This is a genomic window from Streptomyces sp. NPDC001858, from assembly GCF_053594615.1.
This window is the reverse complement of record NZ_JBSFEV010000016.1, coordinates 57188-114517: the sequence shown is the minus strand read 5'-3', so window position 1 is coordinate 114517 and position 57330 is coordinate 57188. Positions and strand designations below refer to the sequence as shown.

Here is a 57330-nt window from a genome sequence, read left to right as displayed (position 1 = left end):
TCCCTGGGACTTCTCCTCGACACCGTGGAGGGAAAGGCCCTGCTGGGTGCGGATCGCTCGGAGCTTGGCCCCGAGCTGTTTGGCGTATTCGCTGGACATATAGCTCCCCGGCACTGGGTCGACGCGGCAGGAGCCGCGTGCTGGTAACTCACTGTGAGGTTACGCAGCGTGATTCTTCTGCGTCAAGCCGAATGGTCCACACCGACGCTTCCGTGGTATCGGTGGCCGATTACGCCAAGGGGGTGATCAGGGGTGTCGTCCCGGCCTGCTACCGTGGATGGCGCAAATCCGACGTCCTTTAAGGTCCGTCCCGTGAGGCGGAGAAGGAGGTCCGTTTCATATGGACAAGCAGGACACCCCGCAGGAAACCCGGCCGGACACCCGGCAAGATCCCCGACAGACCGATGCGCGGCCGGTTCTCGAAGCCCCCGACATCGCGCGCGTGCTGACGCGCATCGCCCACGAGATCGTCGAACGCGCCAAGGGCGCCGACGACGTGGTGCTCCTCGGCATCCCGACCCGCGGCGTCTTCCTCGCCCGGCGGCTCGCCGAGAAACTCGAGCAGATCACCGACCGCAAGATCCCCGTCGGCTCCCTCGACATCACCATGTACCGCGACGACCTGCGCATGCACCCGCCGCGTGCGCTGGCCCGCACCGAGATCCCCGGTGACGGCCTCGACGGCAAGCTGGTCGTTCTCGTCGACGACGTGCTCTTCTCCGGTCGCACCATCCGCGCCGCCCTCGACGCCCTGAACGACCTCGGGCGCCCGCGCGCGGTGCAGCTCGCGGTCCTCGTCGACCGCGGCCACCGGGAACTGCCCATCCGCGCCGACTACGTCGGCAAGAACCTCCCCACGTCGTTGCGGGAGACGGTCAAGGTGCTGCTCGCCGAGGAGGACGGTCGCGACACCGTGCTGCTCGGTGTGAAGCAGACCCAGTAGCGGACGTCGCGCGCCCGCCGTCCCGGCGCGCCCTCGCCTGCCCGGCTGTGCTTTCTGGGGGACACCCCCAGGCCCCCGGATCCCTAATGTCCTGAACTGCCTTACGGAGCCTGACAGATGCAGCGTCATCTCATCTCGGCCGCCGACCTCACCCGCGACGACGCCGTCCTGATCCTCGACACCGCCGAGGAGATGGCCCGGGTCGCCGACCGGCCCATCAAGAAACTGCCGACCCTGCGCGGCCGCACGATCGTCAACCTCTTCTTCGAGGACTCCACGCGCACGCGTATCTCGTTCGAGGCCGCCGAGAAGCGCCTGTCCGCGGACGTCATCAACTTCACCGCCAAGGGATCGTCGGTGTCCAAGGGCGAGTCCCTGAAGGACACCGCGCAGACGCTGGAGGCGATGGGCGTCGACGCCGTCGTCATCCGGCACGGCGCCTCCGGCGCGCCCTACCGCCTGGCCACCTCCGGCTGGATCGACGCGGCCGTGGTCAACGCCGGCGACGGCACCCACCAGCACCCCACCCAGGCGCTGCTGGACGCCTTCACCATGCGCCGCCGCCTGGTCGGCCGGGACGCCGGGCTCGGCCAGGACCTCGCGGGCAAGCGCATCACGCTCGTCGGGGACGTCCTGCACAGCCGGGTCGCCCGCTCCAACGTCGACCTGCTGCACACCCTCGGCGCCGAGGTCACCCTGGTCGCCCCGCCCACCCTGATCCCGGTCGGCGTCGAGTCCTGGCCCTGCGAGGTGTCCTACGACCTCGACAGCACGCTGCCCAAGTCCGACGCCGTGATGATGCTGCGCGTCCAGCGCGAGCGCATGAACGCCGCGTTCTTCCCGACCGAGCGCGAGTACTCGCGGCGCTACGGCCTCGACGGCGACCGCATGGCGCGGATGCCCGAGCACGCCATCGTGATGCACCCCGGCCCGATGGTCCGCGGCATGGAGATCACCGCCGAGGTCGCCGACTCCCCGCGCTGCACCGTCGTCGAACAGGTCGCCAACGGCGTGTCCATCCGGATGGCCGTCCTGTACCTGCTCCTGGGCGGCAACGAGCCCGCCGTCAGCCACGCCCGTACCACCGAGGAGAAGTAAGAACCCATGCGCAAGATCCTTATCCGTGGTGCGAAGGTGCTCGGCGGCGAGCCGCAGGACGTCCTTGTCGACGGCGGCGTCATCGAGGCCGTGGGCGCGGGGCTGTCCGCCGAGGGCGCCGAGGTCGTCGAGGCCGGCGGCAAGGTGCTGCTGCCGGGCCTGGTCGACCTGCACACCCATCTGCGCGAGCCCGGCCGCGAAGACTCCGAGACCGTGCTGACGGGCACCCGCGCGGCCGCCTCCGGCGGCTACACGAACGTCTTCGCCATGGCCAACACCTTCCCCGTCGCCGACACCGCCGGCGTGGTCGAGCAGGTCTGGCGCCTCGGCCGCGAGCACGGCTACTGCGATGTGCAGCCCATCGGCGCGGTCACCGTCGGCCTGGAGGGCCGCAAGCTCGCCGAGCTCGGCGCCATGCACGAGTCGGCCGCCGGCGTCACCGTCTTCTCCGACGACGGCAAGTGCGTCGACGACGCCGTGATCATGCGGCGCGCGCTGGAGTACGTGAAGGCCTTCGGCGGGGTCGTCGCCCAGCACGCCCAGGAGCCGCGGCTGACCGAGGGCGCCCAGATGAACGAGGGCGTCGTCTCCGCCGAGCTGGGGCTCGGGGGCTGGCCCGCGGTGGCCGAAGAATCGATCATCGCCCGGGATGTCCTGCTCGCCGAGCACGTCGGCTCCCGCGTCCACATCTGCCACCTCTCCACCGCCGGGTCGGTCGAGATCGTCCGCTGGGCCAAGTCCCGCGGCATCGACGTCACCGCCGAGGTCACCCCGCACCACCTGCTCCTCACCGACGAGCTGGTGCGCAGCTACGACCCGGTCTACAAGGTGAACCCGCCGCTGCGCACCGAGCGCGACGTGCTGGCGCTGCGCGAGGCGCTCGCCGACGGCACGATCGACATCGTCGCCACCGACCATGCCCCGCACCCGCACGAGGACAAGGACTGCGAGTGGGCCGCGGCCGCCATGGGCATGGTCGGCCTGGAGACCGCGTTGTCGGTGGTCCAGGAGACGATGGTGGACACGGGCCTGCTGGACTGGGCCGGGGTCGCCGACCGCATGTCCTTCGCGCCCGCCCGGATCGGGCGGGCGGCGGGCCATGGACGCCCCGTCTCGGCAGGTGAGCCCGCCAACCTCACGCTCGTCGACACGGAATACCGTGGGCCGGTGGACCCCGCGGGCTTCGCCTCGCGCAGCCGGAACACCCCGTACGCGGGGCGTGAGCTGCCGGGCCGTGTCACGCACACCTGGCTCCGGGGCAAGGCCACGCTCGTCGACGGGAAGCTCACGTGACATCTGCAGCACTACTGTTCGCGGCCGAGAAGGAATCGGCCGAAGTGACCGACTGGGCCGCCCGGATCGGCTGGGTGGTCGGTCTCGGTCTCTTCGTCGCGCTCGTGTACTGGCTGATGCGCGAGGGCTGGAAATGGCGCGGCACGCTCCAGAGCGACCTGCCCGCCCTCCTCACCGCGCCGGACGACCTCGGCCCGGTGAGACTGGGCATGAGCGGCCGCTACCACGGCTCCACCACCGCCGGGCAGTGGCTCGACCGCATCGTGGCGCACGGCCTCGGCACCCGCAGCCGGGTCGAGCTCACCCTGACGGACGCGGGACTGGACGTCGTACGGCCCGGCGCGACCGACTTCTTCGTCCCGGCCGAGGCACTGCGCGAGGCCCGGCTCGACAAGGGCATCGCCGGCAAGGTCCTCAGCGAGGGCGGACTGCTGGTGGTGACCTGGGCGCACGGCGACAAACTGCTCGACTCGGGCTTCCGCTCCGACCGCGCGGCCGAGCACAACGAGTGGGTCGCCACCCTCAACTCCATGATCGCCAAGACGGAAACACAGACGGAAACGGAAGGCGCACGATGACGACCTCCACCAGGGGGACCACCAAGGTTCCCGCCGTACTCGTCCTGGAGGACGGCCGGATCTTCCGCGGCCGTGCCTACGGGGCCGTGGGGGAGACCTTCGGCGAAGCGGTGTTCTCCACCGGCATGACCGGCTACCAGGAGACCCTGACCGACCCGTCGTACGACCGCCAGATCGTCGTCGCGACCGCCCCCCAGATCGGCAACACCGGCTGGAACGACGAGGACGACGAGTCCGGCCGCATCTGGGTCTCCGGCTACGTCGTGCGCGACCCCGCGCGCGTGCCGTCCAACTGGCGCGCCAAGCGATCGCTGGACGACGAGCTGGTCGCGCAGAGCGTCGTCGGCATCTCCGCCATCGACACCCGCGCCCTCACCCGCCATCTGCGCGAGCGCGGCTCGATGCGCGCCGGCATCTTCTCCGGCGAGGCGATCGGCGCCGACGCCGAGCTCGTCGCGCGCGTGCAGACCCAGCCGCGGATGAAGGGGCTGAGCCTGTACGAGGAGGTCTCCACCCAGGAGGCCTACGTCGTCCCGGCGGTCGGCGAGAAGCGGTTCACCGTCGCCGCCGTCGACCTCGGCATCAAGGGCATGACCCCGCACCGCATGGCCGAGCGCGGCATCGAGGTGCACGTGCTCCCGGCCACCGCGACCGCGCAGGACGTGTACGCCGTCGCCCCCGACGGGGTCTTCTTCTCCAACGGCCCCGGCGACCCGGCCACGGCCGACGGCCCGGTCGCCCTCATGACCGCCGTCCTGGAACGCAAGACTCCGCTCTTCGGCATCTGCTTCGGCAACCAGATCCTCGGCCGCGCCCTCGGCTTCGGCACCTACAAGCTGAAGTACGGCCACCGGGGCATCAACCAGCCGGTCCAGGACCGGACGACCGGCAAGGTCGAGGTCACCGCGCACAACCACGGCTTCGCCGTGGACGCGCCGCTCGACAAGGTCAGCGAGACGCCCTTCGGCCGCGCCGAGGTCTCGCACGTCTGCCTCAACGACGACGTCGTGGAGGGGCTGCAGCTGCTCGACCAGCCGGCCTTCTCCGTCCAGTACCACCCCGAAGCGGCAGCGGGCCCGCACGACGCCGCCTACCTGTTCGACCGCTTCGTATCCCTGATGGAGGGCCAGCGTGCCTAAGCGCACCGATATCCAGTCCGTCCTGGTCATCGGCTCCGGCCCGATCGTCATCGGCCAGGCAGCCGAGTTCGACTACTCCGGCACGCAGGCGTGCCGCATCCTGCGCGCCGAGGGCCTGCGGGTGATCCTGGTCAACTCCAACCCGGCGACGATCATGACCGACCCGGAGATCGCCGACGCCACCTACGTCGAGCCGATCACCCCCGAGTTCGTCGAGAAGATCATCGCCAAGGAGCGCCCCGACGCCCTGCTGCCCACCCTGGGCGGCCAGACGGCCCTCAACACGGCCATCTCGCTGGCCGAGAACGGCGTCCTGGAGAAGTACGGCGTCGAGCTGATCGGCGCCAACGTGGAGGCCATCAACAAGGGCGAGGACCGCGACCTGTTCAAGGGCGTCGTCGAGGCCGTCAAGGCGAAGATCGGGTACGGCGAGTCCGCCCGGTCCGTGATCTGCCACACCATGGACGAGGTCGTCGCCGGCGTCGACACGCTCGGCGGCTACCCGGTCGTCGTCCGCCCCTCCTTCACCATGGGCGGCGCCGGCTCCGGCTTCGCCCACGACGAGGAGGAGCTGCGCCGCATCGCCGGGCAGGGCCTCACCCTCTCGCCGACCACCGAGGTGCTCCTGGAGGAGTCCATCCTCGGCTGGAAGGAGTACGAGCTGGAGCTGATGCGCGACAAGCACGACAACGTCGTGGTCGTCTGCTCCATCGAGAACTTCGACCCCATGGGCGTGCACACCGGCGACTCGATCACCGTCGCGCCCGCCATGACGCTCACCGACCGCGAGTACCAGATCCTGCGCGACATCGGCATCGCCGTGATCCGCGAGGTCGGCGTGGACACCGGCGGCTGCAACATCCAGTTCGCGGTGAACCCCGAGGACGGCCGGGTCATCGTCATCGAGATGAACCCGCGCGTGTCGCGTTCCTCGGCCCTCGCCTCCAAGGCGACCGGCTTCCCGATCGCCAAGATCGCGGCCAAGCTCGCCGTCGGCTACACCCTCGACGAGATCCCGAACGACATCACCCAGGAGACCCCGGCCTCCTTCGAGCCGACGCTCGACTACGTGGTCGTCAAGGCCCCGCGGTTCGCGTTCGAGAAGTTCCCGAGCGCTGACTCCACGCTGACGACCACCATGAAGTCGGTCGGCGAGGCCATGGCCATCGGCCGCAACTTCACCGAGGCCTTCCAGAAGGCGCTGCGCTCGCTGGAGAAGAAGGGCAGCCAGTTCACCTTCGTCGGCGACCCCGGCGACAAGGCCGAGCTGCTGCGCGAGTCGGTCCGCCCGACCGACGGCCGGATCAACACCGTCATGCAGGCCATCCGCGCGGGCGCCACGCCCGAGGAGGTCTTCGAGTACACGAAGATCGACCCCTGGTTCGTCGACCAGCTCTTCCTGATCAAGGAGACCGCCGACGACCTGGCCGCCGCCGACCGGCTGGACGCCGAGCTGCTCGCCGAGGCCAAGCGGCACGGCTTCTCCGACCAGCAGATCGCCGAGATCCGCGGCCTGCGCGAGGACGTCGTGCGCGAGGTCCGGCACGCGCTGGGCGTCCGCCCGGTCTACAAGACCGTCGACACCTGCGCCGCCGAGTTCGCCGCGAAGACGCCGTACTTCTACTCCTCCTACGACGAGGAGAGCGAGGTCGCGCCCCGCGAGAAGCCCGCGGTGATCATCCTGGGCTCCGGCCCCAACCGCATCGGCCAGGGCATCGAGTTCGACTACTCCTGCGTCCACGCCTCCTTCGCGCTGTCCGACGCCGGGTACGAGACCGTGATGGTCAACTGCAACCCGGAGACCGTCTCCACCGACTACGACACCTCCGACCGCCTGTACTTCGAGCCGCTGACGCTCGAGGACGTGCTGGAGATCGTGCACGCGGAGGCGCAGGCCGGCCCGATCGCGGGCGTGATCGTCCAGCTCGGCGGCCAGACCCCGCTGGGCCTGGCACAGGCGCTCAAGGACAACGGCGTGCCGATCGTCGGCACCCCGCCCGAGGCCATCCACGCGGCCGAGGACCGGGGCGCGTTCGGGCGGGTGCTCGACGAGGCCGGCCTGCCGGCCCCCAAGCACGGCACGGCCACCACGTTCGCCCAGGCCAAGGCCATCGCCGACGAGATCGGCTACCCGGTCCTGGTACGGCCCTCGTACGTGCTCGGCGGCCGCGGCATGGAGATCGTCTACGACGAGACCCGGCTGTCGTCCTACATCGCCGAGTCGACCGAGATCAGCCCCACCCGGCCGGTGCTCGTCGACCGCTTCCTCGACGACGCGATCGAGATCGACGTCGACGCGCTCTACGACGGCGAGGAGCTCTACCTCGGCGGGGTCATGGAGCACATCGAGGAGGCCGGCATCCACTCCGGCGACTCGGCCTGCGCGCTGCCCCCGATCACCCTGGGCGGCTTCGACATCAAGCGGCTGCGGACCTCCACCGAGGCGATCGCCAAGGGCGTCGGCGTGCGCGGCCTGATCAACATCCAGTTCGCGATGGCCGGCGACATCCTCTACGTCCTGGAGGCCAACCCGCGCGCGTCCCGCACGGTCCCCTTCACCTCCAAGGCGACCGCCGTGCCGCTGGCCAAGGCCGCCGCGCGGATCTCGCTGGGCGCCACCGTCGCCGAACTGCGCGCCGAAGGCCTGCTCCCGGCCACCGGCGACGGCGGCGAACTGCCGCTGGACGCGCCGATCTCCGTCAAGGAGGCCGTGATGCCGTGGACCCGCTTCCGGGACACCTCCGGGCGCGGCGTCGACACGGTCCTCGGCCCGGAGATGCGCTCCACCGGCGAGGTCATGGGCATCGACTCCGTCTTCGGCACGGCGTACGCCAAGTCGCAGGCGGGCGCGTACGGCCCGCTGCCCACCAAGGGCCGCGCGTTCATCTCGGTCGCCAACCGCGACAAGCGCTCGATGATCTTCCCGGCGCGCGAGCTGGTCGCGCACGGCTTCGAGCTGCTCGCCACCTCCGGCACCGCCGAGGTCCTCAAGCGCAACGGCATCAACGCGACGATCGTGCGCAAGCAGTCCGAGGGCGTCGGCCCGAACGGCGAGAAGACCATCGTCCAGTGCATCCACGACGGCGAGGTCGACCTCATCGTCAACACCCCGTACGGCACCGGCGGCCGCCTGGACGGCTACGAGATCCGTACGGCGGCCGTGGCGCGGTCCGTGCCCTGCCTGACGACGGTCCAGGCGCTCGCCGCCGCCGTCCAGGGCATCGACGCCCTCAACCACGGTGACGTGGGCGTCCGCTCGCTCCAGGAACACGCGCAACACCTGACCGCGGCCCGCGACTAGCAGCCGAAGAGGGGGACACCGGCAGCCGGTGTCCCCCTCTTCGTGAGGGAACCATGTACAAGATCTTCTTCAACCTCGTGTTCAAGCGGATGGACCCGGAGCAGGCCCACCACCTGGCCTTCCGCTGGATCCGGCTCGCCGCCCGCATCCCGGTGCTGCGCACCTTCGTCGCGGCCGCCCTCGCCCCCCGCTACGAGGAACTGCGCACGGAGGCCTTCGGGCTGCGCATGCACGGCCCGTTCGGGCTCGCCGCCGGCTTCGACAAGAACGCGGTCGCGATCGACGGGATGTCGATGCTCGGCTTCGACCATGTCGAGATCGGCACGGTCACCGGGGAGCCGCAGCCCGGCAACCCCAGGAAGCGGCTGTTCCGGCTCGTGAAGGACCGGGCGCTCATCAACCGCATGGGCTTCAACAACGAGGGCTCGCTGGCCGTGGCCGCGCGGCTCGCCTCCCGCACGGCCGTCTTCAAGCCCGTGGTCGGCGTGAACATCGGTAAGACCAAGGTCGTCCCCGAGGAGGAGGCCGTCGGCGACTACGTGAAGTCCGCCGAGCGGCTCGCGCCCTACGCCGACTACCTGGTCGTGAACGTGTCCTCGCCGAACACGCCGGGGCTGCGCAACCTCCAGGCCACCGAGGCGCTGCGACCGCTGCTGAGCGCCGTCCGCGAGGCCGCCGACCGCGCGGTGACCGCGCGCCGGGTCCCGCTGCTGGTGAAGATCGCCCCGGACCTGGCGGACGACGACGTCGACGCGGTCGCCGACCTCGCCGTGGAGCTGGGCCTGGACGGGATCATCGCCACGAACACCACCATCGCGCGCGACGGCCTCGGCCTGACCTCCGAACCCTCCCTGGTGAAGGAGACCGGCGGACTGTCCGGAGCGCCCCTCAAGGATCGCTCCCTGGAGGTACTGCGACGCCTCTACGCGCGCGTGGGCGACCGCATCACCTTGGTGGGCGTCGGCGGCGTCGAGGACGCCGAGGACGCCTGGCAGCGCATCCTGGCCGGCGCCACGCTGGTCCAGGGGTACAGCGCCTTCATTTACGAGGGCCCCTTCTGGAGCCGCGCGATCCACAAGGGCCTGGCCGCCCGCCTGCGGACGAGCCCCTACGCCACCCTCGCCGACGCCGTCGGCGCCGATGTGAGGAAGACGGCATGACCCTGGAGCCCTTCGGCGCGCGGCTGCGTCGCGCCATGGACGAGCGGGGGCCCCTGTGCGTCGGCATCGACCCGCACGCCTCGCTGCTCGCCGAGTGGGGCCTGGACGACGACATCGCCGGCCTGGAGCGGTTCAGCCGCACGGTCGTCGAGGCGACGGCGGACCGGGTCGCCCTGCTGAAGCCGCAGAGCGCCTTCTTCGAGCGGTTCGGCTCGCGCGGGGTCGCCGTCCTGGAGAAGTCGGTGCGGGAGGCGCGGGCGGCCGGCGCCCTGGTCGTGATGGACGCCAAGCGCGGCGACATCGGCTCGACCATGGCCGCGTACGCCGAGTCGTTCCTGCACCCGGACGCCCCGCTGTTCTCCGACGCCCTCACGGTCTCGCCGTATCTCGGCTACGGGTCCCTGTCGCCGGCGGTGGCGCTGGCCCGCGAGAGCGGCGCCGGACTGTTCGTGCTGGCGCTGACCTCCAACCCGGAGGGCGGCGAGGTCCAGCACGCGGTGCGGGCCGACGGGCGTGACGTGGGCGCGACGATGCTGGCGCACCTGGCCGCCGAGAACGTGGGGGAGGAGCCCCTGGGCTCCTTCGGGGCGGTCGTCGGGGCCACGCTGGGCGACCTCTCGACGTACGACCTCGACATCAACGGCCCGCTCCTCGCGCCGGGCGTCGGCGCGCAGGGGGCGACCCCGGCGGACCTTCCCCGGGTCTTCGGGTCCGCGGTGCGCAATGTCGTGCCGAACGTCAGTCGGGGTGTGTTGCGTCACGGTCCCGACATCGTCGCTCTGCGTGACGCCGTCGATCGGTTCGCGCAAGCGGTCAGGGTCGCGGTGGCCGCCGCCTGACGGGCGCCGAACGCCCGACCGGGGGCTCGGTCGGGCGGCCTTCGGCCGACTTGAGTCTGGATACATCCTCAAATACGGGGCAGTATGTCTTAAATGTCCGGCCCTACGGAGGCTGACCAGGACTTTTCCTCTGTTCTCGCTGACTCTGGCGGTGTTGGCCGCTAGTCTCCGACGGAGAGTGAACGGGCAGCGCGTGTTGCTCGTAACTCACCAGGTGTGGGGCGACTAGGTTCCTCACCGGTCCGTATCCGACAGTTCGACATCCGAGGTGACGTAGGCGTGGCTCTTCCGCCCCTTACCCCCGAACAGCGCGCAGCCGCGCTCGAAAAGGCCGCCGCGGCTCGCCGGGAGCGGGCCGAGGTCAAGAATCGACTGAAGCACTCCGGCGCCTCGCTTCACGAGGTCATCAAGCAGGGTCAGGAAAACGACGTCATCGGCAAGATGAAGGTCTCCGCCCTCCTGGAGTCGCTTCCGGGCGTGGGCAAGGTCCGCGCCAAGCAGATCATGGAGCGACTCGGCATCTCCGAGAGCCGCCGGGTGCGCGGCCTCGGTTCCAACCAGATCGCTTCCCTGGAGCGTGAGTTCGGCAGCACCGGCTCCTGATTCCCGGGTCCTGCGGGAAGGGAGTCCCGGGCACTCCGGGATTGCTGGAATAATCGCTGCATGGCTGCAACATTCCGGGGGACGACCCCCGAGCCCCCGGACGTACGTCCGCGGCTGACCGTGCTCTCCGGCCCCTCAGGGGTCGGCAAGAGCACGGTCGTCGCTCATATGCGCAAGGAACACCCCGAGGTCTGGCTCTCGGTGTCGGCGACGACCCGTAGGCCCCGCCCCGGTGAGCGGCACGGAGTCCACTACTTCTTCGTCACCGACGAGGAGATGGACAAGCTGATCGCCAACGGCGAACTGCTGGAGTGGGCCGAGTTCGCCGGCAACCGCTACGGCACTCCGCGCGCGGCCGTGCTGGAGCGCCTGGAGTCGGGCGAGCCGGTGCTGCTGGAGATCGACCTCCAGGGCGCGCGGCAGGTCCGCGAGTCCATGCCGGAGGCCCAGCTGGTGTTCCTGGCTCCGCCCTCCTGGGAGGAGCTGGTGCGCAGACTGACCGGGCGGGGCACCGAACCGCCCGAGGTGATCGAGCGCCGGCTCGAGGCCGCGAAGATCGAACTCGCGGCCGAGCCGGAGTTCGACGTGACCCTTGTCAACACCTCCGTCGAGGACGTGGCGCGTGAGCTGCTAGCCTTGATGGATGTTGTGTGATCGTTCGTGCTGAAACCACCGGCACGGTGATCACGACCGGTCTTTTCCCATCCATCGGAAGGTAGAGCGTGTCCTCTTCCATCTCCGCGCCCGAGGGCATCATCAACCCGCCGATCGACGAGCTCCTCGAGGCCACAGACTCGAAGTACAGCCTCGTGATCTACGCGGCCAAGCGGGCCCGCCAGATCAACGCGTACTACTCGCAGCTCGGCGAGGGCCTCCTCGAGTACGTCGGTCCGCTCGTGGACACCCATGTCCACGAGAAGCCGCTCTCCATCGCGCTGCGCGAGATCAACGCCGGTCTGCTGACGTCCGAGGCTGTTGAGGGCCCCGCGCAGTAGTACTTTCAGATCGCGTGTGACTTATCCACAGGCCCGGCAGTGCTGCTGCCGGGCCTGTGGTGTGTGATGGACTCGTACGTTGCCGAGCCGCGCAGAGACGGGGGAGAGACGGTGGACAAGCCCAAGGTCGTCCTGGGGGTCAGCGGCGGAATCGCCGCCTACAAGGCCTGTGAGCTGCTGCGCAGGCTGACGGAGTCGGGGCATGACGTCCGTGTCGTCCCCACCGCCTCCGCACTGCACTTCGTCGGCGCCGCCACCTGGTCCGCCCTCTCCGGCCACCCCGTCTCCACCGAGGTCTGGGACGACGTCCACGAGGTCCCGCACGTCCGCATCGGCCAGCACGCCGATCTGGTCGTGGTCGCCCCGGCCACGGCCGACCTGCTCGCCAAGGCCGCCCACGGGCTCGCCGACGACCTCCTCACCAACACCCTCCTCACGGCCCGCTGTCCGGTCGTCTTCGCGCCCGCGATGCACACGGAGATGTGGGAGCACCCGGCCACCCAGGAGAACGTGGCCACGCTGCGCCGCCGGGGCGCCGTCGTGATCGAGCCCGCCGTCGGCCGCCTCACCGGCGTCGACACCGGCAAGGGCCGGCTGCCCGACCCGGGCGAGATCTTCGAGGTCTGCCGCCGGGTGCTGGCCCGCGGAGTGCGCGAACCCGATCTGGCCGGCCGGCATGTGGTGGTCAGCGCCGGCGGCACCCGCGAGCCCCTCGACCCGGTCCGGTTCCTCGGCAACCGCTCCTCCGGCAAGCAGGGCTACGCCCTCGCCCGCACCGCCGCAGCGCGCGGCGCCCGGGTCACCCTGCTCGCGGCGAACACCGGCCTGCCCGACCCGGCCGGGGTCGACGTCGTCCACGTCGGCACGGCCGTGCAACTGCGCGAGGCGGTCCTGAAGGCGGCCGCCGACGCCGACGCGGTCGTGATGGCCGCCGCCGTGGCCGACTTCCGTCCGCAGACATACGCGACCGGAAAGATCAAGAAGAAAGACGGACAGGAACCGGAACCGATCGTTCTTGTACGTAATCCGGACATTCTCGCGGAGATATCGGCCGATCGGGCGCGGACCGATCAGGTGGTCGTCGGCTTCGCGGCCGAGACCGACGACGTCCTCGCCAACGGCCGGGCCAAGCTGCGTCGCAAGGGATGCGATCTGCTGGTGGTGAACGAGGTGGGGGAGCGCAAGACGTTCGGCTCCGAGGAGAACGAGGCCCTCGTGCTGGGCGCCGACGGCAGCGAAACCCCCGTGGCGCACGGCCCCAAGGAAGCCCTGGCCGAAACCGTATGGGACCTGGTGGCGCAGCGGCTGAGCTGACTGTTTGATGCGCTTCGCCGTTGCCGGTCACCACGCTCGATTCGGGGTGTGGTGCCCTGGCCAAGGGTGTTCGGCATTCGGCAGAATGCCCGTGCCGCAGGTCACAGCGCTCCCGAGAGGCGAGACAGGTGGGCCGGTGGCGGGGCAGGACCGATAAACTGTTCTCGGACGACGCCGGGCGCAGCTCCCGTCGCGTCCGCCAATGATCAGCCAGCAGCCGCTGCAACCCCAGGGAGCGTTGTGTCCCGTCGCCTGTTCACCTCGGAGTCTGTGACCGAAGGTCACCCCGACAAGATCGCTGACCAGATCAGCGACACCATCCTCGATGCCCTGCTGCGCGAGGACCCGACCTCCCGGGTCGCCGTGGAGACCCTGATCACGACCGGCCTGGTGCATGTGGCCGGCGAGGTCACCACCAAGACCTACGCGCCGATCCCGCAGCTCGTGCGCGAGAAGATCCTCGAGATCGGCTACGACTCCTCCAAGAAGGGCTTCGACGGCGCCTCCTGCGGCGTCTCGGTGTCCATCGGCGCGCAGTCCCCGGACATCGCCCAGGGCGTCGACACCGCGTACGAGTCCCGCGTCGAGGGCGACGAGGACGAGCTGGACCGTCAGGGCGCCGGCGACCAGGGCCTGATGTTCGGCTACGCCTCCGACGAGACGCCGACCCTGATGCCGCTGCCGATCTTCCTCGCGCACCGGCTGTCGAAGCGCCTGTCGGACGTCCGCAAGAACGGGACCATCCCCTACCTGCGCCCCGACGGCAAGACCCAGGTCACCATCGAGTACGACGGCGACAAGGCGGTCCGCCTGGACACCGTCGTCGTCTCCTCGCAGCACGCGTCCGACATCGACCTGGACTCGCTGCTGGCCCCCGACATCCGCGAGTTCGTCGTGGAGGTGGAGCTGAAGGCCCTCCTGGAGGACGGCATCAAGCTCGACACCGAGAACTACCGTCTGCTGGTCAACCCGACCGGCCGCTTCGAGATCGGCGGCCCGATGGGCGACGCCGGCCTCACCGGTCGCAAGATCATCATCGACACCTACGGCGGCATGGCCCGGCACGGCGGCGGCGCCTTCTCGGGCAAGGACCCGTCCAAGGTCGACCGCTCGGCCGCGTACGCGATGCGCTGGGTGGCGAAGAACGTGGTGGCGGCCGGGCTCGCGGCCCGCTGCGAGGTCCAGGTCGCCTACGCGATCGGCAAGGCCGAGCCGGTCGGTCTCTTCGTCGAGACCTTCGGCACCGCCAAGGTCGACGCCGAGAAGATCGAGAAGGCCATCGACGAGGTCTTCGACCTCCGCCCGGCCGCGATCATCCGCGACCTCGACCTGCTGCGCCCGATCTACGCCCAGACCGCCGCGTACGGCCACTTCGGCCGTGAGCTCCCCGACTTCACCTGGGAGCGCACCGACCGCGTGGACGCGCTGCGCAAGGCCGCGGGCCTGTAGGACCGCACCGGCTCGGTGTACCGCCTGTTCCGCCTGCACTGACGCAGGGGCCCGGCTTCCCTCGGGGAGGCCGGGCTTCGGCGTCTGTCAGTGGTCTTTGGTAGGAATGCAGGTGTGAGCAGCGAGAACGGGCAGGGGGGCGGCGGCGCGGCCGGGGAGGGCGCGCCGCCGGAGCAACTCGCGCTGATCCGGGAGAGCGTGCGGCAGGCCAAGGTGCCCCGGGCCAAGCCCCGGACGTGGCGGGGGGCCGCGCTGGCCGGGGAGCTGCCGGTCGCGCGGGTGCTCGTCGACAAGGGCGTGCTGCATCTGGACCGGTACTTCGACTACGCGGTGCCGGCCGAGCTGGACGCCGACGCGCAGCCGGGCGTGCGGGTGCGGGTGCGCTTCGGCGCCGGGCGCGGGCGGGTGCGCGAAGGGCGGCGCGAGGGCGGCGGACTCATCGACGGGTTCCTCGTCGAGCGGCTCGCCGCGTCGGACTACGCCGGGCCGCTCGCCGCGCTCGCGCAGGTGGTGTCGCCCGAGCCGGTGCTCAGCGAGGAACTGCTGGGGCTGGCGCGGGCCGTTGCGGACCGGTACGCGGGCAGCCTGGCCGATGTGCTGCAGCTGGCCGTGCCGCCGCGCAACGCACGCGCCGAGCAGAAGCCGTCGCCCGCGCCGCTGCCGCCGCCGGACGCACCGCAGGCCGGCACCTGGGAGCGGTACGAGCGGGGAGGCGCGTTTCTGGAGTCGCTGGCGTCCGGGGGCGCGCCCCGCGCGGTGTGGAACGCGCTGCCCGGGCCCGAGTGGAGCGAGGGGCTCGCCCGGGCCGTCGCCGCGACCCTCGCCTCCGGTCGCGGGGCGCTGGTCGTCGTACCGGACGGGCGGGTCGCCGCGCGGGTCGACGCGGCGCTGACGGCGTTGCTGGGCGCGGGCCGGCATGCGCACCTCACCGCGGACGCCGGGCCGGAGAAGCGGTACCGGGAGTGGCTCGCCGTGCGACGCGGGTCGGTGCGGGCGGTCGTCGGGACACGCGCGGCGATGTTCGCACCGGTGCGCAACCTCGGGCTGGTCGCGCTCTGGGACGACGGGGACGACAGCCACAGCGAGCAGCACGCGCCGCAGCCCCATGCCCGGGAGGTCCTGCTGCTGCGGGCCGCGCAGGACAAGTGCGGTTTCCTGCTGGGGGGTTGGAGCTGCACCGTGGAGGCCGCCCAGCTCGTCGAGAGCGGGTGGGCGCGGCCGCTGGTCGCCGCGCGCGAGGAGGTCCGGCGCAGCGCTCCGCTGGTGCGGACCGTGGGCGACCAGGACCTCGCCCGCGACGAGGCCGCCCGGGCCGCCCGGCTGCCCACCCTGGCCTGGCAGGCGGTCCGGGAGGGGCTGCGGCACGGCCCGGTGCTCGTGCAGGTGCCCCGGCGGGGGTACGTGCCGCGAATGGCCTGCGCGCAGTGCCGCGCCGCCGCCCGCTGCCGGCACTGCTCCGGACCGCTGGAGGCGCGGGACGGCGGCCGCGACGGGGGCGCGCTGTGGTGCGGGTGGTGCGGGCGGGAGGAGAACGCCTGGCACTGTCCCGACTGCGGGTCGTTCCGGCTGCGCGCCCAGATCGTGGGGGCGCGGCGGACGGCCGAGGAACTGGGGCGGGCGTTTCCCGCCGTCCCGGTGCGGACGTCGGGGCGCGAACAGGTGCTGGACACCGTGCCCGGGACGCCCGCGCTCGTCGTGTCCACCCCCGGGGCGGAGCCCGTCGCCGAGGGCGGCTATGCGGCCGCGCTGCTGCTGGACGGCTGGGCCATGCTGGGGCGGCCCGACCTGCGGGCCGGGGAGGACGCGCTGCGCCGCTGGATCGCGGCCGCCGCGCTCGTGCGGCCGCAGGGGGACGGCGGCACCGTGGTCGTCGTCGCCGAGCCGACCCTGCGGCCCGTGCAGGCGCTGGTGCGATGGGACCCCGTCGGGCATGCGGTGCGCGAACTCGCCGAGCGGGCCGAGCTGGGCTTTCCGCCGGTGTCGCGGATGGCGGCGGTGTCCGGGACGGCGGAGGCGGTGGCCGGGTTCCTGAGCGCCGTCGAACTGCCTCGGGAGGCGGAGGTGCTGGGGCCGGTTCCGGTGTCGGCCGGCCCTGCGGGGCGGCCCCGGCGGCCGGGGGCGCCGCCACCCGGCGAGGAGTGGGAGCGGGCGCTGGTCCGGGTGCCGCCGGGACGGGGCGCCGCGCTGGCCGCCGCCCTGAAGACGGCACAGGCGGCCCGAATGGCCCGAGGCGGAGAGGAGACCGCACGAGTGCGGGTACGGATCGACCCGCCGGACATCGGGTGAGGCGACTGCGGCGGATGGGGGCTGGCGTGCGGCTGCCTTCGCGGGTGGACCGGTGGACCGGTCGGCTCGCGCGGGGTGGGACAGCCGCGGTGCGGGTGTGGATGGCTCCGCCGGGCGTCGGGTGAGGGCGGCCGATGGGAGGCTGGTGTGTGGCTGTCTTCTCGGGTGGGCCGAGGGGCGGGGGTGTGTGGGGCAGCTGTGGTGCGGGTGTGGATGGCTCCGCCGGGCGTCGGGTGAGGGCGGCCGATGGGAGGCTGGTGTGTGGCTGTCTTCTCGGGTGGCCGAGGGGCGGAGGTGTGTGGGGCAGCTGCGGTGCGGGTGTGGATGGATCTGCCGGGCGTCAGGTGAGGGCTGTGTGGGGTGGGGCAGCTGTGGTGCGGGTGTGGATGGATCTGCCGGGCGTCCGGTGAGGGCTGTGTGGGGTGGGGCAGCTGTCGTGGGGGTGGATCGATCCGCCCGGGCGTCGGGTGTCGGGGGTGGACGCGGGGCGGGTGTGCGGCTGCCCTCTCGGGTGGGCCGAGAGGGCAGGGGCGGGGCGGGGTGGGTCAGCCGTTGCGGGGGCCGGGAAAGGCCGTCGGCCTCACTTCCTCGCGCAGCGACGGGCTGCCGGCCGTCGGCTGGGTCGGCATCGAGCGGGCGGCGGGGACCGTGGGAACCGTCGGGAGGCCCGTGTTCACGCTGACCGTGCGGGCGCCGGACGGCTCCGTCGGCCGCTCCGCCTCGGCGGTGGTCGCCGTCGCGGTGCCGGAAGCGGTGGCGCGGCGGGCGCCGTAGCGGCGGTGGACCGCCTGCTTGGTGACCCCGAGCGCGGAGCCCACCGCGTCCCACGAGAAGCCGAGCGAACGGTCGAAGTCCACCGCGGCGGTGACCAGCGTCTCGACGCTGTCCCGCAGTTCCTGGGCGAGCCGGACCGTCGGGGCGGGGGCGCGTCCGTAGACGACGAAGCCCGTGGAGGGGCCGGAGCGGCGCGGGCGGTAGACGTTGCCCAGCTGGGCGGTGAGGGTGCGCAGTGCGTCCACCTGCCGGCGGACCCGCTCGATGTCCCGCACCAGCAAGTGCAGGCTGGCCCGGGCCTGGGCGTCGTGGGTTGCATGGTCGGCCATGAACAAGCCTCTCGAACCGGCGTTGAAGAAGGTGTGGTCAACTCTTTCTTGACCAACGCGGGTTCGCTCCGCTGGTCACGGTGTGGGGGCGTATGGGCATATGCGTACGCCCCCCGGGGCGGGGTGCACGCGGCTCCCGTGGGGGGTTCCCGCCGACGGGGCCGTTCCGTTCGTCCGTCCTAAACTTGTGCGTTGCCCGTCGTCCGTTTTCCCGAGAGGTCCCGCCCACTCATGAAGCTCGTCTTCGCCGGCACCCCCGAGGTCGCCGTTCCCGCTCTGGACGCTCTCCTCGCCTCCGGGCGGCACGAGGTGGCCGCCGTCGTCACGCGGCCCGACGCGCCGGCCGGGCGGGGGCGGCGGCTGGTCGCCTCCCCTGTGGCCCAGCGGGCCGAGGAGGCGGGGATCGAGGTGCTGAAGCCCGTCAGGCCTCGGGATCCGGAGTTTCTGGAGCGGCTGAAGGAGATTGCGCCGGATTGCTGTCCCGTGGTGGCCTACGGCGCGCTGCTGCCCCGGGTGGCGCTGGACATCCCGGCCCATGGCTGGGTCAACCTGCACTTCTCGCTGCTGCCCGCCTGGCGTGGCGCGGCCCCCGTGCAGCACTCCGTCATGGCCGGGGACGAGATCACCGGCGCCTCCACCTTCCTCATCGAGGAGGGGCTCGACTCCGGGCCGGTGTACGGGACGGTGACCGAGGAGATCCGGCCCACCGACACCAGCGGCGACCTGCTCACCAGGCTCGCTTTCGCGGGCAGCGGGCTGCTCGCCGCGACCATGGACGGGATCGAGGACGGCACCTTGAAGGCGGTCCCGCAGCCGGCCGAGGGGATCACCCTCGCGCCGAAGATCAACGTCGAGGACGCGCAGGTCGACTGGGCCGCGCCCGCGCTCCGCGTCGACCGCGTCGTGCGCGGTTGCACTCCCGCTCCCGGCGCCTGGACGGTCTTCCGCGGCGAGCGGCTCAAGCTCATCCACGTGCAGCCCGCGCCCGAGCGGACCGATCTCGCCGCGGGCGCGCTCGCCGTCGGCAAGAACAGCGTGCACGTCGGCACGGGCTCGTACGCCGTCGAGCTGTTGTGGGTGCAGGCGCAGGGCAAGAAGCCGATGCGCGCCGCGGACTGGGCGCGGGGCGCCCGCATCGGGGACGCCGAGGTCGTCGGCGCGTAACAGCGCCGGACCCGCGAACCCGCGAACCCGCGAACCCGCCAAGCCTGCGAACCCGCCGAGCCCTGCCGCGACGTCGTCGACGTACGCTGGACGCGTCTTTCATCCTGCAATCCGGAGCACCTTTTCGTGAGCGATCAGCCCCGCCGTTCCCGCCCGCCGGGCAAGCCCTACCGCCGGCCCCAGAAGGACCCCGTCCGTCTGCTCGCCTTCGAGGCGTTGCGGGCGGTGGACGAGCGGGACGCGTACGCCAACCTCGTGCTTCCGCCGCTGCTGCGCAAAGCGCGCGAGAAGGAGGGGCCCGAGAAGTTCGACGCGCGGGACGCGGCCCTCGCCACCGAGCTGGTCTACGGGACGCTGCGCCGGCAGGGGACGTACGACGCCGTCATCTCCGCCTGTGTCGACCGGCCGCTGCGCGAGGTCGATCCGCCGGTCCTCGACGTGCTGAGCCTCGGCGTGCACCAGCTGCTCGGGACGCGCATCCCGACCCATGCCGCAGTCTCCGCCTCCGTCGACCTCGCCCGGATCGTGCTCGGCGACGGGCGGGCCAAGTTCGTCAACGCGGTGCTGCGCAAGGTCGCGGCGCACGATCTCGACGAGTGGATCGAGAAGGTCGCTCCGCCCTACGACGACGACCCCGAGGACCATCTCGCCGTCGTGCACTCGCACCCGCGGTGGGTCGTCTCGGCGCTATGGGACTCCCTCGGCGGCGGGCGGGCCGGTATCGAGGACCTGCTGGAGGCCGACAACGAGCGGCCCGAGGTGACGCTCGTCGCCCGGCCCGGGCGGGCCACGACCGAGGAACTGCTCCGGGAGGAGGCCGCGGTCGCCGGGCGCTGGTCGCCCTACGCGGTGCGGCTCACCGAGGGCGGTGAGCCCGGCGCGATCGACGCCGTCCGGGACGGGCGGGCCGGTGTGCAGGACGAGGGCAGTCAGCTGGTGGCGCTAGCACTGGCCAACGTGCCGATCGACGGACCGGACGAGAAGTGGCTCGACGGATGCGCCGGGCCCGGCGGCAAGGCCGCGCTGCTCGCCGCCCTCGCCGCCCAGCGGGGGGCCGCCCTCCTCGCCTCCGAGAAGCAGCCGCACCGGGCGGGGCTCGTCGCCAAGGCGCTGGCCGGGAATCCGGGGCCGTATCAGGTCATCGCCGCCGACGGGACCCGGCCGCCGTGGCGGCCCGGGTCGTTCGACCGGGTGCTGATGGACGTGCCGTGCACCGGGCTCGGCGCCCTGCGCAGACGGCCCGAGGCGCGCTGGCGGCGTCGGCCGGAGGACCTCGACGGGTTCGGGCCGCTGCAGCGCGGGCTGCTGCGGACCGCGCTGGACTCCGTCCGGGTCGGGGGCGTCGTCGGGTACGCGACCTGCTCGCCGCATCTCGCGGAGACCCGGGCCGTCGTCTCCGACGTGCTCAAGCAGTACCCGGAGGCCGAACTGATCGACGCGCGGCCCCTGTTGCCCGGCGTGCCGGCGCTGGGGGAGGGGCCCGACATCCAGCTCTGGCCGCATCTGCACGGCACCGACGCCATGTACCTGGCGTTGATCAAGAAGACCGGCTGATCAAGAAGACCGGCTGAGCGCCGGGCGCCACCACAAGCGCCGGGCGCCACCAGAACGGCAGAGGCCGGCTCGAACGCCCTGGGCGTCGAGCCGGCCTCTGTGGTCCGTGGTCCCTTCCCGTGCGGGTCAGTCCGTGCCGAACTCCATCGCCGCGCGGTCCAGCAGCGCCTCGTCCTCGGAGACCTCGCCGCGGGAGGCGATGGCCTCGGCGCCGCCCTCCGGCAGTTCCGGCATGGTGCCGATCAGTCCGGTAGCGGCCGCCTGGGAGGCGCCGATGGTGGGGCTGCCGGTGCCGATCAGGCCGAGGCCGACGTACTGCTCCAGCTTGGCGCGCGAGTCGGCGATGTCGAGGTTGCGCATGGTGAGCTGACCGATCCGGTCCACCGGACCGAACGCGGAGTCCTCGGTGCGCTCCATCGACAGCTTGTCCGGGTGGTAGCTGAACGCCGGGCCGGTCGTGTCGAGCAGCGAGTAGTCCTCGCCGCGGCGCAGCCGCAGGGTGACCTCGCCGGTGACGGCCGCGCCGACCCAGCGCTGCAGCGACTCGCGGATCATCAGTGCCTGCGGGTCCAGCCAGCGGCCCTCGTACATGAGGCGGCCCAGGCGCCGGCCCTCGTTGTGGTACTGGGCGAGGGTGTCCTCGTTGTGGATCGCGTTGACGAGCCGCTCGTAGGCGGCGTGCAGCAGGGCCATGCCCGGGGCCTCGTAGATGCCGCGGCTCTTGGCCTCGATGATCCGGTTCTCGATCTGGTCCGACATGCCCAGGCCGTGCCGGCCGCCGATGGCGTTGGCCTCCATCACCAGATCGACGGGGGAGGCGAACTCCTTGCCGTTGATCGTGACCGGGCGGCCCTGGTCGAAGCCGATCGTCACGTCCTCGGGGGCGATCTCGACCGTCGGGTCCCAGAACCGCACGCCCATGATGGGCTCGACGGTCTCCACGCCGGTGTCCAGGTGCTCCAGCGTCTTGGCCTCGTGGGTGGCGCCCCAGATGTTGGCGTCGGTGGAGTACGCCTTCTCCGTGCTGTCCCGGTAGGGCAGGTCATGCGCGACCAGCCACTCCGACATCTCCTTGCGCCCGCCCAGCTCGGTCACGAAGTCCGCGTCCAGCCAGGGCTTGTAGATCCGCAGGTGCGGGTTGGCGAGCAGGCCGTAGCGGTAGAACCGCTCGATGTCGTTGCCCTTGAAGGTCGAGCCGTCGCCCCAGATCTGGACGTCGTCCTCGAGCATCGCGCGGACCAGGAGCGTGCCCGTGACGGCGCGGCCGAGCGGCGTCGTGTTGAAGTAGGCGCGCCCGCCGGAGCGGATGTGGAACGCGCCGCAGGTGAGCGCGGCCAGGCCCTCCTCGACCAGCGCGGCGCGGCAGTCGACCAGGCGCGCGATCTCGGCGCCGTAGCTCATCGCGCGGCCGGGCACCGAGGCGATGTCGGGCTCGTCGTACTGGCCGATGTCGGCGGTGTAGGTGCACGGGACGGCGCCCTTGTCGCGCATCCACGCGACCGCGACCGAGGTGTCGAGCCCGCCGGAGAAGGCGATGCCGACGCGCTCGCCGGCGGGAAGGGAGGTGAGGACCTTGGACATAGGAAGATTATGCATCAACTCGCATGGTCATGCAAAGAGCCCTGGGATTCCTCGGTCTTCGCCCGCCGGTTCGGCCACCACACCTTCGGGCCGATGTCCAGGAACAGCGAGGTGACCAGCACCGACCGCACGACGAAGGTGTCCAGCAGGACGCCCAGGGCCACCGCGAAGCCGATCTCCGCGAAGGCGACCATGGGCAGGGTGCCCAGGGCGGCGAACGTGCCGGCCAGGACCAGACCCGCCGAGGTGATCACCGCGCCGGTCGCCGCCAGGCCCGTCACCACGCCCCGCCGGGTGCCCTGGCGGGCGGCCTCCTCGCGGATGCGGGTGGTCAGGAAGATGTTGTAGTCGATGCCCAGGGCCACCAGGAAGACGAAGACGAAGAGCGGGAAGTCCGTGGACTCGCCCGCGTAGTCGAAGACATGGCGAAACGCGAGCGCGCTGATGCCCAGGGCCGCCGCGAAGGACAGGATCACGGTCCCGACCAGCAGCAGCGGGGCGATCAGGGCGCGCAGCAGACCGCACAGGATGAGCAGCACCACGACCAGGACCAGCGGGATGATCACCAGGTTGTCGCGCGTGGTCGCCTCGTCCATGTCCAGCAGGGCCGCCGTGCCGCCGCCCACCTGGGCGTCGGCGTCGGGCACCGCGTGCACGGCGTCCCGGACCCGCTCCACGGTCCGCTTCGCGGCCTCGCTGTCGGCCGGGTCGGACATCGTCGCCTCGAACAGCACCTGGCCGTCGTGGACCGGTTTCGTGCCCGGCGGCAGCCCGAGCGACGTCGGCACGACGCCTTCCGTGTCGGCCACCGCCTGGCCCACCTGCCGGGCCTGAGCCTGGTTCGAGACGATGACGAGCGGATCGCCGCTGCCCGCCGGGAAGTACTTCTCGGACACCTCCTGGCCGGTGACCGAGTCGGGCGTGCCGGTGAAGGCGTCCGCGTTGCTGATGCCCTCCGCGCGCAGCTGGATCAGGCCGAGCGAACAGAGCGCCAGGACGAGCGCCGTCACGGCCCAGATCATGCGCGGGCGGCGGGCCATGCCCCGGCCCGTGCGGGCCCAGACGCCGTGCTCGGTCGGGTCGGCGGCGCCGAAGTGCGGGATCACCGGCCAGAAGATCCAGCGGCCGAAGATCACCAGCAGGGCGGGGAAGAGCGTCATCATCGCCAGCAGCGCCACCGCCACCCCGATCGCCGCGACCGGGCCGAGACCGCTGGTGGAGTTCATCTCGGCGGCCAGCAGCACCAGCATGCTCAGGACGACCGTGGCGCCGGAGGCCAGCACGGCGGGGCCCGCCCGGTGCAGCGCCAGGGCCATCGCCTCGTGCCGGTCCTCGTGCCGGCGCAGCTCCTCCCGGTAGCGGGCCACCAGCAGCAGGGCGTAGTCCGTCCCCGCGCCGAACACGAGCACCGTCAGGATCCCGGCACTTTGGCCGTTCACCGTCAGACCCGCGTGTTCGGCCAGGAAGTAGATGACGGCCTGCGCGGTGAACAGCGCGGCGACCACGGCCAGCAGCGGGACGAGAAGCAGGGTCGGGCTGCGGTACGTGATCAGCAGCATGATGATGACGACCGCCATCGCCGACAGCAGCAGGGTCGAGTCGATGCCCTCGAAGGCCTCGGAGAAGTCGGCGGAGGTGCCGCCGGGTCCGGTGATGTGCACCGCCATGCCGGCCCCGCCGCCGCCGACGATGCCACGGATCGAGTCGACGGCCGGGGCGATCCGCTCCCAGCCCTTCTCGTCCATGGTGATCGGCACATGGACCTGGGCGGCGCGCGGGTCGACCGGGCGGTCGTAGACCGGGCCGCGCGTCTCGGCGCCCCGGATGCCGTGATCGGTGAGCTGCTTGAGCTCGACGACGTCCTGGCGGATCCGCGCCCGGTCCTGTGCCGTCAGACCGGCTTCACGGGCGTAGACGACGACCGCGGGGATCTGCTCGGGCCGGAAGTCCTCCGAGATCTCCAGCACCTGGGTCGACTCGGCCGACCCCGGCAGCCAGGAGGCCGCGTCGTTGTCCTGGGCGTCGGTGAGCTTCGAGGCGAACGGCGCCGTCAGAAACAGCAGCACCACCCACAACCCGAGCACCACCCACTTCGCCCGCCGCCCACACACCAGATGCCCGACCCCACGGTCCCCAGTCATGGCCACCTCGGCACGCGTGCCCCGTAAGGGGCGCGGGGCTGAGACATCTGCGGCTCCGCCGCGCGGGCGCGACCAGCCACGGACGGCCGTGTGCCGACAACTGACCGCAACCATCCAGGACCGATGCCGCCGACCCCCGGAGGGCATGGCAGGCTTGGGGCATGGCCGTGCAGATCAACCCCAGCATCCTGTCCGCCGACTTCGCCCGCCTTGCGGACGAGGCGAAGTCGGTCGAAGGAGCCGACTGGCTCCACGTCGACGTCATGGACAACCATTTCGTCCCGAACCTCACGCTAGGTGTGCCGGTCGTAGAGTCGCTGGCCCGTGCGACGGACACTCCGCTGGACTGCCATCTGATGATCGAGGCCCCCGATCGCTGGGCCCCGCAGTACGTCGAGGCGGGCGCCTCGTCCGTCACCTTCCACGTCGAGGCGGCTGCCGCGCCCGTGCGACTCGCCCGCGAGATCCGGGCGAAGGGCGCCCGGGCCTCCATGGCGCTCCGGCCCGCGACGCCGATCGAGCCGTACGAAGACCTGCTGCCCGAACTCGACATGCTGCTGATCATGACGGTCGAACCGGGCTTCGGGGGCCAGGCGTTCCTCGACATCATGCTGCCGAAGATCCGCCGCACCCGCGAGTTGATCAGCAAGCACGGCCTCGACCTCTGGCTCCAGATCGACGGCGGGGTCTCGGCCGCCACGATTGAGCGCTGCGCCGAGGCGGGCGCGGACGTGTTCGTGGCCGGTTCCGCCGTATACGGGGCCGATGACCCGGCCGCGGCGGTCCGTGGCCTGCGGGCTCAGGCGGAGGCCGCGACCGCCGGGGCCTCCTGGGCTTGTGAACACTGAACCAACCACTTACCGACAGGAATGTGAACGGCTCCCATCAGAGCTGATCAACTGCGCCGGATCTGCGAGGATGAACGGCGTATCCAGAGTGTGAACAGCAGTGAGGAGATCGCCGTGTCGGGTATGTCGGCGGGCCGGTCAGCCATGCGGATGGGACCCGCTGAGCTGGTGCAGGCGGCGGCCATGGCCCGCCGCTTCTACCTCGAGGGCAAGTCCAAGATCCAGATCGCGGAGGAGTTCGGCGTCAGCCGCTTCAAGGTGGCCCGGGTCCTGGAGACCGCCCTCGAACGGGATCTCGTACGGATCGAGATCCGTGTGCCGGCCGAACTGGACGCGGAGCGCTCGGACGCGCTCCGCGCCCGTTACGGCCTCAGGCACGCCGTCGTGGTCGAGTCCCCGGCCGAGGCCGCGGAGAGCACGGACCCCGAGAACCTCGGGGAAGTGGCCGCCGAGCTGCTCGGCGAACTGGTCAACGAGGGGGATGTACTGGGGCTGGCCTGGGGCCGGTCCACGATTCACATGGCGGCGGCGCTGGACCGGCTGCCGCCCTGCACGGTCGTGCAGCTGACGGGTGTGTACGACGCCGGCACCGCCGAGCGCGGCTCGGTCGAGGCCGTCCGCCGCGCCGCCCAGGTGTCCGGCGGCGACGCGCACCCCATCTACGCGCCGATGCTGCTGCCGGACGCGGCCACCGCGCAGGCCCTGCGCCACCAGACCGGGATCGCCCGGGCCTTCGAGTACTTCGACAAGGTCACGGTCGCCTGTGTCTCCATCGGTTCCTGGGAGGCGGGCATCTCGACGGTGCACGACATGCTCAGCGACGAGGAGCGGGGCCACTACGCCTCGCTCGGGGTCGCCGCCGAGATGTCCGCGCACCTCTTCGACTCCGAGGGCCGCAGGGTCGGACGCGACCTGGGCGAGCGGTGCATCACGGTCAAGGCCGACCAGTTGCGCCGGGTCCCCGAGGTCGTCGCGATCGCGGGCGGCCAGCGCAAGGCGGCCGCGATCGACGCCGTGCTGCGGTCCGGGCTCGTCACCAGCCTGGTCACGGACACCTCCGCGGCCGACTATTTGATGACGGCGGGCCCGACGCCCAAGCCCGCCCTCAACCGGACGGACCCGGACGGGATCTGACCGGCCCTTGCCGCAGGTCATGAGGGGGCGGTCGCCACGGCCGTCCCCTCGTTCGTCCCCCTTCGTTCGTCCCCCTCCCCTTGTTCGTTCCCCACCTCGCTCGTTCCCCCCCCCCACAACCACGATCGTTTCAGGACGGTGCCGGATGACGGAGCACGTGCTCACGCTGGACCTCGACGGGGTCACGGACAAGGCGGCCCTGATGGACCGCTGCGCCAAGCATCTGGAGCTGCCCGACTGGTTCGGGCGCAACTGGGACGCCCTCGCCGACAGCCTCACCGACCTTCCGGACGGGCCCGAGTCCGGGCCGGTCCTGGTCGTCGTCCGGAACTGGCGGTCGTACGCGAAGGAGCGGCCGGAGGAGTGGGAGATCGCGCAGGAGGTGTTCTCCTCGGCGGTGAACCAGGCCGTCGGCCTGTCGATCGTGCTCGCCCTCGGAGGATCCTCCTAATACCCCGGTGAGCTGCCTGGACGTTCGGTCCGGGGATCGCGGCACGGCCCGCGTGGGACAATCAAGTACGTGCTTCTCCCCCTGGCTGACCTGTCCGGGGGTCACCTCTGAACGACTGGGATGTGCAGCACGTGCGTTTCCTCAACGACATCCAGCCCGCGTACGACCTCACCTACGACGACGTCTTCATGGTGCCCAGCCGCAGCGCCGTCGGGTCGCGCCAGGGCGTGGACCTGGGCGCCCCGGACGGCACGGGCACCACGATTCCGCTGGTCGTCGCCAACATGACCGCGGTCGCCGGACGCCGGATGGCCGAGACCATGGCCCGGCGCGGCGGCCTCGTGGTGATCCCGCAGGACATCCCGATCGACGTCGTCGCCGACGTCGTCGCCTGGGTCAAGAGCCGGCACCTGGTGCTGGACACCCCGATCGTGCTCGCCCCGCACCAGACGGTGGCCGACGCGCTCGCGCTGCTGCCCAAGCGCGCGCACAACGCGGGCGTCGTCGTCGACGGGGACTCCCGTCCGGTCGGCGTCGTCACCGACGCGGACCTGAGCGGGGTCGACCGCTTCACACAGCTCGAGGTCGTCATGTCCCGGGACCTGCTGCTCCTCGACGCCGACATCGACCCGCGCGAGGCCTTCAACACGCTCGACGCGGCCAACCGGCGCTACGCCCCCGCCGTCGACCGGGACGGCAGGCTCGCCGGCATCCTCACCCGCAGGGGCGCCCTGCGCGCCACGCTGTACACGCCGGCCGTCGACAAGGACGGCAGGCTGCGCATCGCCGCGGCCGTCGGCATCAACGGCGATGTCGCGGGCAAGGCCAAGCAGCTGCTCGACGCGGGCGTGGACACGCTCGTCATCGACACGGCGCACGGCCACCAGGAGTCGATGATCAGCGCGGTCCGCACCGTGCGCGCGCTCGACCCGCAGGTGCCGATCGTCGCCGGCAACATCGTCTCCGCCGAGGGCGTCAAGGACCTGATCGACGCGGGCGCGGACATCATCAAGGTCGGCGTCGGCCCCGGCGCGATGTGCACCACCCGCATGATGACCGGCGTGGGCAGGCCGCAGTTCTCGGCCGTCCTGGAGTGCGCGGCCGAGGCGAGGAAGCACGGCAAGCACGTGTGGGCCGACGGCGGTGTCCGCCACCCCCGCGATGTCGCCATGGCGCTGGCCGCGGGCGCGTCCAACGTGATGGTCGGCTCCTGGTTCGCGGGCACCTACGAGTCGCCCGGCGACCTTCAGCACGACGCGAACGGCCGCCCCTACAAGGAGTCGTTCGGCATGGCGTCCGCGCGCGCGGTGCTCAACCGCACGTCGGAGGAGTCGGCCTACGACCGCGCCCGCAAGGCGCTGTTCGAGGAGGGCATCTCCACCTCCCGGATGTTCCTCGACCCGGCCCGGCCGGGCGTCGAGGACCTGATCGACTCGATCATCGCGGGCGTCCGTTCCTCCTGCACGTACGCCGGCGCGGCCTCCCTGGAGGAGTTCGCCGAGAAGGCCGTCGTGGGCATCCAGAGCGCGGCCGGCTACGCCGAGGGCAAGCCGCTGCACTCCAGCTGGTGACGCCGTGCTGAACGATCTCGACGAACGCATCGTCCACGCCCTCGCCGAGGACGCCCGCCGGTCCTTCGCGGACATCGGGCAGCTGGTCGGCCTGTCCGCGCCCGCCGTCAAGCGGCGCGTGGACCGGCTGCGGGCCACCGGGGCCATCACCGGCTTCACCGTGCGGGTCGACCCGGCGGCCCTCGGCTGGGAGACCGAGGGGTTCGTCGAGATCTACTGCCGGCGCAACACCTCCCCGGAGACCATCCAGCGCGGCCTGGAGCGCTACCAGGAGGTCGTGGCCGCCTCCACCGTCACCGGTGAGGCGGATGCGGTCGCCCAGGTCTTCGCCGCCGACATGCGTCACTTCGAGCGGGTCCTGGAGCGGATCGCCGGGGAGCCCTTCGTGGAGCGCACGAAGTCGGTGCTGGTCCTCTCCCCGCTGCTCCGCCGCTTCTCGCCGACGTAAGCGCTCCGCTGGGCGTTCCGCTGGAAGTGCCGCGATGTGTCCGTCGTTTTGCTGCGGCGCCGTCGTGGCCGGTCGCGCCCGCGCGGCGGAGCCGCAGATGTCAGCGCCCCGCGCCCCTTCGGGGCGCTGCCTCTGTCTCAGGTCGCAGGCTTGCGGGCCAGGGCGTTGTTGTCGATCGAGTTGTGCACGCTGAACCTCACCGCGTCCGAGCGGTAGCGGTCGTCCGACCACTCGACCGGGCGGCCCTCGTACGTCGTGGTGACCCGGCGGACCCGCAGCAGCGGGCTGGTGCGGCGGACGCCGAGCAGTTCGGCGTCCTGCGCCCCCGCCGCCACCGCGTCGATCACATGCTCGCCGTAGGCGAAGACCAGCCCCGTGTCGTCCAGCAGTCGCTGGGTGACGGACGGGCAGTCCGGCTCGATCGGCTCGACGGCGGGGGCGATCCAGTCGGCGTACACGGTCCGTTCGAGGAGCACCGGCTCGCCGTCCAGCCCGCGTACCCGCAGGACCTGCAACACCTGGGCGCCCGGGGCGAGTTGGAGTCGTACCGTGTCCTCCGTGCTCGCCGGGCGGTACTCCTGGGCGACCACCAGGCCGGTCGCCTCGCGGCCCATCGCGCGCGCCCACTGGGCGAAGCTGCGCAGTTCGGCGAAGCTCTGGCTGCGGCGGCTGGCCAGGACCACGCGGCGGGCGCCCTGGCGGGAGCCGATGAGGCCCTCGGCGGTGAGGGCGGCGACCGCCTGGCGGACCGTGCCGCGCGAGACGCCGTACCGGGCCGCGAGGTCGGTCTCGGCGGGCAGCAGCGCGCCCACGGTGTACTCCTCGCGGTCGATCGCCCGACGCAGCTCGTCGGCGATCTCCTCATGTCGCGCAGCCATGCTTCCCCTCTGAAGAGCCCGCTGTGCACAGCGTGACCAGCCTAGACGACTGCGCGCTGGGCCAGTCGACGACTCGGATTGTCCGGAAAATCAGGGCTCAGGGTTTCGCCAGAGTTTACGGAGGGGACACCAGCGGCAGGCGTACTGAGGCCAACTTGTTCAGACAAGTTGCCTCGCCTCCCGCACTCTCACGCGTCCCCTGGAGTAGCCGTGACCGTGTCCCTGCCGAGAACCGCCGCCCTCGGCGTCATCGCCGCCCTCGCCCTGAGTGCGTGCGGCGCCGCTCCCGACGACACCTCCACCACCGCCGACGGCAAGAACCCCGCCACGGCCGCCTCCGCCGCCGACTTCGGGGGCCTCGACGCCCTCGTCGCGGCCGCGAAGAAGGAGGGCAAGCTCAACGCCATCGCACTGCCCCGCGACTGGGCCAACTACGGCGCCCTCATAGACGGCTTCGAGAAGAAGTACGGCATCGAGATCGCCGTCGAGAACCCCGACGGCGCCAGCCAGGACGAGATCAACGCCGTCACGTCGAGGAAGGGCCAGGACCGGGCCCCCGACGTCCTCGACCTGGGTAGCTCCTTCGCGATCAGCGCCGCCCAGCAGGGGCTGCTCGCGCCCTACAAGGTCGCCGGGTACGCCGACATCCCCGAGGGGCAGAAGGACGCGCAGGCCCGCTGGTACAACGACTACGGCGGCTATGTCTCCATCGGCTGCGACGCCAAGCGGGTCAAGACCTGTCCGACCACCTTCGCGGACCTGCTCAAGCCGCAGTACAAGGGCCAGGTCGCCCTCAACGGCAACCCCACCAAGTCGGGTTCGGCCTTCGCCGGCGTCTACGCGGCCTCCCTCGCGAGCGGCGGCTCCTTCGACGACATCCAGCCCGGCCTCGACTTCTTCGCCAAGCTGAAGAAGAACGGGAACTACACGCCCGTCGAGTCGACCCCGGCCACCGTCGAGAAGGGCGAGACGCCCATCAGCATCGACTGGGACTACCTCAACGCCGGGTACGCCGACGAGTTCAAGTCCAAGGGCGTGGACTGGAAGGTCGCCGTTCCCGGCGACGGCCAGTTCAGCCAGTTCTACTCCCAGGCCATCAACAAGGACGCCCCGCACCCGGCGGCCGCCCGGCTCTGGCAGGAGTACCTCTACAGCGCCGAGGGCCAGAACCTGTGGCTCAAGGGCTACGCCCGTCCGGTCCTGATGACCGCCATGGAGCAGGCCGGCACCCTCGACAAGACGGCCGCCGCCAAGCTGCCCGAGGTCTCCGGGACCCCCGCCTTCCCGACCGAGGCCCAGCAGAGCAAGGCCAAGACGGTCCTCGGACAGGGCTGGGCGAAGGCCGTCGCCGGATGACCTCCACCGCCGTACCGGTCGACCTGGGAGCCGCCGCGGAGGGGAAGCGGCGGCGGCTCCCCGGCTGGCTGGCCGTCGTCCCGCTGCTCGCCTTCACCGCGCTCGCCTTCGGTCTGCCCGCCCTGGCCATGCTGGACGGCGCGTTCACCGTCAAGGACCCGGCGAGCGGCGCCACGTCGTACACGGCCGACAACCTGACCGCCTCCCTGCGCGGCGCGTATCTGACGGCCCTGCTCGGCAGCGTGAAGCTGTCCGCCGTGTCGGCGGCGCTCGGCGCGCTGCTCGGACTGCCGCTCGCCCAGGCCGTCGTGACCTCCCGCTTCCGTGCGCTGCGCGACGCCGTGCTCACCGCGTCCGGGGTGCTCGCCAACTTCGGCGGCGTCCCGCTGGCCTTCGCCTTCGTCGCCACGCTCGGCAACGCCGGTGTGCTGACCCGGCACTTCGGCCTCCAGGACAAGGGCTGGGACCTCTACAGCTTCTGGGGCCTGGTCGTCGTCTACCTGTACTTCCTGATCCCGCTGATGGTCCTCACCATCACCCCCGCCCTGGAGGGCCTGCGCTCCCAGTGGCGCGAGGCCGCGCAGAACAACGGCGCGACGCCCGCGCAGTACTGGCGGCACGTCGCCCTGCCCGTCCTGCTGCCCTCCCTCCTCGGCGGGCTGGTGCTGCTCTTCGGCAGTGCCTTCGCCGCGTACGCCACCGCCGCCGCCATGGTGGGCAGCTCCGTCCCGCTCGTCACGCTGCAGATCGCCGACGCCATCTCCGGCAATGTGCTCGTCGGCCAGGAGAACGTGGCGCTCGCCCTCAGCCTCGACATGGTCCTGGTCGCGGGCCTGGTCATGGCCGTGTACCTGCCCCTGCAACGGAGGAGCGCGCGATGGCTCGCCTGACCCTGTGGCGGTGGGGCGTCCTCGGCCTCGCCGGGCTGTACTTCCTGGTGCCGCTGGCCGCGTCGGTCGTCTTCACGGTGGACGTGCCCGGACAGGGCATCACCTTCGACGCCTACCGCCGGATCCTCTCCACCGAAGGGTTCGCCTCCAGCCTGCTGCTCTCGCTGGAGCTGGCGCTCGCCACCATCGTCGTCGTGCTGGTGCTGACGGTGCCCGCGACGGTCGCGCTGCGCCTCGGCGCGCCCCGGCTGCGGCCGGTCGTCGAGGTGGTGTGCTCGCTGCCGCTGGTCGTGCCGCCGATCGCGTTCGTCGCCGGCCTCGGCACCGTGCTCAAGTGGGGGCCCGAGCAGCTGTCCCGCACCCCGCTGTTCCAGACGTTCGTCGCGATCCAGGACCCCGACTTCCCCGTCGTCCTCGTGCTGGCGTACGTCGTGATGGCGCTGCCGTTCGTGTACCGGGCGCTGGACGCCGGGCTGCGCTCCGTCGACGTGCGCACCCTCGTCGAGGCCGCCCGCAGCTGCGGGGCCGGCTGGCCGCAGGCGCTCTTCCGGGTCGTCCTGCCCAATCTGCGCGGCGCGCTGCTCAACGCGTCCTTCCTCACGCTGGCCCTGGTCCTCGGCGAGTTCACCGTCGCCCAGCTGCTGGGCTTCCAGCCGTTCGCCGTGTGGATCGTGAACGTCAGCGGCTCGCAGGCCCAGCTCTCCGTCGCCGTGTCCGTGCTCAGCCTGCTCGTGACATGGGTCCTGCTCCTCGCGCTCGCCGGCTTCGGCGGACGCTCCCGAACCGCATCCCGGGGATGACCATCATGACCGTGCTCGAGAAGACAGCGACGAGGACCGGGGCCGCCGCCACCGTCGAATTCCGGGGTCTGCGAAGGGAGTTCGGGCCGACCGTGGCCCTCGACGGCCTCGACCTCGCGGTGCGGCCCGGGGAGCTGCTCGCGCTGCTCGGCCCGTCCGGCTGCGGCAAGACCACCGCGCTGCGGATGCTCGCCGGGTTCGAACACCCCGACTCCGGCCAGGTGTTGGTGGACGGCGAGGACGTCACCCGGGTCCCGGCGCACCGCCGGGACGCCGGGATGGTCTTCCAGTCGTACAGCCTCTTCCCGCATCTCGACGCGCTCGACAACGTGGCCTTCGGGCTGCGGATGCGCAAGGTCCGCACACCCGAACGCCGGGCGCGGGCTGCCGAGTTGCTGGAGCTGGTCGGCCTCTCCGACAAGGGCGGGCAGTTCCCGCACCAGCTCTCCGGCGGCCAGCAGCAGCGCGTCGCGCTGGCCCGCGCGCTCGCCCTGCGCCCGCGCGTGCTGCTCCTGGACGAGCCGCTCTCCGCGCTCGACGCCAAGGTGCGGCTCACGCTCCGCGAGGAGATCCGGCGGCTCCAGCAGGAGCTCGGCATCACCACCCTGTTCGTCACCCACGACCAGGAGGAGGCCCTGTCCATGGCGGACCGGGTCGCCGTCATGCACGCCGGACGCCTCGAACAGTGCGCCGCCCCCGCCGAGTTGTACGGCCGGCCCGCCACCGCCTTCGTCGCCGAGTTCGTCGGCACGATGAGCCGGATCCCGGGACGGCTCGCCGGCGACGCGGTCGACGTGCTCGGACGGCGGCTGCCCGTCGACGGCCCGGCTCCGGCCGTCGCCGCGGTGGACGTGCTGGTGCGGCCGGAGGCCGTGGGCGTACACCCCGAGGCGGACGGCGACGCGCGCGTGGTCGGCACGTCCTTCCTGGGCGCGGCCGTCCGCGTCACCGTCCGGCTCGCCGACGGCACCGAGGTGAAGGCCGATCTGCCCGCCCACGAGGCCGCCGCCCTCACGGCGGGCTCCCCGGTGCGGGTCTCGCTGCCGGACCGCCCGGTGCTCGTCGCCGCCCGCACGTCCTGATGCAGCGATCCCGCGATCCCGTGATCCCGCAACCCCCGCAACTCCCGTGTCGAAAGAGGCAACCGTGACCCGACTCCCGCTCCAGGCCGTCCTGTTCGACATGGACGGCACGCTCGTCGACACCGAGCGGCTGTGGTGGGAGGCGGTGCAGCGGGTGGCCGGCCGGGCGCTGACCGAGGCCGACCAGCCGGAGGTGCTCGGCCGGCCCGTCGAGCACACCGCCGACTGGCTGTCCGCCGCCACGGGCCGGCCCGCCCCGGCCCTCGCCGAGGCGCTCCACCGCGAGTTCGCCGACCGCGTCGACGCCGGGATCGAGCCCCGCCCCGGCGCCCTCGACCTGCTCGACGCCCTCGCCCGCGACGGCGTGCCGACGGCCCTGGTGACCGCCTCGCCCCGATCGGTCGCCGACACCGTGCTGCGGGCCCTCGGCGCGGACCGCTTCGCCGTCACCGTCACCGCCGACGACACCGAGCACACCAAGCCCGCCCCCGACCCCTACCTCGCCGCCTGCCACGCCCTCGGCGTCGACCCGGCGGCCTGTGTGGCCGTCGAGGACACCGAGACCGGCGTGACCTCCGCCGAGGCGGCCGGCTGCACGGTGCTCGCGGTGCCGTCCCTCGCGCCCATCGGCGCGGCCCCCGGCCGGACCGTCCTGGCCGGCCTGGAAGGCGTCACCCCCGAGCGGCTGCGCGCCCTGCTGCCGCACCGGCTCCGCGTCATGACCTGGAACCTCTGGCACGGCGGCACGAAGGTCCGCGACCACCGGGCCAAGCAGCTCAAGGTCATCGCGGAGACCGACGTGGACGTGATCGGCCTCCAGGAGACCCTCGGCACGGCCGCGGAGGAACTCGCCGAAGCCCTCGGCTGGCATTGCCACCGGGCCGGGGAGAACCTAGGGATCATCAGCCGCCACCCGATCACGGCCGCCCTCGGCGACCCCGACGTCGGCTTCTACGGGGCGACGGGCGCCCGCATCGAAGTCGGCGGCACGGGCGGCACCGACGGCACAGGCGGCAGCACCGGCACCGAGGTCGACGTCTGGACGGCGCACCTCGACTACACGCCGTACGGCCCCTACGAGCAGGCCTTCGACGGGCGGCCGGCCGCCGACCTGATCGCCCACGAGCAGGTCCGGCTCGCCCAGCTCCGGGACGCGCTGGACCGGATCGGCGCGGACACCGGCGTGCCCGTCGTCCTCGTCGGCGACTTCAACAGCCCCTCCCACCTGGACCGCCCGGACGTCGAGTGGCCGGTGACGAAGGCGGTCGAGGACGCGGGCTTCACCGACTCCTACCGCGCGGCCCACCCCGACCCGGTACGGGACCCCGGCCACACCTGGTCCCCGGTGCACGCCGAGCACGAGGACGGCAGCGGCCGCCCGGAACCGCAGGACCGGATCGACTTCGTCCTCCACCGGGGCGGGCGGCGGGGCGCGCTGCACGTGCTCGACTCCCGGACGTACGTCAGCGGCGTCCCGCGGACCTGGCCGGACGTCGAGGACAACGACTGGCCGTCCGACCACGCGGCCGTGATCACCACCTATGCCCTGGGCGGGGCGGCCGGAGTTGTCTAACATCGATGGCATGACCTGGCGACATTGATCCACTGCGCGCCCCGACGTCCGTCGACTGACCGCCACGCTGTACGCGTACGCGTTCCTCGACGAGTTCGTGCTGCTCTACCCGGTGTACGCGCTGCTGTTCGCGGACACCGGGCTGTCGGTGGGGCAGATCTCCTCCCTCTTCGTGCTGTGGTCGCTGACCGGCGTCCTCCTGGAGGTCCCCTCCGGCGCCTGGGCCGACGCGGTCTCCCGACGCCTGCTGCTGTGGCTGGGCCCGCTGCTGGGCGGGGCCGGCTTCGCGCTGTGGGTGCTCTTCCCGTCGTACTGGGCGTTCGCGGCCGGATTCGTGCTGTGGGGCGTCGGCGGAGCGCTCGGTTCCGGTGCGCTGGAGGCCCTCGTCTACGAGGAGCTGGAGCTGCTCGGCGCGGCGGACCGGTACGCCCGCGTCATGGGCCGCTCCCACGCGGCGGGCCACCTGGCCGCGATGGCGGCGATGGGGTCGGCCGGGCCGGTCTTCGCGGCCGGCGGCTACCCGGCCGTCGGCGCGGCCAGCGTGCTGGCCTGCGTCCTGTGCGCCGCGGTCGCGATCCGCTTCCCCGAACACCGGCCGCCCAAAGGCGACGGCGAGCGCTGGGCCGCGACCCTGCGGACCGGACTCGCCGACGCCCGCCGGGACCGCTCGGTGCGCGGCGCCCTGCTGCTCGTCCCGGCCGTGACGGCGGTGTGGGGCGCCCTCGACGAGTACACGCCCCTGCTGGTCCGGGACACCGGCGTGACCGAGGCCGCCATCCCCTACTGGCTGATGCTGATCTGGGCCGGGGTCACGGCCGGCAGCCTGCTGGCCGGGCCCGCCGAGCGGCTGGGCCGCGCCGGATTCGCCGCCGTGCTCACGGGCTCCGCGCTCGCCCTGGCCCTCGGCGCGCTGACCGGAGCCCCCGCCGGCATCGCCCTGGTCGGCCTCGCCTTCGGCGGCTTCCAGCTGACGACCGTCCTGGCCGACGTCCGGCTCCAGCACCGCATCGAGGGCACCGGCCGGGCCACCCTGACCTCGGTCGCCAGCCTGGGCACCGAGGTGCTGACCATCGCCGTGTACGGCGCGTACGGCGGCCTCGGCTCGACGTTCGGGCACGGCACGGTCTTCGCGCTGTGCGCCGTGCCGTACCTGGTGACGGCGGCGGTGGCCCGGGGGAGGGGCGGAGGCGGGAGGACGCAATGAATCGCCGTGAGCAGGCCCATGCGCGCAACGAATCGTTCACCACTGCGCAACGGGTGCCGCTTGATGCGCCGTCGGCAGCGCCCGTACCGTTAGGTGGCCCCCACAACCACTCTGCCCTTCGGTTTCCGCCCGGTGAGGATCACGCATGCGCACCGCCCTGCTCCAGAGCTCCGGCCGCCCCGGATCGGTCGTCGAGAACCTCAAGGTCCTCGACGAGGCCGCGGGCCGGGCCGCCGCTACGGGCGCCGGGCTGCTCGTCGCGCCGGAGATGTTCCTCACCGGCTACGCGATCGGCGACGACGTCGCCCGCCTCGCCGAGCCCGCCGACGGGGACTCGGCGGACGCGGTCGCGGAGATCGCCGGACGGCACGGGCTCGCGCTCGCGTACGGCTACCCGGAGCGCTCCGGCGAGACCGTCTTCAACTCCGCCCAGCTGATCTCCGCCGACGGCGTCCGCCTCGCGAACTATCGCAAGACCCACCTCTTCGGCTGCTTCGAGCGGGACCAGTTCACGCCGGGCGAGCAGCCGGTCGTCCAGGCCGAGCTGAACGGCCTCACCGTCGGCCTCATGATCTGCTACGACGTCGAGTTCCCGGAGAACGTCCGCGCCCACGCGCTCGCCGGGACGGACCTGCTGGTGGTGCCGACGGCTCAGATGCACCCGTTCCAGTTCGTCGCCGAGTCGGTGATCCCGGTGCGCGCCTTCGAGAACCAGCTGTACGTCGCGTACGTCAACCGGGTCGGCCGGGAAGGGGAGTTCGAGTTCGTCGGGCTCTCCACGCTGGCCGGTCCGGACGGGGTCGCCCGGGCCCGTGCGGGGCGGGGCGCGGAACTGGTGTTCGCCGATGCCGACCCGGTCGCCCTGGCCGCCTCCCGCGAGGCGAACCCGTATCTGACGGACCGCCGCCCCGGCCTCTACGGGTCCCTGGTCTGAAATCCCCCGAGTCCCGTCCCCGTACGTTGCATACTTTTCGCGCAAGGAGTCCCCGCCCCATGACGTCCACCGTGCCCAACGCCGTCGAGCACGCAGACGCGCAGCAGCCGCCGATCACCATGTTCGGCCCGGACTTCCCCTACGCGTACGACGACTTCCTCGCCCACCCGGCGGGGCTCGGCCAGATCCCGGCGACCGAGCACGGCGCCGAGGTGGCCGTCATCGGCGGCGGGCTGTCCGGCATCGTGGCCGCGTACGAGCTGATGAAGATGGGCCTGAAGCCGGTCGTGTACGAGGCCGACCGGATCGGCGGCCGGCTGCGGACGGTGGGCTTCGAGGGCTGCGACCCGTCGTTGACCGCCGAGATGGGCGCGATGCGCTTCCCGCCGTCCTCGACCGCGCTCCAGCACTACATCGACCTGGTGGAGCTGCGGACCGAGCCGTTCCCCAACCCCCTCGCGGAGGCGACCCCTTCGACGGTCGTCGACCTCAAGGGCGAGTCGCACTACGCCGAGACGGCCGCGGACCTCCCGCAGGTCTACCGTGACGTCGCCGAGGCCTGGAGCAAGTGCCTGGAGGACGGCGCCGACTTCTCCGACATGAACCAGGCCATGCGGGAGCGGGACGTCCCGCGCATCCGCGAGATCTGGGCCAAGCTCGTCGAGAAGCTCGACAACCAGACCTTCTACGGCTTCCTCTGCGACTCCGAGGCCTTCAAGTCCTTCCGGCACCGCGAGATCTTCGGCCAGGTCGGCTTCGGCACCGGCGGCTGGGACACGGACTTCCCGAACTCCATCCTGGAGATCCTCCGCGTCGTCTACACCGAGGCCGACGACCACCACCGCGGCATCGTCGGCGGCAGCCAGCAGCTGCCGCTGCGGCTCTGGGAGCGCGAGCCGGCGAAGATCGTCCACTGGGCGCCGGGGACCTCGCTCGCGAGCCTGCACGACGACCGGCAGCCCCGCCCGGCCGTGACCCGGCTGCACCGCACCGCGGGCGACCGGATCACCGTGACGGACGCGCGCGGCGACATCCGCACCTACCGGGCGGCCGTCTTCACCGCCCAGTCCTGGATGCTGCTGTCGAAGATCGACTGCGACGACTCGCTCTTCCCGATCGACCACTGGACGGCGATCGAGCGCACCCACTACATGGAGTCCAGCAAGCTCTTCGTGCCCGTGGACCGGCCTTTCTGGCTGGACAAGGACGAGGAGACGGGCCGGGACGTCATGTCGATGACCCTCACCGATCGTATGACCCGCGGCACCTACCTCCTCGACGACGGTCCCGACAAACCCGCCGTCATCTGCCTCTCCTACACCTGGTGCGACGACAGCCTGAAGTGGCTGCCGCTGTCGGCGAACGAGCGGATGGAGGTCATGCTGAAGTCGCTGGGCGAGATCTATCCGAAGGTCGACATCAGGAAGCACGTCATCGGCAACCCGGTGACCGTCTCCTGGGAGAACGAGCCCTACTTCATGGGCGCGTTCAAGGCGAACCTGCCCGGCCACTACCGTTACCAGCGGCGCCTGTTCACCCACTTCATGCAGGACCGGCTGCCCGCCGACAAGCGGGGCGTCTTCCTCGCCGGCGACGACATCTCCTGGACGGCGGGCTGGGCCGAGGGCGCGGTGCAGACCGCGCTGAACGCGGTCTGGGGCGTCATGCACCACTTCGGCGGCACGACCGACGCGACGAACCCGGGCCCGGGGGACGTGTACGACGAGATTGCCCCGGTCGAGCTCCCGGAGGACTGACCGACGGGCCTCACAGGGGCGTGAGCAGCATGCGGCCCGCGAAGCCGACGGCCGTGTCGAGCCGGTCGGTGAACTCCTCGGCGACGTCCGGCAGTCGGCGCAGCGCCCACAGCGCGCGGGCCGCCGTCCAGGTCGCGTCCCGGGCCCGTTCCAGGCTCCAGGCGCCCAGCAGATGGGTGAGGGGGTCGGCGATCTGCAACAGATCGGGGCCCGGCATCAGCTCTTCGCGGATGCGCTCCTCCAGCGAGACGAGGAGATCGCCCACGCGGTCGAACTCGTCCTCCAGCTCGGCCGGTTCGCAGCCGAGGCTACGACAGGCGTCCACGACGGCGAGCGCGAGATCGTGCCCGATGTGCGCGTTGATGCCCGAGAGCGCGAACTGCAGCGGGCGTACGCCGGGATGGCGGCGGAACTGCAGCAGCGGGCGCCAGCAGGCCGGTGCGCGCCGGTCGGCCGACGCCGGGTCCACCGCGTCCAGGTAGCGCGCCGCGAAGCGAACGTCCAGCGTGATCGCGGCCCGCGGGTCCGTGAACCGGCCTCTGTCGATGCGCCGGTCGACCTCCTCGGTCACCGCGAGATAGACGCGGTTGAAGACCGCGACCCCGTCCGACGCGGGCAGGGCCGCGTCGAGGGCGCGCATCCGGGCGAGCACGTCGTCGACGCTCATGGCGACGGCGTCGAACGCGTCGAGGCCCGTCTCGACGGGAGAGGTGAACTGTTCCGTTTGCGGCATGGGGGCAGATTCGCAGCCCTAGGCTGGCCCGCGTGCCGGCGGGCCCGACGCTTCCCCGGAACGGGGGAACGAGCCCGCCCGCGCGAGAGGGGGAACAGCACGGTGCAAGGCTTACGTGTGCGGCGGGCCGGCCGACGCAGTGTCATGGTCGCCGTCGCCTCGGCGGTGGTCGCCCTGGGCGCCGCGTCCGGGACGATGACCGCGCTCGGCGACGACGCCGAAGCCGGCGGACGCGACCCTGAGCGGGCCCGCCCGAGGGCGAGCGCGACGCTCCTGTCCCCCTCGCCACCGCCCTCCCCGCCCGCGTCGGCGTCCCCTTCGGCCGCCGCCTCGACGGCGAAGCCGACGCCCTCGGCCACCCGCACCACGAGCCGCCCCCGGGCGGCCGCCGCGCCCGTGAGCCTCTACCGCCACACCGAGTCCCAGATCCTCGACTGGGTGCGCGCCAACCCGGCCGATCCGCGCGCCGACGTGATCGAGTCGCGGATCGCGAGCCGGCCGGCGGCCGTGTGGTTCGCCGACTACGCCCCCGACACGGTCACCGCACGGGTCCGCGCGGTCACCGCGGGCGCCGCCGCCCAGGGCCGGGTGCCCGTCCTCGTGGCGTACGCGATCCCGGAGCGCGACTGCGGCGGCGCCTCCGAGGGCGGCGCGCCCGACGTCGACGCTTACGCCGACTGGATCGACCGGTTCGCCGCCGGGCTCGGCTCCGGCGAGGCCGTGGTCGTCCTGGAGCCGGACTCGATCGCCCAGTCCGGCTGCCTCGACGAGGGCGGGCGGGCCGACCGCTTCGCCGCCCTGGCCCGCGCCGGGCGCGTCCTCAAGTCCGCGAACCCGAAGGCACGGGTGTACTACGACGCGGGCCACTCCGGCTGGAACGCCCCGGCCGCGCAGGCCGCGCTGCTGAAACAGGCCGGCGCCGCCTCGGCCGCGTCCTCCGACGGGATCTTCAGCAACGTCTCCAACTTCCACGACACCGCCGCCGAGGCCGCCTACGACCGGCGGGTCCTGGACGCCCTCGGCGGTTCGCCCGGCCTGGGCGCGGTCATCGACACCAGCCGCAACGGCAACGGCGCGCCCGCCGACGGCGAGTGGTGCGACCCGGACGGCCGGAAGATCGGCCGAACCCCCACCTTCGCCACCGGTGAGGACCGGATCGACGCCTACCTGTGGGTGAAGCTGCCGGGGGAGTCGGACGGCTGCAAGGGGGCGGCCGGCGAGTTCAGCCCGTCGTACGCCTACGAACTGGCCTCGTCGTAGCCGCTCCTGCCTGCCCGGCCCCGCTACCGCGCTGCTCTCACGGCCGGGGCGCCGGCACGGCCTCCGCCACCGGAGCGACCTTTGCGCTCGTCCGTTCGGCGCCCCGCAGCACGCCCGCGAACGCCACCAGCCCGCACGACAGCAGCGTCACCACGCCGAACGACACCACCAGGCTGGTCGCCTGCGCCACCCCGCCGATCAGGCTCGGGGCGATCAGACCGGAGGTGTACGTGATCGTCGCCACGCCCGCGATGGCCTGGCTGGGATTCGGCCCGCTGCGCCCCGCCGCGGCGAAGCAGAGCGGCACGACGACCGCGATGCCGAGCCCCATCAGCCCGAACCCGCCGATCGCCACCGCCGGGTCGTCCGCGACGACGATCAGCAGCCCGCCCAGTACGGCGAGGACGCCGCCCGCCCGCACGGTGCGCACCGCGCCGAACCGGTTCACCGCCGCGTCGCCCGCGATCCGGGCCACCGCCATCGTGAACATGAAGCCGGTCGTACAGGCCGCCGCGAGCCCGGCGGACGATCCGATCTCGTCCCGCAGATACACGGCCGACCAGTCCAGACTCGCGCCCTCCGCGAACACCGCGCAGAACCCGACCGCACCGATCAGCAGCGCGGACCGCGGCGGCAGCGCGAACCGCGGGGGCGGCTCCTCGTCCTCGGCCGGATGCAGATCCAGCACCCAGCGACAGGCCAGCAGTCCGAGGGCGGTGAGGACGGCCGCCGCCAGCACATGGTGCAGCCGCGCGTCCGTGCCCAGGTGCGCGGCGAGCGTCCCGCCGGCCGAGCCGATCAGGGCGCCCGCGCTCCACATGCCGTGCAGCCCCGACATGATCGACCGGTCGAGCAGCCGCTCCACCTCGACGCCGAGGGCGTTCATCGCGACGTCGGCCATGCCCGCGCTGGCCCCGTAGGTGAACATGGCCAGGCACAGCGTGAGCAGGTTCGGGGCGAGGGCGGGCAGGGTCAGCGACAGCGTCCACAGGGCGAGCAGTGCGCGCAGGGCCGTCCGGCTGCCGAAGCGGTGGGTGACGGAGCCCGCCAGCGGCATCGCGCAGGCCGCCCCGAACGCCGTGAAGGCCAGGGCGAATCCGAGCTGGCCGGTGGAGACGCCGGCGTGGTCCTGGATCCACGGCACCCGGGTGGCGAACGAACCGGTGACCGCGCCGTGCACGGTGAACACGGCCGCCACGGCGTACCGGGCGCGCCGCGCCTCCGACGGTGCGCAGACCACTTCACTCATTCTGCCGACCTCCCTCACTGCCTGCTCGATACCGCCCGGCCGCGGCGCGGTCGTAAACTATCAGGAACCCTGCCTGATAAATAGAGGACGTTCCGGAGCCCCCCGCCCGGCCGGCCATGGGAGGATTCCGCGCATGCCCGCATCCCCGAGCACCGCCCGGGCCATCAACGACCGGCTCGCCCTACGGCTGCTGCAGCAGGAAGGCCCGTTGACGGCAGGGCAGTTGAAGCAGCTCACCGGCCTGTCCAGGCCCACCGTCGCCGACCTCGTCGAACGCCTCGCCGCCGCCGGCCTGATCGAGGTCGCCGGAGAGACGGGCGAGCAGCGCCGCGGGCCGAACGCGAAGCTCTACGGCCTCGTCGCCGACCGCGCCCACCTGGCCGCGCTGGATGTGCGCACCGAGGGCGTCGCGGTGCTCGTCTGCGATCTCGTCGGCCGGGTGCTGGCCGAGGCGTCCACGCCGATCGGCGGCGACACGGGCACCGGGACGGCCGTGGAGCAGGCGGTCGCGCTCGTCGAGCGGGCGGTGAAGGAGGCCGGCGCCGACCGGCTGCACACCCTCGGCATCGGCGCGCCCGGCCTGATCGACCCCGCGAGCGGCGAACTGCGCGACTCCAGCGGCCTGCCCGAGTGGCACCGCCGCCTGGTGGCCGCCCTCCAGGAGCGGTTGCCCCACGCGCGCGTGAACGTCGAGAACGAGACCAACCTCGCCGCCCTGGCCGAACAGCGCGAGGGCGCCGCCCGGGACCGGGACACCTTCGTCCTGCTGTGGCTGGGGCACGGCACCGGCGCGGCGGTCGTCCTGGACGGCGCGCTGCGCCGCGGGGCCTCCGGCGGCACCGGCGAGATCGGCTTCCTGCCGGTCCCCGGCACCAGCGGCCTGCCCTCGGCGACCGACTGCGAGGGCGGCTTCCACTCCCTGGCCGGCTCGGCGGCGATCGCCGCACTCGCGGCGGAACACGGCCTGACCGCGCACCCGAACGCGCACGCCGACGAGCCGGTGGCGGCGGCCCTGGTCCGACAGGCGCTGGCCCGGACAGCCGCGCCCGCGGGTCGCTTCCTCGACGCCCTCGCCGACCGTCTCGCCCTCGGCGTCGCCTCCGTCGTCGCCGTCCTCGACCCGGGCTGTGTGGTCCTCGGCGGCGAGGTCGGGCAGGCCGGCGGCGAGGTGCTCGCGGACCGGGTGGCGCGACGGCTCCGGCAGCTGGCGCCGCTGCCCACCGAGGTGCGCCCCAGCGCGCTCGGCGGCGGCGCGGTCCTGCGCGGCGCGCTGCTCACCGCCCGCGAGTCCGCCCAGGAACACCTGTTCGGGGCACAGCCCTGAAGGGGCGCGAGGCGCTGACATGTGCGGCTCCGCCGCGCGGGCGCGACCAGCCACGATGGCGCGGTCCTGCGCGGCGCACTGCTCACCGCCCGCGAGTCGGCCCAGGAGAACCTGTTCGGGGCACCGCCCGAGCGGGCAGCGCCCTTAAGGGGCGCGGGGAACTGCGCGACCAGCCACGACGGCGCCGCACCGGAACGACGGCGCATCGCGGCACATCGCAGCACCCCAGCGGAGCGCTCAGCGTCGGATGCGCGTCGCCAGATAGTCCTCGAAGGTCCCCTTGCCCACCGCCCGGTCCGGCGCCAGGTGGCCGCCCTCGCGAAAGGCCCGGTAGACCGCGCCCCACAGCGGTACGTTCGCCACCGCGCACCGCCTGCCGCTCGCCTTCAAGAACGCGCGGGCCAACGACTCGAACGTGCGGACCTCGGGCCCGGCCATGTCGTCGACCCGGCCGGCCGGTGCGCCCGCCGCCAGCTCCGCGAGCCGATCCGCGACCTCGGCGACCTCCACCGGCTGGTCGCCGACCCCGGCCGGCAGGACCATCACCGGCACCTTGGCCAGGGACTGGAAGACCTGGACCAGCAGGTCGTGGAACTGGGTCGTGCGCAGCACGGTCCAGCCCAGTCCCGACTCCGCCACCAGCTGCTCCACCGCGAACTTCGTCCTGAAGTAGGGGAACGGCACCCGGTCCACACCGACGATCGAGATGTAGAGCAGGTGCCCCACCCCGGCCTGCCGCGCCGCGGCGATCAGGTTCGCGGCGGCCTGTTCGTCGCCCCCGCGCTGGGTGGTCGCGCAGTGCACGATCGTGTCCACGCCCGCGACGGCCGCGTCCAGACCGGCCCCGCCCGCGCGCAGATCCACGGCGTACGGCCGGCTGTGCCGGCTCAGCGCGCGCACCTCGTGCCCGGCGGCCGACAGCCGTGGGACGACGAGCCGGCCGAGGGTTCCGGTGGCTCCGGTCACCAGGATCGTGGTCATGCCGTTCAGCCCCTTCGGACTCCGCGCCGACGTCTACGAGGTCCAGCCTGCCCGGCTTCACCGCGGCCCGCACCCGAAGGAGCCCGGCGGCGGGCAAGGGCCGTCGTCACCGCCACCGGGCCGCACCCGTCGACCCTAGAAAGGACTAGACCAACACGTCAATAGGTGCGAACCAGCCCCGGTTCGGGCTCGGTTCGGGCCCGGGTTGACGCTCTGTGAGCCACCCCACACGGTTCACCTGTATGGACCAGCATCGGGCGTGGCACACTGGCCCTGTAACTAAAGCAGCGCACTCCGGGGTCGGTGAAAGTCCGAACCGGCGGTTATAGTCCGCGACCCGGTCGCTTCCAGCGACCGGTTGACCAGGTGAAATTCCTGGACCGACGGTTAAAGTCCGGATGGGAGGCAGTGCGCGGCGGGCGGGCATTCGTGCGCGCCGCCGAATGTGCTCGTCCGTAGGGGCGGGTCTGTCCGGCGTCGCTCCCGGTGTCGTCGCCCGTACCTGCTGTCACTCTCGACAGGCCCCGGAGTCCGTGCCCCTATGTGGCAGGAGGACCCGGGAAGTGTTCACCGGAATCGTCGAAGAACTGGGTGAGGTCACCGCCGTCGAGAACCTCGGCGATGCTTCCCGCTTCCGGCTGCGTGGCCCCGTCGTGACCGACGGCGCGAAGCACGGCGACTCCATCGCCGTGAACGGCGTGTGTCTCACCGTCGTCGAGCACGAGGGCGACGAATTCACCGCCGACGTCATGGCGGAGACCCTGAACCGCTCCAGCCTCGGCGCCCTCGGCGTCGGCTCCCGCGTCAACCTCGAACGCCCCACCGCGGTCGGCGACCGCCTCGGCGGGCACATCGTGCAGGGTCATGTCGACGGCACCGGCGCGGTGTTGGAGCGCAAGCCCTCCGAGAACTGGGAGATCATCAAGATCTCCCTCCCCGCCGACCTGGCCCGGTACGTCGTCGAGAAGGGCTCCATCACCGTCGACGGCATCAGCCTCACCGTCGTCGAGGCCGGCCCCGACTTCTTCACCGTCAGCCTCATCCCCACCACCCTCGCCCTGACCACGCTCGGCCTCAAGCAGCCCGGCGACCCGGTCAACCTCGAGGTGGACATCGTCGCCAAGTACGTCGAGCGGCTGCTGACCACCAGTCAAGGGGCGGGGCGGTGAACTCGCTGAACTCCGAGGCGTTCACCCTGCTCGACCAGCACATCCTCTGGTCGGACATGATCGGCAACCTCCTCGGCCTGATCACCCTCGCCCTCGGCTGGCGCCGCTCCCTGTGGACCTGGCCGGTGCAGTTCCTCTCCGGACTCGTCCTGTTCGGCGCCTTCGTCGGCCAGCTGACCGGCAGCGCCGGCAAGCAGGTCGTCGTCATGGTCGTCGCGCTGTACGGCTGGTGGCAGTGGAACCGGAGCAAGGGGCGGTCCGGGGACGGCGAGATCACGCCCCGGTTCGCCACCCGGGCCGAGCGCGGCGCCATGGCCGGCGCCGCCGCCGTCGGCACGGTCGCCGTCGCCCTGCTCTTCAAGGCCTACCCGTCCCTGTCCTGGGACCCCTGGCCGGACGCCTACATCTTCGTCGGCACCATCGTCGCCATGTACGCCCAGGCTCGCGGAATGGTCGAGTTCTGGATCGCCTGGCTCCTCGTCGACGTCGTCGGCGTCCCCCTCAACTTCACCAACGGCTACGCCTTCTCCGGCTTCGTCTACGTCATCTACGGCGCACTCGTCCTGTGGGGCATGCGCGACTGGTGGCTCCGCTCCCGCAAGGCTTCGCACTCCGCTCTGGAAGGAGCGCCGGCATGAGTACCGCACCGATCCTCTACAGCACGGACGGCATCGAGGACTTCGCGCTGGACCCCGTCGAGCAGGCGATCGCCGACATCGCGGCCGGCCGCCCCATCGTGGTCGTCGACGACGAGGACCGTGAGAACGAGGGCGATCTCGTGGTCGCCGCCGAGAAGGCCACCCCCGAGATCATCGCCTTCATGATGAGCGAGTGCCGCGGCCTGATCTGCGCCCCCATGGAGAGCGAAGAGCTGGAGCGCCTGGAGCTCCCGCAGATGGTCGCGGACAACACCGAGTCGATGCAGACGGCGTTCACGGTCTCCGTCGACGCCTCCGGCGCCCATGGCGTCACCACCGGCATCTCGGCCGCCGACCGCGCCACCACGCTGCGACTGCTGGCCGGCGGCCAGGCCCAGCCCTCGGACTTCGTCCGGCCCGGGCACATCTTCCCGCTGCGCGCCAAGCCCGGCGGCGTCCTGACCCGCAACGGCCACACCGAGGCCGCCGTCGACCTCGCCCGACTCGCGGGCCTGCGCCCGGCCGGCGCCATCGTCGAGATCGCCGGCGAGGACGGCCGGATGCTCCGGCTGCCCGAACTGATCCCCTTCGCCCGCAAGCACGGCCTGACGATCATCTCCATCGAGGACCTGATCGCCTACCGCCGCAGCTCCGAGCCCACCGTCCGGCGCGAGGCCGAGACCCGACTGCCCACCGTCCACGGCACGTTCACCGCCTACGGCTACCGCTCCACCGTCGACGGCGTCGAGCACGTCGCCCTCGTCCACGGCGAGATCGGCGACGGCAAGGACGTCCTGGTCCGCGTCCACTCCGAGTGCCTCACCGGCGATGTCTTCGCCTCCCTGCGCTGCGACTGCGGCCCCCAGCTCGACGCCTCCCTGGAGCGCATCCAGAGCGAGGGCCGGGGCGTGGTGGTCTACCTGCGTGGACACGAGGGCCGCGGCATCGGCCTGCTGTCCAAGCTGCGCGCGTACGAGCTCCAGGAACAGGGCCACGACACCCTGGACGCCAACCTGGAACTGGGCCTGCCCGCCGACGCCCGCGACTACGGGGCGGGCGCGCAGATCCTGGAGGACCTCGGCGTGCACAGCGTCCGGCTGATGACGAACAACCCCGAGAAGACCGACGCCCTCGTCCGGCACGGTCTGGAGATCACCGCGCGCGAGCCGATGCCCGTCCAGGCCGGCGAGCACAACATCCGCTACCTGCGCACCAAGCGGGACCGGATGGGACACGACCTGCCCTGGCTGGACACGGCTCCCGTGTCCCCCTGCGGCAACCAGTAACACCAGCTTCACCAGTAACGACAGCGCAAGAGGAGAGACGTGAGCGGCAAGGGTGCACCGGAACTGTCCGTACGCAATGTGGGTGACCTGCGGGTCGCCGTCATCGCGGCACAGTGGCACGAGAAGGTGATGGACGGTCTGGTCGACGGCGCGCTGCGCGCCCTGCACGACCTCGGCATCGACGAGCCGACCCTCCTGCGGGTCCCCGGCAGCTGGGAGCTCCCGGTCGTCGCCAAGGGGCTGGCCGGTCGGGGCTACGACGCGATCGTCGCCCTCGGAGTCGTCATCCGCGGCGGCACCCCGCACTTCGAGTACGTGTGCCAGGGCGTCACCCAGGGCCTCACCCAGGTCTCCGTGGAGAGCGGCGTCCCCGTCGGCATGGGCGTCCTCACCTGCGACACCGAGGAGCAGGCCCTGGACCGGGCCGGCCTGGAGGGCTCGAACGAGGACAAGGGACACGAGGCGGTGACGGCGGCCGTGGCGACCGCGGCCATCCTCCGCTCAGTATCCGAACCCTGGCGCTAGGCCGGCCGACATAACGGCTAGGGTGGGATCACCATGTCCAATAAGACGTTCGAGGAGCTCTTCGTCGAGCTCCAGCAGAAGGCCGCCACGGGCGACCCCGCCACTTCCCGCACCGCCGAACTGGTCGGGAAGGGCGTCCATGCCATCGGCAAGAAGGTCGTCGAAGAGGCCGCCGAGGTCTGGATGGCCGCCGAGTACGAGGGCAAGGAGGCAGCCGCCGAGGAGATCTCGCAGCTGCTCTACCACGTCCAGGTGATGATGGTCGCCCGCGGAATCTCGCTGGACGACGTGTACGCCCACCTGTAGAACCCTTTCCAGACAAACCCATCCCTGCATCACGTTCCACGCGAAGGAAGCCGACCTCATGCTGCGCATCGCCGTCCCCAACAAGGGTTCCCTGTCAGGCCCTGCGGCGGAGATGCTGCATGAGGCCGGCTACCAGCAGCGCCGGGAGTCCAAGGAACTGCGGATCGTCGACCCGGTCAACGAGGTCGAGTTCTTCTACCTCCGCCCCCGCGACATCGCGATCTACGTCTCCTCAGGCCGCCTCGACATCGGCGTCACCGGCCGCGATCTGCTGATCGACTCCGGCGCCGACGCCGAGGAGATCCTGCCGCTCGGCTTCGCCCGCTCCACCTTCCGCTTCGCCTCCAAGCCGGGCGTGGCGACCGGAGTCGAGGACCTCAAGGGCAAGACGGTCGCCACCTCCTACGAGGGGATCGTCGCGGGGCACCTCGCCGACAACGGCATCGACGCCTCCGTCGTCCACCTGGACGGCGCCGTCGAGACCGCCATCGAGCTGGGCGTCGCCGAGGTCATCGCGGACGTCGTCGAGACCGGCACCTCCCTGCGCAACGCCGGTCTGGAGGTGTTCGGCGACCCCATCATGAAGTCCGAGGCCGTCGTGATCCGCCGCACCGGCGCGGACGCCGAGGAGCCGAAGGTCCAGCAGTTCCTGCGCCGCCTGCAGGGCGTCCTGGTCGCCCGGACGTACGTGATGATGGACTACGACTGCCGCGTCGAGCAGCTGGAGAAGGCCGTCGCGCTGACCCCGGGCCTGGAGTCGCCGACCGTCTCCCCGCTGCACAACGAGGGCTGGGTCGCCGTCCGGGCCATGGTCCCCGCCAAGGAGGCCCAGCGGATCATGGACGACCTGTACGACATCGGCGCCCGCGCCATCCTGACCACGGCCATCCACGCCTGCCGCCTCTGAGGCCCCGAGAGACCTACGCGAAGATGCCCGATTCCCCGGGTGGCGACCTGCCCACCCTCCCCGTCACCTTCCGGCCGGGCCGCACCCGTGCGGTGCTGCTCACGGCCGGAGCGGTGATCCTGCTCGTCATCTCCGCCGTGGCCATGCTGCTGGAGCAGCTCGGCCCGGGGGAGCGGCTCAGCTTCATCCTCACCGGCGCCCTCGTCTTCTGGGTGCTGGCCCAGCTCGCCCGGGTGCGGGTCGTCGCCGACGACTCCGGCGTCACGGTCGTGAACATCGCCTCCAGGCGACGCCTGGCCTGGGCCGAGATCCTCCAGGTGAACCTCCGACCGGGCGATCCCTGGGTGTTCCTCAACCTCAGCGACGGCACCAGCCTGCCGGCCCTCGGCATCCAGCCGGGCATCGACAAACAGCAGGCCATCGCCGATGCGCGGGCGCTGCGCGCGCTCGCCGAAGCCAGGTCGATCCGGGACCCCGAGAAGGCCCCCGAGCAAGATCAGGGCTGACTCGGGGCCGTCCACCCTGCCGCTGAAGCCCCTGTCTTGATTAATCTGGTGACGGAGGCGTTCCCCTTGCGCCTCCGTCCCTGTTGTGCCCTGCCGGGCGCACAGGGGTTCCTGCTACCCGAGGAGTGACCCTCTCCGGCGATGGACGGTTCGTCCTGTAGTACCTGCGCCGCCCCCACCCGACATAGCTCGGAGGCGGCGGCAACATGACCACCCCCTTGCTGCTCCTGGCAGCCGCGTTCCTGCTCATCCTCGCCAACGGCTTCTTCGTCGCCGCCGAGTTCGGCCTCGTCACGGTCGAACGCCCGGAGGCCGAGAAGGCCGCCGCCGACGGCGACAGACGAGCCCGTACGGTCGTCGAGTCGCTGAAGGAACTGTCCTTCCAGCTCTCCGGCACCCAGCTCGGCATCACCATCACCTCCCTCGTCGTCGGCATGCTCGCCGAACCGGCGCTCGCGGAGCTGCTGAACGGCCCGTTCACCGCGATCGGCATCCCCGAGGGCGCCGTCTCCGGCGTCACCGTGGTCGTCGGCATGCTGCTGGCGTCCGCCGTGCAGATGGTGATCGGCGAGCTCGTGCCCAAGAACTGGGCGGTGTCCAAGCCCTTGCAGGTCGCGCGGTTCGTCGCCGGCCCGCAGGCCGCCTTCTCCCGCCTCTTCCGGCCGGTGATCTCGGCCCTCAACACCGTCGCCAACCGGCTGGTGCGCGCGCTGGGCGTCGAGCCCACCGAGGAGCTGGCCTCCGCCCGCACCCCGGGCGAACTGGTGTCCCTGGCCCGACACTCTGCGCAGGCCGGCGCCCTCGAACAGGACACGGCCGACCTGTTCGTGCGGACCCTGTCGCTGGCCGAGCTGACCGCACAGCACGTCATGACCCCGCGGGTGAAGGTCAGCGCCCTGCAGTCGTCGGCCACCGCCGAGGACGTGGTCAACCTGACCCGGGCCACCGGCCTGTCCCGGTTCCCGGTCTACCGCGAGAAGATCGACGAGATCGTCGGCATGGTCCACCTCAAGGACGCCCTGGCGATCCCCGTCCACGACCGGCTGCGCACCCCGCTCGGCCGGATCGCCCGTCCGGCCCTGCTGGTCCCCGAGACCCTGCCCGTCCAGCCCCTGCTGGCCCGGCTGCGCAGCGAGCAGCCCATCGCCGTCGTCGTCGACGAATACGGCGGCACGGCCGGCGTGGTCACCCTGGAGGACATCGTCGAGGAGATCGTCGGCGAGGTCCGCGACGAGCACGACGGCCAGGACACCCCCGAACTCGCCGCGGCCCCGCCCGAGGAGGGCAGGCCCGCCTGGGACGTGGACGGCAGCTGCCGCGTCGACACCCTCCAGCGCATAGGCCTGGAGGTCCCCGAGGGACCGTACGAGACGGTCGCCGGGCTCGTCGCCGACCTGCTCGGGCGCATCCCGGCCGTCGGCGACCGGGCCGAGCTGCCCGGCTGGCGGCTCTCGGTGCGCCGGGTCGGCCACTACCGGGCCGAACGGGTCCGGCTGGTGCGCACCGGCCAGGTCGTGGAGGTCTCCCGATGAGCGCCCTCCAACTCGTCTTCGCCGCGCTGCTCGTGCTCACCAACGGCTTCTTCGTCGGCGCCGAGTTCGCGCTCGTCTCCGTCCGGCGCAGCCAGATCGAGCCCCTGGGCACCGCGCGGGCCCGCCAGGTCCTGCACGGCCTGGAACGCCTGCCGCAGATGATGGCGGCGGCCCAGTTCGGCATCACCGTCTGCTCCCTCACCCTGGGCGCGGTCGCCGAACCGACGGTCGCCCAGCTGCTGGAGCCGCTGTTCGAGTGGATCCACCTCCCGCACGGGATGATCCATCCGCTGGGCTATGTCATAGCCCTCGCGGCCGTGGTCTTCTTCCACCTCGTCATCGGCGAGATGGTCCCGAAGAACCTCGCCATGGCGGCCCCCGAGAAGGCCGCGCTGTGGCTCAGCCCGGGCCTGGTCGCCTTCGCCCGGCTGTGCCGGCCGATCACCGTGGCCCTCGGCGCCTGCGCCCAGGGCATCCTGCGGCTCTTCCACGTGGAGCCGCGCGACGAGGTGGCGGCCGTCGTCACCAGCGAGCAGCTGAACCGGCTGCTGGAGGATTCGGGCCAGGCCGGTCTGCTCGGCCCCGAGGAGCAGGAACGGCTGGAGGACGCGCTGGAGCTCGGCTCCCGTCCGGTGACGGACGTGCTGCTGAAGCGCGAGTCCCTGGTCACGGTCGGCCCGGCGGTCACCCCGGGCGAGATCGTCGAGCTGACCGCCCGCACCGGCTACTCCCGCTTCCCGGTCGCCGCGGAGACCGGCGCCTACATGGGCTATCTGCATGTGAAGGACGTCCTCGACCTGGAGGACTCCGAGCGGGCGGTGCCGCAGCAGGTGTGGCGTCCGATGACGACACTGCGCTCCGAACTGCCGCTGGACGACGCCCTCACCGTCATGCGCCGGGCGGCGACCCATCTGGCGCAGGTCGCCGACGCCTCCGGCAAGGTCCTCGGCCTGGTCACGCTGGAGGACGTGCTGGAGCTGCTGGTCGGCGAGGTCACCGACCCCGCCCACCGGGAGATCCCGGAGGTCCGGCTGACCGAGCCGAGGGCGAGCGACGACCCGGAGGAGGCGCTGGCGAGCTGACGCCTCGCCGGCGTCCGGCGGGCCCGGCGCGCCGTCACATCGGGGAGGGATCCTGCGGGCCCCTCCCCGAGAGGACCTCGCCGTACGCCTGCATCAGGTCCGGCAGCCGCAGGGTCGACAGGTCGTCCCGGGTCAGTGCGCCCGGGTAGGTCGACAGCCGCAGATCCCGGTAGGCGCAGCTCTTCTCGTACAGGGTGCGCAGGAACCGTCCGTTGCCCAGCTCGTCGATCCACCCCTGGTCGACCACGTGCCCGGCGATCGAGCGCAGCTCGTCCAGGGCCTCCTCGTCCCACACGTCACCGTTCTCCGCGGCCAGCACCTCGCCGATGGAGGTGAGTTCGAGAGGGCGGTAGGAGGGGAAGTCGACGCGGGTCGTGAAGCGGGAGGACAGCCCGGGGTTCGCGGCCAGCAGCCGGTCCATGCCCTCCGGGTAGCCGGCCAGGATCACCACCAGGTGGTCGCGGTTGTCCTCGGCCCGCTTCAGCAGCACCTGCAACGCCTCGTCGCCGTACGCGTCGCCCTTGCCGTAGCCGGAGTTGGACAGCGAGTACGCCTCGTCGACGAAGAGCACACCGCCCAGCGCGGAGTCGATCAGCTCATTGGCCTTCACGGCCGTCTGGCCGAGATACTCGCCCACCAGGTCGGCGCGCTGGGCCTCCACGAGATGGTCGCCGCCCAGCAGCCCGAGGGCGTAGAAGACGCGGCCCAGGATGCGGGCCACCGTGGTCTTGCCGGTGCCGGAAGGCCCGGAGAAGACGAAGTGCCGCTTCGGCGGCTGGACCGGAAGGCCCTGCCCGGTCCGCAGCCGAGCCATGTTGAGCTGTGCCGACAGGGCCTTGACCTGGCGTTTCACCGGCTCCAGGCCCACCATGCGCTCCAGCTCCAGGAGCGCCTCCTCGAGTAACACGGGGTCGGTGGGCCCGGCCGGCAGCGCGGAGGCGACGAGGTTCTTCTCGCGCACCGAGGGGTCGGTCACCGACGGCAGCGGGACGACCGGCGGCAGGTCGGCCGGCTCGGTGAGCCGCAGGTCCCGGCCCTCCGTGCCGAACAGCGGGTCGAAGCCGTCCGGCCCGTCCACCATGTCCTGCCCGACCCCGGTGAGCGTGATCGCCGCGAAGTCGGCCGTGTCGTCGTACCCGTCGCCCTCGGCGATCGCGGCGAGCCGGGCCGTGGTGTCCATGAAGGCGGCGTCGACGCGGTGCACCGCCCGGTACAGCGGGAGCGCGGCCGCCGAACGGCCGGTGCCCTCGTGCGCCCGGGCCAGCCAGTACCGCAGCTCCTTGCGCTGCGGCTGCTCGCTGCGGCAGCGCATCAGGGCCGCCGAGAGCAGCGGCTCGGCCTGTCCGTACATCTCCAGTCGCACCCGGGCCATCCCGCCGAACAGCCCCGCCTCGATGCCCAGCAGCGCGTCGTCGAGCAGCGGGTCGGTGTGCCGGACCAACTGTTCCCAGTCCTTGACGAGGTAGGCGCGGCAGGCGTGCAGGAAGCGGACCTGATGGTCGGTGTCCACGGGCGGGAGCCCGGCGAGCGCGCGGTCCAGCTCGGGCACATGGCGGCCGTCCAGCCAGTGCGAGGCGTGTGCGAGGAGCAGATCGCGCGGACTCTCCAGCACCGGTTGGACCCACCAGCCCAGCCAGTACCAGGAGTTGAGGGTGCGGCGGTGCCGGGTCCGCTGCTCGCCGAAGCGCTCGCGGTGGCGGAACATCCGCAGCAGCGCGGTCGTCGTGTCGACGCGCAGCGCGTGCAGCCCGAGCCAGCCGTCGGCCATCCCCGGATCGATCCGCACCGCGGTGCGGAACTCCTCCTCCGCCTGCGGATACGCGCCCATGGTGTAGGCGTCCACGCCGCGTAGCCAGGCGAGGTCGGCCGGGGCCTCCAGACCCTGCGTTCCGAAGTCCATCACGTCCCCCACGAACCGTGCCCCCGTCGGTAGACAGCCGGGCCGTCGCTCGCCGCTGCCTTGGTCGAACCGCTGTGCCGCGGACCGGAGTTGCCAGGTGCGCGCAAGCCCTGTCCAGGTCGCACCGAGGGCATCGTACCTGCGTGGGCACGGCCCGCCGTAGGGTGCCGCACAGGCCGTTTGGCGAGGTGGGAGCAGGACGGGGCGCATACCGGGCGGTGACCCAGGGTGAGCGGAATACGTCGTATCGCATCCGGAAAAGGGGCCGCGAACGGGCTGAGGACAGAACGAAGCCCCCGATCACGGGGGAACAACCGGGGGCTTCGCGTCTGAGGGCGGCTTCGATTGCCGCACATTCAGAACGTAAGTCCTGTACGGGCCGCCGGTCAAGCGGAGTTGGGGCAGTTGGCGAACTTCGAATGTGGGAGCCTTCACAGGTTCACCACATCGCGGGTGGTCCCTCACGGTGGGTGACATCCTGGTGCGGACCAATGTCTCCCACGGGCCCCGGCAGCACCTCGTACCCCTGCGGCAACTGCCGCACCAGCAGATCCGCATAGGGGCGCGACGGATCCTCGGCGAAGTGGCGGAGTTCGGCCGGAACCCACCCGTCCCAGAACTCCCGCTGCTCCTCGCCGTCCCGCGACCGTCCGCGCGTCCAGGCCTCCTCGGCCGGCACATCCATCCACAGCAGGCACGCCAGGAACGGCCGCAGGGCGCGGCGGCCCGCGCCGACCCCCTCGACCAGGACGACGGGCGCGGCGGGCAGCGTCCTGGCCGGGCCGAAGCGGCGGGCGCGCCAGTCGTAGGAGGCGTAGCGCCCGCTCTCGCCGCGGCCGAAGGGCTCGATCACCTGGGCGAGCAGGCGCTCGGTCCAGGCGAAGAGCTCGTCGTGGCTGGCGATGTCGTCGAGGCGCAGCACCGGTGCACCGCCCAGCGCCCCGGCCAGCCGCCCGGCGAAGGTCGACTTCCCCGAGCCGGCGTGTCCGTCGACGGCGATCAGCCGCACCGGCCCGCAGGACGGGGGCAGGCGGCGGAGCCGGGCGGCGAGCTGGTCGATGACGGGTCCTGGAGGGGAGAGACGGGTTCTGGAGGGGAGAGGCGGGGTCTGGAGGGGAGAAGGGAGAGCGGGGGAGCGGGCGGGAAGACGTCGGTACGGCGCGAAAGTCTACGGCCGCCGGCCCACACGACTGGCGCAGGCCCGACGCCCTCGTGGGCGTGGCACAGGCGAAAGCGCCGGTCGGCGAGTCCATAGTGGGCGCACAGCCGTGCAGACACCTTGGGGGTCCACGCCCATGAGCAGCGTCGAAAGCAGAGTCGAACAGCCGTCCCGCAGAGCGGTCCTCGCCACCGTGGTCGCCGCCGCTCTGGCCGGAGGCTCGGCGCCGTCCGCGACCGCCGCCGACGCCGTGGACACGGGGAGCGCCGCGGGCGCCGGGGACGCGGAATCCGCCCCGGCCCGCTCCGTCGACCACCGCGCCTGGACCACCTACGCCGACTGGAGCGCCGGCACCGTCCGCGGCGCCCGTGCCGTCGCGGGCGACCGGCCGGGGGTCGCCGTCGCCGTCGCCGCCCCGCTCGGCACCGTCGACTACACCGACCCGCACACCAAGGCCACCGCCGCGTGGGAGCACGCGACCTGGACCTCCCCGCGCCACACGCTCGCCGTCCCCGCGACGGAGGTGATCGCCTCCTGGAACGCGAGCACCCCGGCCGGCACCTGGCTCCAGGTCGAGCTGAAGGGCGCCTACTCCGACGGCACGGACACCCCCTGGTACGTGATGGGCCGCTGGGCCTCCGGCGACCAGGACATCAAGCGGACCTCGGTCGACGGCCAGACCGACGGCAGAAGCACCGTGTGGACCGACACCCTCGCGATCGACGATGCCTCGACGGGCCTGCGCGTCGCCTCGTACCGCCTGCGGCTCACCCTGTACCGCCGCCCCGGCACGCGGCTCACCCCGACCGTGTGGCGGCTGGGCGCGATGGCCTCCGACGTCCCCGACCGCTTCACCGTCCCGGCCTCCGTGCCCGGCCTCGCGCACGAGCTGGACGTCCCGCGCTACTCGCAGGAGATCCACCAGGGCCAGTACCCCGAGTACGACAGCGGCGGCGAGGCCTGGTGCAGCCCGACCTCCTCGCAGATGATCGTCGAGTACTGGGGCGGGCGGCTCAGCGCCCAGCAGCTGGCGTGGGTCGACCCCGCGTACGCCGACCCGCAGGTGTGCCACGCGGCCCGCTACACCTACGACCACCAGTACGGCGGCTGCGGCAACTGGCCGTTCAACGCCGCCTACGCGGCCACCTTCGCCGATCTGCAGGGCGTGGTCACCCGGCTCGGCTCGCTCACCGACCTGGAGACGCTGATCGCCGCCGGGATCCCGGCCCTGACGTCCCAGTCCTTCCTCAAGGAGGAGCTCACCGGAGCGGGCTACGGCACCGCCGGGCATCTGATGACCGTGATC

General features: G+C 72.1%; 51 protein-coding genes and 1 riboswitch (2 of these 52 only partly in view). Of the genes, 41 read left to right on the top strand and 10 right to left on the bottom strand.

Translation table 11 applies throughout. The features are described from left to right. A protein-coding gene (gene bldD / locus ACWCPF_RS23090; protein ID WP_020128858.1) for a transcriptional regulator BldD crosses the window boundary here: on the bottom strand, positions 1–99 show its 5' end (the start). 402 nt of this gene lie to the left of the window's left edge; the window shows 99 of its 501 coding nt (coding positions 1–99); it begins with the start codon at positions 97–99; the stop codon falls past the left edge of the window. Between the two features lie 241 nt (positions 100–340). Between bldD and pyrR the strand changes: the two genes are divergently transcribed. The 14 genes from pyrR to ACWCPF_RS23020 all read left to right on the top strand — a co-directional run bounded on the left by pyrR (position 341) and on the right by ACWCPF_RS23020 (position 16998). Further along, on the top strand, positions 341–943 hold the full coding sequence (gene pyrR, locus ACWCPF_RS23085; RefSeq protein WP_451046937.1) for a bifunctional pyr operon transcriptional regulator/uracil phosphoribosyltransferase PyrR: 603 nt from the start codon (positions 341–343) through the stop codon (positions 941–943). 117 nt (positions 944–1060) lie between these two features. Continuing rightward, positions 1061–2041 carry an aspartate carbamoyltransferase catalytic subunit gene (locus ACWCPF_RS23080; protein WP_451046936.1) on the top strand — a complete coding sequence of 327 codons (981 nt, stop codon included), beginning with the start codon at positions 1061–1063 and terminating at the stop codon, positions 2039–2041. Positions 2042–2047: 6 nt separating this feature from the next. After that, complete coding sequence (locus ACWCPF_RS23075) at positions 2048–3334, top strand: dihydroorotase (protein WP_451046935.1); 1287 nt, start codon at positions 2048–2050, stop codon at positions 3332–3334. Further along, positions 3331–3912: a PH-like domain-containing protein gene (locus tag ACWCPF_RS23070; RefSeq protein WP_451046934.1), complete on the top strand. Its 582-nt coding sequence runs from the start codon at positions 3331–3333 to the stop codon at positions 3910–3912. Before ACWCPF_RS23075 ends, ACWCPF_RS23070 begins: the two co-directional genes overlap by 4 nt. Continuing rightward, positions 3909–5051, top strand: a complete 1143-nt coding sequence (gene carA, locus ACWCPF_RS23065) for a glutamine-hydrolyzing carbamoyl-phosphate synthase small subunit (protein WP_451046933.1) — start codon at positions 3909–3911, stop codon at positions 5049–5051. The genes ACWCPF_RS23070 and carA overlap by 4 nt, the downstream gene beginning before the upstream one ends. Continuing rightward, positions 5044–8352 (top strand): carbamoyl-phosphate synthase large subunit, encoded by a 3309-nt coding sequence (gene carB / locus ACWCPF_RS23060; protein WP_451046932.1) that lies wholly within the window; start codon positions 5044–5046, stop codon positions 8350–8352. Before carA ends, carB begins: the two co-directional genes overlap by 8 nt. A gap of 53 nt (positions 8353–8405) precedes the next feature. Further along, complete coding sequence (locus tag ACWCPF_RS23055; protein ID WP_451046931.1) at positions 8406–9512, top strand: quinone-dependent dihydroorotate dehydrogenase; 1107 nt, start codon at positions 8406–8408, stop codon at positions 9510–9512. Beyond that, positions 9509–10351 (top strand): orotidine-5'-phosphate decarboxylase, encoded by an 843-nt coding sequence (gene pyrF / locus ACWCPF_RS23050; RefSeq protein ID WP_451046930.1) that lies wholly within the window; start codon positions 9509–9511, stop codon positions 10349–10351. The genes ACWCPF_RS23055 and pyrF overlap by 4 nt, the downstream gene beginning before the upstream one ends. A gap of 279 nt (positions 10352–10630) precedes the next feature. Next, on the top strand, positions 10631–10954 hold the full coding sequence (locus tag ACWCPF_RS23045) for an integration host factor (protein ID WP_003977346.1): 324 nt from the start codon (positions 10631–10633) through the stop codon (positions 10952–10954). A 60-nt stretch (positions 10955–11014) separates the two neighbouring features. Next, positions 11015–11608 carry a guanylate kinase gene (gmk, locus tag ACWCPF_RS23040; RefSeq protein WP_451046929.1) on the top strand — a complete coding sequence of 198 codons (594 nt, stop codon included), beginning with the start codon at positions 11015–11017 and terminating at the stop codon, positions 11606–11608. A 68-nt stretch (positions 11609–11676) separates the two neighbouring features. Continuing rightward, positions 11677–11949, top strand: coding sequence for a DNA-directed RNA polymerase subunit omega (gene rpoZ / locus ACWCPF_RS23035; protein WP_003988945.1), 273 nt, complete (start codon positions 11677–11679; stop codon positions 11947–11949). A gap of 111 nt (positions 11950–12060) precedes the next feature. Then, on the top strand, positions 12061–13263 hold the full coding sequence (gene coaBC / locus ACWCPF_RS23030; RefSeq protein ID WP_451046928.1) for a bifunctional phosphopantothenoylcysteine decarboxylase/phosphopantothenate--cysteine ligase CoaBC: 1203 nt from the start codon (positions 12061–12063) through the stop codon (positions 13261–13263). Between the two features lie 240 nt (positions 13264–13503). Next, positions 13504–14712 carry a methionine adenosyltransferase gene (gene metK, locus ACWCPF_RS23025; protein WP_451046927.1) on the top strand — a complete coding sequence of 403 codons (1209 nt, stop codon included), beginning with the start codon at positions 13504–13506 and terminating at the stop codon, positions 14710–14712. Between the two features lie 114 nt (positions 14713–14826). Then, positions 14827–16998 carry a primosomal protein N' gene (locus ACWCPF_RS23020; RefSeq protein WP_451046926.1) on the top strand — a complete coding sequence of 724 codons (2172 nt, stop codon included), beginning with the start codon at positions 14827–14829 and terminating at the stop codon, positions 16996–16998. Between the two features lie 545 nt (positions 16999–17543). On the opposite strand, the gene ACWCPF_RS23015 is transcribed toward ACWCPF_RS23020, so the two are convergent. Further along, the gene (locus ACWCPF_RS23015) at positions 17544–18101 is read right to left on the bottom strand and encodes a hypothetical protein (RefSeq protein WP_451046925.1); all 558 of its coding nucleotides are present in this window, start codon (positions 18099–18101) and stop codon (positions 17544–17546) included. 231 nt (positions 18102–18332) lie between these two features. Here ACWCPF_RS23015 and fmt point away from each other — a divergent pair, with 231 nt between their 5' ends. Then, positions 18333–19265, top strand: coding sequence for a methionyl-tRNA formyltransferase (gene fmt / locus ACWCPF_RS23010; RefSeq protein ID WP_451046924.1), 933 nt, complete (start codon positions 18333–18335; stop codon positions 19263–19265). Between the two features lie 126 nt (positions 19266–19391). Continuing rightward, on the top strand, positions 19392–20819 hold the full coding sequence (locus ACWCPF_RS23005; RefSeq protein WP_451046923.1) for an RsmB/NOP family class I SAM-dependent RNA methyltransferase: 1428 nt from the start codon (positions 19392–19394) through the stop codon (positions 20817–20819). Between the two features lie 126 nt (positions 20820–20945). Here ACWCPF_RS23005 and argG read toward each other — a convergent pair whose 3' ends face one another. Both argG and ACWCPF_RS22995 read right to left on the bottom strand, forming a co-directional pair. Continuing rightward, entirely contained in the window at positions 20946–22400 is a 1455-nt protein-coding gene (argG, locus tag ACWCPF_RS23000) for an argininosuccinate synthase (protein WP_451046922.1), read from the bottom strand. Positions 22401–22414: 14 nt separating this feature from the next. Beyond that, positions 22415–24541, bottom strand: a complete 2127-nt coding sequence (locus tag ACWCPF_RS22995) for an MMPL family transporter (RefSeq protein ID WP_451046921.1) — start codon at positions 24539–24541, stop codon at positions 22415–22417. Between the two features lie 161 nt (positions 24542–24702). Here ACWCPF_RS22995 and rpe point away from each other — a divergent pair, with 161 nt between their 5' ends. The 5 genes from rpe (at position 24703) to ACWCPF_RS22970 (ending at position 28993) form a co-directional block, all read left to right on the top strand. Then, positions 24703–25389 (top strand): ribulose-phosphate 3-epimerase, encoded by a 687-nt coding sequence (rpe, locus tag ACWCPF_RS22990; RefSeq protein WP_451046920.1) that lies wholly within the window; start codon positions 24703–24705, stop codon positions 25387–25389. A 90-nt stretch (positions 25390–25479) separates the two neighbouring features. Further along, positions 25480–26523, top strand: coding sequence for a sugar-binding transcriptional regulator (locus ACWCPF_RS22985; protein WP_451046919.1), 1044 nt, complete (start codon positions 25480–25482; stop codon positions 26521–26523). Positions 26524–26668: 145 nt separating this feature from the next. Continuing rightward, positions 26669–26974, top strand: coding sequence for a barstar family protein (locus ACWCPF_RS22980; RefSeq protein WP_451046918.1), 306 nt, complete (start codon positions 26669–26671; stop codon positions 26972–26974). Between the two features lie 131 nt (positions 26975–27105). Next, entirely contained in the window at positions 27106–28545 is a 1440-nt protein-coding gene (locus ACWCPF_RS22975) for a GuaB1 family IMP dehydrogenase-related protein (RefSeq protein WP_451046993.1), read from the top strand. Between the two features lie 4 nt (positions 28546–28549). Then, on the top strand, positions 28550–28993 hold the full coding sequence (locus ACWCPF_RS22970; RefSeq protein WP_351920614.1) for an Lrp/AsnC family transcriptional regulator: 444 nt from the start codon (positions 28550–28552) through the stop codon (positions 28991–28993). A 137-nt stretch (positions 28994–29130) separates the two neighbouring features. Here ACWCPF_RS22970 and ACWCPF_RS22965 read toward each other — a convergent pair whose 3' ends face one another. Beyond that, a complete protein-coding gene (locus ACWCPF_RS22965; RefSeq protein ID WP_451046917.1) occupies positions 29131–29871 on the bottom strand; it encodes a GntR family transcriptional regulator in 741 nt (246 codons plus the stop codon). Positions 29872–30081: 210 nt separating this feature from the next. On the opposite strand from ACWCPF_RS22965, the gene ACWCPF_RS22960 reads away from it, so the two are divergent. The 8 genes from ACWCPF_RS22960 to ACWCPF_RS22925 all read left to right on the top strand — a co-directional run bounded on the left by ACWCPF_RS22960 (position 30082) and on the right by ACWCPF_RS22925 (position 39467). Further along, positions 30082–31227 carry an ABC transporter substrate-binding protein gene (locus tag ACWCPF_RS22960; RefSeq protein ID WP_451046916.1) on the top strand — a complete coding sequence of 382 codons (1146 nt, stop codon included), beginning with the start codon at positions 30082–30084 and terminating at the stop codon, positions 31225–31227. Further along, the gene (locus ACWCPF_RS22955) at positions 31224–32117 is read left to right on the top strand and encodes an ABC transporter permease (protein ID WP_451046915.1); all 894 of its coding nucleotides are present in this window, start codon (positions 31224–31226) and stop codon (positions 32115–32117) included. The genes ACWCPF_RS22960 and ACWCPF_RS22955 overlap by 4 nt, the downstream gene beginning before the upstream one ends. Next, the gene (locus tag ACWCPF_RS22950; protein ID WP_451046914.1) at positions 32105–32917 is read left to right on the top strand and encodes an ABC transporter permease; all 813 of its coding nucleotides are present in this window, start codon (positions 32105–32107) and stop codon (positions 32915–32917) included. Before ACWCPF_RS22955 ends, ACWCPF_RS22950 begins: the two co-directional genes overlap by 13 nt. A gap of 5 nt (positions 32918–32922) precedes the next feature. After that, positions 32923–33999, top strand: coding sequence for an ABC transporter ATP-binding protein (locus tag ACWCPF_RS22945; RefSeq protein ID WP_451046913.1), 1077 nt, complete (start codon positions 32923–32925; stop codon positions 33997–33999). A gap of 64 nt (positions 34000–34063) precedes the next feature. After that, complete coding sequence (locus ACWCPF_RS22940; protein WP_451046912.1) at positions 34064–35572, top strand: HAD-IA family hydrolase; 1509 nt, start codon at positions 34064–34066, stop codon at positions 35570–35572. Positions 35573–35627: 55 nt separating this feature from the next. Further along, on the top strand, positions 35628–36776 hold the full coding sequence (locus ACWCPF_RS22935; protein WP_451046992.1) for an MFS transporter: 1149 nt from the start codon (positions 35628–35630) through the stop codon (positions 36774–36776). 145 nt (positions 36777–36921) lie between these two features. Next, complete coding sequence (locus tag ACWCPF_RS22930; protein ID WP_451046911.1) at positions 36922–37710, top strand: carbon-nitrogen hydrolase family protein; 789 nt, start codon at positions 36922–36924, stop codon at positions 37708–37710. A 59-nt stretch (positions 37711–37769) separates the two neighbouring features. Continuing rightward, positions 37770–39467, top strand: a complete 1698-nt coding sequence (locus ACWCPF_RS22925) for a flavin monoamine oxidase family protein (RefSeq protein WP_451046910.1) — start codon at positions 37770–37772, stop codon at positions 39465–39467. 10 nt (positions 39468–39477) lie between these two features. On the opposite strand, the gene ACWCPF_RS22920 is transcribed toward ACWCPF_RS22925, so the two are convergent. After that, positions 39478–40200 carry a DUF5995 family protein gene (locus ACWCPF_RS22920; RefSeq protein WP_451046909.1) on the bottom strand — a complete coding sequence of 241 codons (723 nt, stop codon included), beginning with the start codon at positions 40198–40200 and terminating at the stop codon, positions 39478–39480. A gap of 144 nt (positions 40201–40344) precedes the next feature. Between ACWCPF_RS22920 and ACWCPF_RS22915 the strand changes: the two genes are divergently transcribed. After that, complete coding sequence (locus ACWCPF_RS22915; protein WP_451046991.1) at positions 40345–41460, top strand: glycoside hydrolase family 6 protein; 1116 nt, start codon at positions 40345–40347, stop codon at positions 41458–41460. A gap of 37 nt (positions 41461–41497) precedes the next feature. Here ACWCPF_RS22915 and ACWCPF_RS22910 read toward each other — a convergent pair whose 3' ends face one another. Beyond that, complete coding sequence (locus tag ACWCPF_RS22910; protein ID WP_451046908.1) at positions 41498–42709, bottom strand: MFS transporter; 1212 nt, start codon at positions 42707–42709, stop codon at positions 41498–41500. Between the two features lie 133 nt (positions 42710–42842). Between ACWCPF_RS22910 and ACWCPF_RS22905 the strand changes: the two genes are divergently transcribed. Next, a complete protein-coding gene (locus ACWCPF_RS22905; RefSeq protein WP_451046907.1) occupies positions 42843–44033 on the top strand; it encodes an ROK family transcriptional regulator in 1191 nt (396 codons plus the stop codon). A 237-nt stretch (positions 44034–44270) separates the two neighbouring features. Here ACWCPF_RS22905 and ACWCPF_RS22900 read toward each other — a convergent pair whose 3' ends face one another. Further along, positions 44271–45014, bottom strand: a complete 744-nt coding sequence (locus ACWCPF_RS22900; RefSeq protein WP_451046906.1) for an SDR family oxidoreductase — start codon at positions 45012–45014, stop codon at positions 44271–44273. A 285-nt stretch (positions 45015–45299) separates the two neighbouring features. Further along, positions 45300–45430, top strand: a riboswitch (FMN riboswitch). A 147-nt stretch (positions 45431–45577) separates the two neighbouring features. On the opposite strand from ACWCPF_RS22900, the gene ACWCPF_RS22895 reads away from it, so the two are divergent. From ACWCPF_RS22895 to ACWCPF_RS22855, 9 genes are all read left to right on the top strand, one after another. Beyond that, the gene (locus tag ACWCPF_RS22895; protein ID WP_451046905.1) at positions 45578–46183 is read left to right on the top strand and encodes a riboflavin synthase; all 606 of its coding nucleotides are present in this window, start codon (positions 45578–45580) and stop codon (positions 46181–46183) included. After that, positions 46180–46821 carry a nicotinamide riboside transporter PnuC gene (pnuC, locus tag ACWCPF_RS22890; RefSeq protein ID WP_451046904.1) on the top strand — a complete coding sequence of 214 codons (642 nt, stop codon included), beginning with the start codon at positions 46180–46182 and terminating at the stop codon, positions 46819–46821. Before ACWCPF_RS22895 ends, pnuC begins: the two co-directional genes overlap by 4 nt. After that, positions 46818–48107 (top strand): bifunctional 3,4-dihydroxy-2-butanone-4-phosphate synthase/GTP cyclohydrolase II, encoded by a 1290-nt coding sequence (locus ACWCPF_RS22885; RefSeq protein WP_451046903.1) that lies wholly within the window; start codon positions 46818–46820, stop codon positions 48105–48107. Before pnuC ends, ACWCPF_RS22885 begins: the two co-directional genes overlap by 4 nt. Before the next feature lie 39 nt (positions 48108–48146). After that, the gene (gene ribH, locus ACWCPF_RS22880; protein WP_451046902.1) at positions 48147–48632 is read left to right on the top strand and encodes a 6,7-dimethyl-8-ribityllumazine synthase; all 486 of its coding nucleotides are present in this window, start codon (positions 48147–48149) and stop codon (positions 48630–48632) included. A gap of 33 nt (positions 48633–48665) precedes the next feature. After that, a complete protein-coding gene (locus ACWCPF_RS22875) occupies positions 48666–48938 on the top strand; it encodes a phosphoribosyl-ATP diphosphatase (RefSeq protein ID WP_451046901.1) in 273 nt (90 codons plus the stop codon). Between the two features lie 58 nt (positions 48939–48996). Then, positions 48997–49845: an ATP phosphoribosyltransferase gene (gene hisG / locus ACWCPF_RS22870; RefSeq protein ID WP_451046900.1), complete on the top strand. Its 849-nt coding sequence runs from the start codon at positions 48997–48999 to the stop codon at positions 49843–49845. Positions 49846–49868: 23 nt separating this feature from the next. Continuing rightward, entirely contained in the window at positions 49869–50351 is a 483-nt protein-coding gene (locus ACWCPF_RS22865) for a PH domain-containing protein (RefSeq protein WP_451046899.1), read from the top strand. Positions 50352–50557: 206 nt separating this feature from the next. Next, a complete protein-coding gene (locus ACWCPF_RS22860; RefSeq protein ID WP_451046898.1) occupies positions 50558–51883 on the top strand; it encodes a hemolysin family protein in 1326 nt (441 codons plus the stop codon). Further along, positions 51880–52965 (top strand): hemolysin family protein, encoded by a 1086-nt coding sequence (locus ACWCPF_RS22855; protein ID WP_451046897.1) that lies wholly within the window; start codon positions 51880–51882, stop codon positions 52963–52965. Before ACWCPF_RS22860 ends, ACWCPF_RS22855 begins: the two co-directional genes overlap by 4 nt. Positions 52966–52999: 34 nt before the next feature. Here the strand turns inward: ACWCPF_RS22855 and ACWCPF_RS22850 are convergent, their stop codons facing one another. Both ACWCPF_RS22850 and ACWCPF_RS22845 read right to left on the bottom strand, forming a co-directional pair. Then, positions 53000–54865 carry an AAA family ATPase gene (locus tag ACWCPF_RS22850; RefSeq protein WP_451046896.1) on the bottom strand — a complete coding sequence of 622 codons (1866 nt, stop codon included), beginning with the start codon at positions 54863–54865 and terminating at the stop codon, positions 53000–53002. A gap of 439 nt (positions 54866–55304) precedes the next feature. Next, complete coding sequence (locus tag ACWCPF_RS22845) at positions 55305–55925, bottom strand: uridine kinase family protein (protein ID WP_451046990.1); 621 nt, start codon at positions 55923–55925, stop codon at positions 55305–55307. A gap of 235 nt (positions 55926–56160) precedes the next feature. Here ACWCPF_RS22845 and ACWCPF_RS22840 point away from each other — a divergent pair, with 235 nt between their 5' ends. Then, positions 56161–57330, top strand: the 5' portion of a protein-coding gene (locus tag ACWCPF_RS22840; RefSeq protein ID WP_451046895.1) for a peptidase C39 family protein. 234 nt of this gene lie beyond the right edge of the window; 1170 of the gene's 1404 nt are visible here — the first part of the coding sequence; it begins with the start codon at positions 56161–56163; its stop codon lies off the right edge, out of view.

What these genes read in the sequence shown, in the direction of transcription:
- ACWCPF_RS22850 (WP_451046896.1), bottom strand. Translation starts at nt 54,865, where the DNA reads ATGGACTTCGGAACGCAGGGTCTGGAGGCCCCGGCCGACCTCGCCTGG.
- hisG (WP_451046900.1), top strand. Translation starts at nt 48,997, where the DNA reads ATGCTGCGCATCGCCGTCCCCAACAAGGGTTCCCTGTCAGGCCCTGCG.
- ACWCPF_RS23055 (WP_451046931.1), top strand. Translation starts at nt 8,406, where the DNA reads ATGTACAAGATCTTCTTCAACCTCGTGTTCAAGCGGATGGACCCGGAG.
- ACWCPF_RS22945 (WP_451046913.1), top strand. Translation starts at nt 32,923, where the DNA reads ATGACCGTGCTCGAGAAGACAGCGACGAGGACCGGGGCCGCCGCCACC.
- ACWCPF_RS22875 (WP_451046901.1), top strand. Translation starts at nt 48,666, where the DNA reads ATGTCCAATAAGACGTTCGAGGAGCTCTTCGTCGAGCTCCAGCAGAAG.
- ACWCPF_RS22910 (WP_451046908.1), bottom strand. Translation starts at nt 42,709, where the DNA reads ATGAGTGAAGTGGTCTGCGCACCGTCGGAGGCGCGGCGCGCCCGGTAC.
- pyrR (WP_451046937.1), top strand. Translation starts at nt 341, where the DNA reads ATGGACAAGCAGGACACCCCGCAGGAAACCCGGCCGGACACCCGGCAA.
- gmk (WP_451046929.1), top strand. Translation starts at nt 11,015, where the DNA reads ATGGCTGCAACATTCCGGGGGACGACCCCCGAGCCCCCGGACGTACGT.
- ACWCPF_RS22865 (WP_451046899.1), top strand. Translation starts at nt 49,869, where the DNA reads ATGCCCGATTCCCCGGGTGGCGACCTGCCCACCCTCCCCGTCACCTTC.
- ACWCPF_RS22855 (WP_451046897.1), top strand. Translation starts at nt 51,880, where the DNA reads ATGAGCGCCCTCCAACTCGTCTTCGCCGCGCTGCTCGTGCTCACCAAC.
- carA (WP_451046933.1), top strand. Translation starts at nt 3,909, where the DNA reads ATGACGACCTCCACCAGGGGGACCACCAAGGTTCCCGCCGTACTCGTC.
- ACWCPF_RS22930 (WP_451046911.1), top strand. Translation starts at nt 36,922, where the DNA reads ATGCGCACCGCCCTGCTCCAGAGCTCCGGCCGCCCCGGATCGGTCGTC.
- rpe (WP_451046920.1), top strand. Translation starts at nt 24,703, where the DNA reads ATGGCCGTGCAGATCAACCCCAGCATCCTGTCCGCCGACTTCGCCCGC.
- ACWCPF_RS22995 (WP_451046921.1), bottom strand. Translation starts at nt 24,541, where the DNA reads ATGACTGGGGACCGTGGGGTCGGGCATCTGGTGTGTGGGCGGCGGGCG.
- ACWCPF_RS22955 (WP_451046915.1), top strand. Translation starts at nt 31,224, where the DNA reads ATGACCTCCACCGCCGTACCGGTCGACCTGGGAGCCGCCGCGGAGGGG.
- ACWCPF_RS23075 (WP_451046935.1), top strand. Translation starts at nt 2,048, where the DNA reads ATGCGCAAGATCCTTATCCGTGGTGCGAAGGTGCTCGGCGGCGAGCCG.
- ACWCPF_RS22965 (WP_451046917.1), bottom strand. Translation starts at nt 29,871, where the DNA reads ATGGCTGCGCGACATGAGGAGATCGCCGACGAGCTGCGTCGGGCGATC.
- pyrF (WP_451046930.1), top strand. Translation starts at nt 9,509, where the DNA reads ATGACCCTGGAGCCCTTCGGCGCGCGGCTGCGTCGCGCCATGGACGAG.
- ACWCPF_RS23015 (WP_451046925.1), bottom strand. Translation starts at nt 18,101, where the DNA reads ATGGCCGACCATGCAACCCACGACGCCCAGGCCCGGGCCAGCCTGCAC.
- ACWCPF_RS22980 (WP_451046918.1), top strand. Translation starts at nt 26,669, where the DNA reads ATGACGGAGCACGTGCTCACGCTGGACCTCGACGGGGTCACGGACAAG.
- ACWCPF_RS22905 (WP_451046907.1), top strand. Translation starts at nt 42,843, where the DNA reads ATGCCCGCATCCCCGAGCACCGCCCGGGCCATCAACGACCGGCTCGCC.
- ACWCPF_RS23080 (WP_451046936.1), top strand. Translation starts at nt 1,061, where the DNA reads ATGCAGCGTCATCTCATCTCGGCCGCCGACCTCACCCGCGACGACGCC.
- ACWCPF_RS22885 (WP_451046903.1), top strand. Translation starts at nt 46,818, where the DNA reads ATGAGTACCGCACCGATCCTCTACAGCACGGACGGCATCGAGGACTTC.
- argG (WP_451046922.1), bottom strand. Translation starts at nt 22,400, where the DNA reads ATGTCCAAGGTCCTCACCTCCCTTCCCGCCGGCGAGCGCGTCGGCATC.
- ACWCPF_RS22925 (WP_451046910.1), top strand. Translation starts at nt 37,770, where the DNA reads ATGACGTCCACCGTGCCCAACGCCGTCGAGCACGCAGACGCGCAGCAG.
- ACWCPF_RS22950 (WP_451046914.1), top strand. Translation starts at nt 32,105, where the DNA reads ATGGCTCGCCTGACCCTGTGGCGGTGGGGCGTCCTCGGCCTCGCCGGG.
- ACWCPF_RS22860 (WP_451046898.1), top strand. Translation starts at nt 50,558, where the DNA reads ATGACCACCCCCTTGCTGCTCCTGGCAGCCGCGTTCCTGCTCATCCTC.
- ACWCPF_RS22915 (WP_451046991.1), top strand. Translation starts at nt 40,345, where the DNA reads ATGGTCGCCGTCGCCTCGGCGGTGGTCGCCCTGGGCGCCGCGTCCGGG.
- fmt (WP_451046924.1), top strand. Translation starts at nt 18,333, where the DNA reads ATGAAGCTCGTCTTCGCCGGCACCCCCGAGGTCGCCGTTCCCGCTCTG.
- ACWCPF_RS22920 (WP_451046909.1), bottom strand. Translation starts at nt 40,200, where the DNA reads ATGCCGCAAACGGAACAGTTCACCTCTCCCGTCGAGACGGGCCTCGAC.
- ACWCPF_RS22900 (WP_451046906.1), bottom strand. Translation starts at nt 45,014, where the DNA reads ATGACCACGATCCTGGTGACCGGAGCCACCGGAACCCTCGGCCGGCTC.